Below are 54,735 nucleotides of genomic sequence, written 5' to 3' on the forward strand. Positions count from 1 at the left end.
GCGGCTCGGAGACGTCGTACCCGCGCAGGGTGGCGACGACGCCCACCATCCGCACGGCCTGGAGGTAGAACTCGGCCAGGTTGACCGGTAGCGAGACCGGCATGGTCACGAAGCCGCCGAGGCCGGTCACGAAGCCGCCGATCGACCCCATGAACGTCGTCGAGCGCGCGACCGCCGCGATCGCCTTCTCGCGGTCACCGCCGGCCTTGGCCAGCGCGCGGTCGGCGACCTCGCGGACCGGGTCGACCGGCCCGCGGCCCTCGAGGCCGACGTCGACCAGCATCGTCACGAGCCGGTCGATCGCGCCCGGGTCCGGTCGTTCGTCGTTCGCGGCGTCGAGCGCGGCACGCGTCGTCTTCGTCTTGTCGCGGCCGGGCTTGATCAGGTCGAGGAGTCCCATGCCGCCCAGCCTAGGAACACGGTCCTCACCCCCGCCTCACCCGTAGCGGGCGCTCAGCCGACAGAGGAGCGGAAGCCGCGCAACCGGAGCGAGTTGGTGACCACGAAGACGCTCGAGAAGGCCATTGCGGCGCCGGCGAGCATCGGGTTGAGCAGGCCGGCGGCGGCCAGGGGCAGGGCGGCGACGTTGTAGCCGAACGCCCAGAACAGGTTGCCCTTGATCGTCGCCAGCGTCCGCCGCGAGAGCCGGATCGCGTCGACCGCCACGAGGAGGTCGCCACCCACGAGCGTGAGGTCGCTGGCCTCGATCGCCACGTCGGTGCCGGTGCCCATCGCCAAGCCGAGGTCGGCCTGGGCGAGGGCGGCCGCGTCGTTGACGCCGTCGCCGACCATGGCGACGACCTTGCCCGCCGCCTGGAGCCGCTGCACCTCCGCGACCTTGTCGGCGGGCAGCACGTCGGCGACCACCGTCTCGATGCCGACCCGCGCGGCCACCTGCTCGGCAGCGGCGGCGTTGTCGCCCGTGAGCAGGATCGGCGTCAGCCCCAGGCCGCGCAGTCGCGCGACGGCCTCTGCGGACGACGGCTTGACGGTGTCGCCGACGACGATGACGCCGCGGGCGCGGCCGTCCCACCCGACGGCGACCGGCGTACGTCCCTCGCCCTGCGCGCGCTCGACGACCGTCGAGAGGCCGGCGTCGAGGTGCTGCGACCAGTCCTCCAGCAGCCGGGGACGGCCGACGACGACGGCGTGGCCGTCGACGACGCCCTGCACGCCGAGGCCCTCGACGCTGGCGAAGTCCTCAACCGGGGGGAGGTGATCGGCGGAGGCGGCGACGGCCCGGCCGATCGGGTGCTCGGACGCCTGCTCGAGCGCAGCCGCGAGGCGTCGTACGTCGTCCACGCTCTCGCCGTCGGCGGCCACCACGTCGTGCACGGTCATCTCGCCGGTGGTGACCGTGCCGGTCTTGTCGAGCACGATCGTGTCGACGCGGCGGGTCTGCTCGAGGACCTCCGGGCCCTTGATCAGGATGCCGAGCTGGGCGCCGCGGCCGGTGCCGACCATGAGCGCGGTCGGCGTGGCCAGCCCCAGCGCACACGGGCAGGCGATGATCAGCACCGACACCGCCGCGGTGAAGGCAGCGGTCGCGCCGCCGCCCGCGCCGAGCCAGAATCCGAGCGTCGCGACGGCGAGCCCGATGACGACGGGCACGAAGACGCCGGAGACCCGGTCGGCCAGCCGTTGCACCTCGGCCTTGCCGTTCTGGGCGTCCTCGACGAGCCGCGCCATCTGCGCCAGCTGGGTGTCCGCGCCGACGCGAGTGGCCCGCACGACCAGGCGGCCACCGGCGTTGACGGTCGCCCCGACGACGGTGTCGCCGGGTCGGACCTCCACCGGCACCGACTCGCCGGTGAGCATCGAGGCGTCGACGGCGGACGAGCCCTCGACCACCTCGCCGTCGGTCGCGACCTTCTCCCCGGGACGTACGACGAAGAGGTCGCCGACCGCGAGCCGGTCGATCGCGACGCGGGTCTCGCTCTGCCCACCAGAAGCGTCGTCGCGCAGCACGCCGACGTCACGCGCGCCCAGCTCCATCAGGGCCCGGAGCGCCGCGCCGGACTGGCGCTTGGAGCGGTGCTCCAGCCAGCGTCCGGCGAGCAGGAACGTCGTCACCCCGGCGGCGGCCTCGAGGTAGATGTTGCCGGCGCCGTCGGTCCGGTCGATCGAGATCCGGAAGGGGTGCGTCATGCCCGGCTCGCCCGCGGTGCCCAGGAAGAGGGCCCACAGCGACCAGCCGAACGCCGCGAGCACGCCGACCGAGACGAGGGTGTCCATGGTGGTCGCGCCGTGGCGCAGGTTGGTCCACGCCGCCCGGTGGAAGGGCAGGGCGCCCCACACCACGACGGGCGCGGCGAGCACGAGCGAGGCCCACTGCCAGTACGTGAACTGCCAGGCGGTGACCATCCCGAGCCCGACGACGGGGATGCTCAGCGCGGCACTGACCAGCAGCCGCTGGAGCAGGGGGTCGCGCTCGGCGACCTCCGGCGTCGGGTCGTCCGGCGCGGCGGGCAGCGCGGCGGCGTACCCCGCGGCCTCGACGGTCCGCAGCAGGTCGTCGGTCGAGACCGTGCCGGGGTAGGACACCTTCGCCTTCTCGGTGGCGTAGTTGACCGTCGCGGTCACGCCCTCGAGCTTGTTGAGCTTGCGCTCGATGCGGTGGGCGCACGACGCGCACGTCATGCCGGTGATGGCGAGCTCGACGTCACTGGTCACGTCACTCGTCATGGGAGTCCTCCCCGTGCGTGTGGACCGCGAAGGCCGCGGTGTGCACCTCGCCGTCGTGCTGGAAGTCGAAGAACAGCCGGTAGCCGCCGGCGCTGGGCACCTCCGCGACGAACGGCACCTCCGGGCCGGGACCGGCCTCCTCCGGGTGGACGTGCAGGTAGGCCAGGTCGCCCTCGCGCAGCGCGACCAGGTGGCCGTACGCGCCGAGGTACGGCTCGAGGTCGGTGACGGGCTCGCCGTCGCGGGTCACCTCGACCGTGAGGTCGGACGCCCGGCCGGGCTCGAGCTCGCCCGACACGCTGACCGTGTAGCCGTCGACCTCCGCGACCGCCTCGTCGGGCGCCGGGGCACCCGCACCCACCTCCCCCGCGACCGCGAGGTCGGCGCCGAGGGTGATCCCCTCGCCGCCCGCAGGGACGAAGTCGGCGAAGACCCGCCACGAGCCGGGCGTGAGGGCCACGTCGCTCACCCACGTGCCGTCGGTTCCGCGGGTCGGGTGGACGTGCTGGAAGCCGTCGAAGTCACGGCGCACCACGATGAGGTGGAGCTCCTTCTCGTGCTCGACGTCGTACGACGTCAACGCCTCGCCGTCGGGCCCGGTGATCCGGAAGCGGAGCGGCGCGCGGTCCCCCGCGGGGAGCTCGTCCTGGGCGAGGTCGAGCCGGTAGCCGTCCTCGGCGACCATCAGCCCGCCCGGGAGGTGGTCGGCCGCCGTGGAGGCGTGGCCCCCGTCGTGGCCGGCCGCGCCCTCGTGGGCGACCGGTGGGGTGTCGATCGGGCCGACGACCGCGCCCGCACCCCAGGCCACCGCGAACACGGCGGCCAGGGCGGCGACGAACGCGGCCACGCGCAGCGGCGTGCTCATCCCGCTCATGCCATCGCGTAGCCGGCTTCCTCGACGGCGGCCTTGACGGCCGCGGGATCGAGGGGTGCGGCGCTGGTGACGGTGACGGCTCCGGTCTCGACGACGACGTCGACGTCCTCGACGCCCGCGATCTCGGCGATCTCCTCGGAGACCGAGGCGGCGCAGTGGCCGCAGGTCATGCCGGTGACGGTGTAGGTCTCGGTGGTCATGGGTGGTGTCCCTTCTATGACTTCACGAGGCGCGCGATGGCCTCGGAGGCTTCCTTGAGCTTCTGCTCCTGTTCGGCCCCGCCCTGTCGGGCGGCGTCGACGAGGCAGTGCGCCATGTGGTCGTCGAGCAGCGACAGCGCCAGCGCCTGAAGGGCCTTCGTGGCGGCGGAGACCTGCGTGAGGATGTCGATGCAGTAGTTCTCCTCCTCGACCATCCGCTGGATCCCGCGCACCTGGCCCTCGATCCGGCGCAGTCGCTTGAGGTGGGCCTCGACGGCCGCGTCGTTGCCCTCGAGGTGTCCGTGCTGCTCACTCATGCCGATGAGCATACCCCTAGGGGGTATGTCCGACGGAATCCGGTCACCCTTGAGGGTGGACTTCGCCCCCTGTTTCACGCTCACAGGGCTCTGTGGCGAAGGTTTCCGGGTGGTCCAGACCTATCGTGGCGACGACGGTCCGGGGGGACGTCGAGGCCGCACCACCGTGCGATCTTTTACTGGGACCGTCAGGACAGACATGAACATCCGCATTGGGCTCCTCGGTGGTGACGAGCTCGTCCGACGTGGCCTCGAGAGCATGCTCCGCACCCTGGGCGGCTTCGAGATGGGCAGCATCAAGGAGCGCGCCCGCGCCCCGATCGACATCGCCCTGGTCGAGACCTACGGCACCTCGCTCGAGGACACCACCCTCGCCCGGGCCGTCTCCGACCCCTACATCCGGCGAGTCGCGGTCTTCACGTGGAACCACCACCCGGGTCTGGTCGACGAGGTGCTCGTGAACGGCGTCTCGGGATACCTCGGCAAGAGCCTCACGGCGGCCCAGCTCGGCCGGTCGCTCCGGGCGATCCACGAGGGCCAGCCCGTCGTGGCGCCGCCGCTGATCGGTGCCTCGACGCAGGGCGTGCGGCCGCCGAGCGAGGTCGACATGCTGACCACCCGGGAGCGGGAGACCCTGGCGCTCATCGCCACCGGTCGCAGCAACGACGAGATCGCCCGCGAGATGCGCATCTCGCTGAACTCGGTGAAGTCCTACATCCGCAGCGCCTATCGCAAGACCGGCGTGCAGAGCCGCAGCCAGGCCGTCCTCTGGGCGGTCACCCACGGAGTGCGGGTCGAGGTGCCGCAGGAGCCGGCGCCCCTGGTCGCGACCACTGCCGGCGGCTGACCAGCACGTGCCGCAGCACGTCCGGGCGGTCGGTGATGATGCCGTCCACCCCGGCGTCGAGCAGCATCCGCATCGTCGCGGGGTCGTCGACCGTCCACACGACGACCCGGATGCCCAGGTCGTGGGCGCGCGCGATCACCCGCTCGGAGTGGATCGGCAGCCGCCCCAGCCGAATCGGCACGTGCGCGAAGGCGCCGCCCGCACGCCCGGTGGCCCGGACGCCGACGGGGCGCACGCGTCCCTTGGAGCAGGCGATCAGGGTCGTCAGGGACCGCCAGCCCAGCGCCGTCGTCACGCCGGGTGCCTCGTCCTGCAGCCGGCTCAGCCACCTGCTCCAGGCGCCGGCGACGCACACCCGCTCCGCCCAGCGCGGGTTCGCGCGGAGCAGGCGGGCCATCGGACCGATCGAGGCCTCGTCCTTGAGGTCGATCGCGAAGCGGGTCCCCGTGAACGTCCCCATCGCCTCGGCCAGCGTCGGGATCGGCTCGGCGCCGTGCACCCGCAGCCGCCGCAGCTCTGCCAGGTCGAGGTCGGCGACCCGTCCCGGGTGACCGGTCACCCGGCGCAGGTCGGAGTCGTGGAAGCACACGACGTGGCCGTCGCGGGTGGTGTGCACGTCGGTCTCGACGTGGGTCAGGCCGAGCGCGGTGGCCCGTCTGAACGCGGCCAGGGTGTTCTCGGGGGCGAGCCCCATCCCGCCGCGGTGGGCGATGGCGAGCGGCCCGGTGTGATCTCCGTAGCTGGTCACGACCTCAGCATGCGGGCGTACGACGACCGCTGTCGCGCCGCGACGACGCGTTCGGGCGAGTGTTCACCGAACCGTCGTCGCGGCGTCCGACCGCGGTCACGCGTCAGGCGGTGTAGCCGCCCAGGAGCTCGGCCAGCCGCATGTGCGGCTGCGCCTCGTCGGGCTTGCCCTGGCGCTGGAGCGAGCGCCCCACGAGCAGGTGCGCGTAGGGCTCGTTGGGGTCGTGCTCGAGCAGCTCGGTCGCGACGCGGATCGCCCCGTTGAGCTGGGCGGAGTGGTAGAGCGAGCGCGCCAGCAGCAGGCGTGCGTCGGTGAGCTCATGGCCGACGTCGGTGGAGTCCTCGAGCAGCTCGGCCAGCAGGACGGCCGCCTCGCGGTAGGCCTTCTCGGCGAACAGCGACTGGGCGCGGACCCAGCGGTCGTGCGCGGTGTCCTCGAGCAGTCCGGCGTGTCCCCGCAGGAGGTCCTCGAAGGGGGTGAAGTCGGTCATCGTCGCTCCTCTCGAGCAGCGGCTCTCGTCCGAGCGTGCGCCCGGACCCCCGGTGAACGTCGTACGTCGCCCGGCGATTCCGCGGAATACTGGGCGGGCCAGGCCGGTTGGAGATGATACAAACTTCAACCACTGCGCCACTTCCGGAAAGAGGACATCATGCAGTTCGGCATCTTCAGCGTCGGTGACGTCACCGAGGACCCGACCACGGGCAAGGCTCCGTCGGAGGCCGAGCGCATCGACTCGATGACCCGGCTGGCGCTCAAGGCCGAGGAGGTCGGCCTCGACGTCTTCGCGACCGGCGAGCACCACAACCCGCCGTTCGTCGTCTCCTCGCCGACCACCCACCTCGGCTACATCGCGGCGAAGACCGAGAAGCTCCTGCTCTCGACGAGCACGACCCTCATCACCACCAACGACCCGGTGAAGATCGCCGAGGACTACGCGTTCCTCCAGCACCTCTCCGGCGGTCGCGTGGACCTGATGATGGGCCGCGGCAACACCGGCCCGGTCTACCCGTGGTTCGGCAAGGACATCCGCGACGGCATCAAGCTCGCGGTCGAGAACTACCACCTGCTGCGCAAGCTGTGGCGCGAGCCGGTCGTCAACTGGCAGGGCCAGTTCCGCACCCCGCTCCAGGGCTACACCTCGACGCCGGCCCCGCTCGACGGCACGCCGCCCTTCGTGTGGCACGGCTCGATCCGCAGCACGGAGATCGCCGAGCAGGCCGCCTACTACGGCGACGGCTTCTTCCACAACCACATCTTCTGGAACAAGGAGCACACCGAGGCGATGGTGCGCCTGTACCGCCGCCGGTTCGAGCACTACGGCCACGGCGCCGCCGACCAGGCCTACGTCGGCCTGGGCGGGCAGGTCTTCATGGCCGGCTCCGAGGCGGAGGCCAAGCGGGTCTTCCGGCCCTACTTCGACAACGCCCCGGTCTACGGCCACGGCCCGTCGCTGGAGGACTTCACGGAGATGACGCCGCTGACCGTCGGCACGCCCGAGCAGGTCATCGAGCGGACGCTCGGCTTCGCCGACTACGTCGGTGACTACCAGCGCCAGCTCTTCCTGGTCGACCACGCCGGCCTGCCCACCTCGCTCGTCCTCGAGCAGGTCGAGATGCTCGGCACCGAGGTCGTGCCCGTCCTGCGCAAGGAGTTCGAGCGCCGCCGCCCGGCCCACGTGCCCAGCGACCCGCCCACCCACGCCTCGATGGTCGCCGCCGGCCCCGACGCGCCCTTCCACCTGGTCGAGCCCGCGCTCGAGCGGGTCAAGGAGATGCAGGCCGCGGCCGCGAAGGTCGACGCATGACGCGTCATGTCGTCGTGGTGACGGCGGGGCTCACGGTCCCGTCGTCCACCCGGCTGCTCGCCGACCAGCTCGCCGAGGCGCTCACCGCGCAGGTCTCGGCGCGGGGCGAGGCGGTCGAGCTCCAGCACGTCGAGCTGCGCGAGATCGCCGGCGAGCTGGCCACGTTCATGACGACGGGCGGCATCCCGACCCCCCGGCTGACGACGCTGCGCGAGCAGGTGGCCGCGGCCGACGGGATGATCGCGGTCACGCCGGTCTTCAACGCCAGCTTCAGCGGTCTGTTCAAGATGTTCTTCGACGCCCTCGACCCCGACGGGCTGACCGGTACGCCGGTGCTGATCGCTGCGACCGCCGGCACCGCCCGGCACTCGCTGGTCCTCGACCACGCGATGCGGCCGCTCTTCGCCTACCTCCGCGCGGTCGTCGTGCCGACGGGGGTGTTCGCGGCCACCGAGGACTTCGGCAGCCACGGGCTCGCGGACCGGATCACCCGCGCGGCGTCCGAGCTGGCGGCGGCCGTCCTGAGCCAGGGCGACTACTCCGTCGGCGGCTTCGGCCCCGACCTGGCCGCCCGGCCTCGTCGTACGTCCGGCACCCAGGTCGAGTCCGACGTGACGCCGTTCGGCGACCTGCTCAGGGGCCACACCGGCAACGACTGACCCACGCGCCCTGGTTGCCCCGTCAACTTCCCCCTGACGGGTGGTGGATCGCTCCGCGCGTCCATGGTTGGGTTGGTGGTCGACCGACCTGGGGAGGGACGTCCATGACGCGGGGAGAGCGCACGTGATCCGGCTGGGACGGGCGGACATCCCGCCGTCCACGAAGCCGCTGGTACCACGGCAACGCAGCGAGTCGGTAGGTTCGGGGGACCACAGCGAGGGATCGGAGTCCACGATGGCGATCAACCTCAACCCCTACCTAAACTTCCCGGACGGCCGGGCGCGCGAGGCGATGGAGTTCTACGCCTCCGTCCTCGGCGGCGAGCTCACCGTCATGACGTTCGGCGACATGGGCACCGAGGGCCCGCTCGCGACGCAGGTGATGCACGGGCAGCTCGCGGCGCCGGGCGGCCTGGTGCTGATGGGCGCCGACGCGCCGCCGGAGATGGTGCAGGTGACCTTCGGCGACAACGTCTCGGTCAGCCTGTCGGGCGGTCCGGACGACGCGGAGCGACTGCGCGGGTGGTTCGCCGGGCTGTCGGAGGGCGGCACCGTGCGCCAGCCGCTGGAGGCGGCGCCCTGGGGTGACGAGTTCGGGATGCTCACCGACCGCTTCGGCATCGGCTGGCTGGTCAACATCGCGGGCGCCCCGTCCTGACGTGACCGAGCTCGTGCCGTGGCGCACCGACCCGGTCGCGCCCCAGGTGTACGCCGGCACGGTGCGCGCGGACCGCGTGCGCATCCGCGCCGACTACCCGATCACCGGTGTCGCCATCGTCCTGCTGTTCCTGCAGGCGGCCTTCCTGCTCCCGTTGTTCGCCCAGCTCGGGGTGACGACGATGGCCGTGCCGGCGCTGCTCGCGCTCGACGCACTCGGCTTCGGCGGGCTGTGGCTGCTGCGCGAGCGCGCCCGCCGCGACGTGGGCCGGCTCGAGGCGTCGTACGGCGACCGCGACCGGGACGGGGTGACCCGGGAGCCGTCGCTCGTCGGGCTCCTCGCGGTCTCCCGCGAACGCCACGAGGCGATCCGCGAGGAGTGGACCCGCGCCCTGACCGACCCGCTCTCGCCGCTGACGTCGGAGGACTCCACCGACGTCGCCGACCCGCGGACCGCCGCCTTCCTCGAGTCCTACGCCGCCCTCGAGGACCTCGTCGCCGCGCACCCCGCCGGCCTCCCGCCCGAGCTGGTCGCCGTCTACGGCCAGGACGTCCGTGAGTGCCGGCGGCTCTGGGACGCGGCTCGCGCGCGATGACCTCTGGCGGACTCGTCCTTCCGGGCGCACACTGAGCGCATGCACACCCTGACGCGTCGCCTCGCCCCCCACGGCCGTACGGCGTGGCTCGTGCTCGTCGCCGTCGTGCTGATCGGCGTCGCGGTCGCCGTCACTGCGGTGCTGGTTGCCGGCGGTGGTCGTCCCGGCGTCGTCGCCTCGGTGTTCACCGGGGTCGTGGCGTTCGGCGTGCTGGCAGCCGTCCTCGACGCGATCCTCGTGCCCGGCAACCCGGACATGATCCGTCGCCGTGGGCGCGACGCCGGCTGGACCGGCATGGCTGCCGCGAGCTGGACCGACGCAGGGTCAGGCGGGTCCGGCGGGGACGCCGGGGGTCACTGCGGCTGAAGCGCTCTCGCCGCACCCAGCGGTCGACTGATGCCGAGAGAGCGTCCGGCGCGCCTCAGTGCTCACCGGTGCATGCTCGTACGCAGCGCTCGATCACCGGACGGATCTCGACGTCGGGCTCGACGGTGAGCCGGTGGAAGAGCAGCCCGTTGGCGCACGCGAGCAGCATGCGGGCAGCCTCCAGCGGGTGCTGAGCGCCCACCTGCGCCAGCAGCTCCGCCGCCCACGCCACGAAGAGATCGCGCTGCTCGCGCAGCGGGCGACGAAGATCGGGGCTGTGCGCCGCCTCGAGGGAGAGAGCCAGTCGCACCCGCGTCCGGGCGGCCTCGGGTCCAGAGGCTCGCTCGACCATCACGCAGACGACGTCGACCAGGTCGTCGACGGTCGCCACCTCGGCGTCGGGCGACATGGCCCGCTCCTCGTCGGCGAGATGCGCGACGACTCCGGCGACGAGGGCAGCCCTCGTGCGGAACCAGTTGGAGGTGGAACCCTTCGGCAGGCCGGCCCGCGCGTCGACGCGCGCGTGCGTGAGTGCACGGATCCCGTGGGCGCCGACCTCCTCGACTGCCGCGCGTAGCGCGCGGTCCTTGGTGGTCGCCACAGTCGCACCGTAACACTACGGGTGTAGTGACAGACCACTACGCTCGTAGTAGCTTGGTTCGATGACGTACGTCGTCCTCCTCGCCTTCGTGGTTCAGGCAGCAGTGGGAGCGTCGCTCGCGGTCACCTGGTGGCGCGGCGGCCGTCGCGGCGTGCCGACCGTCTCGACCCACATCGCGTCATCGATCCTCGGGCTCGCGACGTGGATCGCGTTCGTGGTCTCCGGGAGTCTCGTTCCTGCGTGGGCGGCGTTCGCGGCCATCACGGTCGGCAACACCTACGGCGACACGATGCTGTTGGCCCGCGTGCAGCGCCGGACCGGCACGACCTCGAAGCGGCGCAACTACCCGGTCGCCGTCGCGGCGATCCTCCGAGGCCGGATGCCGTGGCGGGTGGCCTTCCATGCGCTCTTCGCAGGCGTCGTCTACTTCAGCTGTCTCGGCGTGTGCATCGCGGCCACCTTCGCGAGCACCTGACACGGGCCAGCGGGAAGGCCTCGGGCACGCGTGCGGTTGAGCACGACATGACCTCCAACACCTACGACTTCACCGGTCGCACCGTGCTCGTCACCGGCGGCGGTACCGGGATCGGCCGCGCCATCGCTGAAGCCTTCCTCGACAACGGGGCGAACGTCGTCGTCAGCGGCCGCCGTCAGGAGAAGCTCGACGAGGTCCTGGCCGGACATCCCGCCGATCGCACGCTCGCCGTCGTGGCCGATGTCGCTGACGACGACTCGGCGGCTGCCATGGTGCGCGCCGCGGTGGGCCGGTTCGGGTCCCTCGACGTCGTCGTCAACAACGCCGCGGCCTACACGAACGGTGCTTTCGACGACCTCGCCCTCGAGGAGTGGCAGGCGATCCGCGGGACCAACATCGACGGTTTCGTCCACGTCGCCCGCCACGCGCTGCCCGAGCTGGAGCGCTCGGGCGGCAACCTCGTCGTGGTGGGCTCGGTCTCGGGGATGCGCGGCGACTGGTCGCAGGCCGCCTACAACGCCACCAAGGCCGCGATCATGAACTTCGTGCAGTCGCTCGCCCTCGACTACGGCCCGCGCGGAGTGAGGCTCAACGCCGTCGCCCCCGCTCTGACGATCACCGACCTGACCCGGGCCGTCGAGGACGACGACGAGGCTCTCGCCGCGGCCACCAACAGGATCGCGCTGGGCCGTCCCGGGCGACCCGAGGACATCGCGCCGGCGGTGTTGTTCCTGGCCAGCCCGGATGCCGCCTACATCACCGGCGCCTGGCTGCCCGTCGACGGCGGCACGTCCGCGAGCACGGGTCAGGCGCACTGACCGGGCCTCACCTCGGACGAAGCGCCCCGATCGTCCACAGGCGTCGGGCTGACGTGAGTCGTCTCGCTGCCTGCCGGGGATGCCGGCGACGTCCGGATCTGCCGGTGTGCGGATGCGGCAGCGGCCTCTCATGCCCTCAGTGTCGTGGCCAGTGAGACCTGGTGCGTGCACTCGCACCCGCCGCAGGTGAACGGCGACGTGCAGCAGGGCGCGGAGGTGCAAGGCGTCGTCGTTCGGCAACCAGCACGGTTGCGTCACCGCCGTCGACGGCTCGGGCGCCGCTGCACGCGCTGAGCGAGGCCACGACGCATGCGAGGACCGTGGTTCTCAGAAGCGCATTGGCCCTCACAGGGGGCAGTCTGTCGCACTCGGCCGACACCTGCCGAGAGGAGCTCAGACATCCAGATCTGCTGCGTTGAGCGCGCGGATCTGCCGATCAGCAGATTGCCCTTCAACACGGCGATGAACCGCAACTGAGGACCAGTGTGACGAGCATCCGAATCGGCCGCGATCCGCTCGTTCCGTGAATGGTGCGCCTGGGCATTCGCCACTCGGCCGACTTGCGGCTTGCAGTGACCGAGATGGCTGCAACCGGCAGCTGACGATCTAGTCGAACATATTGACGAATAATGCGCCCGACGGTATCGTGGGTGTCACGTCCCTAGCCTCCGGGCCATCGTCCAGGCGATGCGCATTCCCGGTTGTGAGGTGGGCGAGTTGCGAGGGTGAGTAATAGCCCGGTGTCCGGGCCTCCAGGAGCGACGACCGTTGTCCGTCACGCGTGCGCGTGGCGACCCGTCGTCGAGAGGAGGCCGACCGTGACCGAGCAGGTGGTGCACCCGATCGTGGCAGCGGCCACCGACGTACGGTCCACGCTGAAGTCTGTGGCGGACGCCAACCCGACGTTCATGACGACCGCCGACAAGGCCGCGGTGCTCACCGAGCTCGTGCGGGCGGAGGCGCAGCTGGCCGAGCTGCGATTGCGCATCCTGGCCGACGCGGGGGAGCTGGTGCACGAGACCGCGGCCAAGGACGCCGCGGGCTGGCTGGCGAAGGAGACGCGCACCCGCTTCGCGGACGCCCGGGCCGACCTCGCCCTCGCCGGCGCGCTCGACCGCGACCGCGCTCTCGTGGCGCAGGCGATGCGAGACGGGTCGGTCACGTTGGCGCAGGCGCACGTGATCCACCGAGCCGTCGATGCCCTCCCCTCCTCCGTCGACGCCGAGACGGTGGAGCGGGCCGAGGCACACCTCGTGGCGCAGGCCGCCGAGTTCGGGCCGAAGGAGCTCGGCCGGATCGGGCGCCGCATCCTCGACGTCGTCGCCCCCGAGATCGCCGAGGCGGTCGAGGCCGCTCGGCTGGCCGACCTCGAGGCCGACGCCGCCGACCGCATCCGCCTCACCCTGCGCCGCCTGGGCGATGGCACGACGCGTATCTCCGGCCGGGTCCCCGACGCGCTGGGCACCCGGTTCGCGACCTACCTCGAGGCCTACAGCAACCCGCGAGTCGAGAGGACCACCGGCGAGGCGCCTGCGAGCGACCCGGTCGCACGCGCGCCGTACGCCAAGCGGCTCGGCCAGGCGTTCGCCCAGCTGCTCGAGGCCATCGACCCCCGTCGCCTCCCGGTCCACGGTGGCGACGCGACGACGGTGATCGTCACGATCCCGCTCGCCTCCCTCAAGGCCGATCTGGCGGCCGCCGACCTCGTCGGCGCAGGCCTCGTGCCCGGTGACGACCTCACCGGCGACCGCCTGACCGCCTCGGAGGTACGACGACTCGCCTGCACCGCTGCGATCCTGCCGGCCGTCCTCGGTGGCGACGGCCTCCCGCTCGACCTCGGCCGCAGCCGCCGACTCTTCGGCCCCGCGCAGCGCAAGGCCCTCGTCATCCGCGACCGGACCTGCCGCGCCGAGGGGTGTGACGTCCCTGGCGCCTGGCGCGAGGCCCACCACGGACGAGATCCGTGGGCCGAGGGCGGGCGCACCGACCTCGCGGACGGCGAGCTGCTCTGCACCCACCACCACCATCGCGCCCACGATGCGCGGTTCCGACTGGACCGTCTCGCCAACGGTGACCTGCGCTTCCACCGACGCAGATAGGCACCCTCCCGTCGGGTGATGTCCCGGCACTACCGGGCGTGGTTGCGTCGAAGGTCCGGTACGACCCGACCCCTGGGAGGCGCACATGAACGACACCATCTGGAGCTACCGCGACGCCGAGTGGAGCGAGGACCGCGACCTCGTCGGCTATGAGGTGGAGGCCGACGGCGGCACCATCGGCAAGGTTGACGCGGCGAGCACCGATGCGTCCGCGCAGTGGCTGGTCGTCGACACCGGCTTCTGGATCTTCGGCAAGAAGCGGGTGATTCCCGCCGGCGTCGTCGTCGGCATGGACCACGAGGCGAAGCGGATCGTGGTGAGCATGAGCAAGGACCAGGTGAAGGCCGCACCGGACTACGACGAGTCCGACTGGGCTGATGAGGACACGCGGACCCGGCAACGTGAGCGCCACGGCGACTACTACACGCCGTACACGAGAGGTTGACCCGAGCGTCGGGAACCCATCCCCAGAGGTGAGCGGTCCGGCCGCTCCTGCCAGTTGCTCGAAAGAACTCGTCAACGGTGCTGACGTCCGTGGACCCGCGCCGTTAGATTCCCCGCACGCCTCCGTGGGCGCACCCCCCAAAGATCAGCGCGATCCCCACCGCGGTCGGCGTCGCTCATCGGCCCTGGTCCGTCCCCCCGTCTCCAGGGCCGATGAGCCACCAGCTGCGGCGACGTGCGGGGTGTCAGCGAGGCGCGAGGCGCAGCCGGTGCTCGTCCTGGTCCTCGCCGACGTAGTCGAAGCCGCAGCGCTCCCAGAACGCCCGAGCCCGGGGGTTGTCCTTCTCGACACCGAGCTCGACCGGCAGCCGGTCCGCGCGCGCCTGCTGGACGATCGTCTCGACCACCGTGCGACCGACGCCCTGCGACTGGCGCTCCGGCAGCAGCTGGAGTCCCGCGATCTCGACCAGGTCGCGACGGCGTACGACGCGCAGCCGCCCGGCGCGGACGCCGTCGACCTCCACCACCGAGGTCGACGAGCCGTCGAGCTCGCCGCGGACCTGCTCGGCGGTCCACGCGCCGAAACCCGCCCGGAAGTCGACCTCGTCGAAGTCGTCGGGGAAGCGCCCCTGGTCGTACGTCGCCTCGACCACGACGTCGGTCAGGAAGGCCACGTCGTCCGCGGTCGCCGCGCGGATGGTGACGTCCACCCGGCTCAGGCCTCCCACGCGGGTCCGGTGCCCCCGAAGCGCTCGACCAGGCGGCGCCCGACGTGTGCGGCGTTGGCCCGGCGGACCTCCTCCGGCACCGGCGGGAGGTTCTCCTCCCAGTCGAGCAGCGGTGAGCCGCGCAGCTGGGACATGCGCGCGGGACGACCGAAGAAGAACGGGTGCAGGTGCGCGCCGCCGTCGCCGTACCGACCGACGTGGCAGCGCCCGACGCTCGGCAGGCTCTCGACGGCCGCCGTGATCGCCACCATGAGCACGCCCATCTCGGAGGCGAGGTCGTCGGGCAGGTCCGCCAGGTCGTGGTGGGCGCGCGGCCTGAGCACGAAGGTGACCGGCAGCTTCATCTCGACCTCGACGAGCTGCCAGCGCTCGTTGGCCCAGGCGATCCGGGCCGCGTGCTCGGGCGTCTCCTCCTGCCGGCACGAGCAGTCGGCCGGGTCCTCGCCCTGACGGGGCGGCTCGGCGTCCTCGAGCGGCTCGAGGGGCTTGATCCGCAGCCCGTCGAGCTCGTAGGGGTAGATGAACCAGCCCGGCATCTCCTCGATCGCCACCGCCAGCCGGCCCTCGTCGTCGGTCGCGGCTGCGACGCGGGCGTGGAACTCCTCGGGCGTCTCGAGATGGGTCATGCGGCGAAGTCTGTCACCAGGGCGCGGGCTGGTAGTCCTTGAGGAAGACGCCGTGGAGGTCGGTGCCCGCCTCGCCGCGCACGATCGGGTCGTAGACACGGGCGGCGCCGTCGACGAGGTCGAGCGGGGCGTGCCAGCCCTCCGCAGCGATGCGGAGCTTGTCGTGGTGCGGGCGCTCGTCGGTGATCCAGCCGGTGTCGACAGCCGTCATCAGGATGCCGTCGGTCTCGAACAGCTCGCCCGCCGAGGTGCGGGTCATCATGTTGAGCGCGGCCTTCGCCATGTTGGTGTGCGGGTGGCCCGCGCCCTTGTAGCGGCGCCCCCCGAACTGACCCTCCATCGCCGAGACGTTGACGATGTACGCCCGGCGCGCGCCGCCCTGCACGGCCGCGCGCAGCGCCGGCCGCAGCCGTGAGTTGATGAGGAACGGCGCGATCGAGTTGCAGAACTGCACCTCGAGCAGCTCCAGCGGGTCGACCTCGTCGAGCACCTGGGTCCAGGAGTTGTTGTCCTGGATGTCGGGGATCAGGCCGCCGGCGTCGATGGCGGTCCCGGCGAGGTGGGCGTCGAGGGACGCCCCGCCCGCCTTCAGTGCCAGGGCGGTCAGGGACGCCGCGTTGTGGGCGGCCAGCGCGTGCTCCGGCGACTCGCCGTCGTGGTGCGCGACCGCCGTCGCCGACAGGGGACCGGCGATCACCGCCGGGTGGGCCTCGGAGATCCGGTCAAAGGTGACCATCTCGGGGAGCTCGGCCACGCCGAGGGACTCGGCCGTCGGCAGGGGAGCGTTCTCGCCGTCGATGAGGTGGGAGTACGCGCCCGGGAGGCGTCGTACGGTCTGGCAGGCGTTGTTGATGATGATGTCGAGCGGGCCGTCGGCCGCCACGTCGTCGGTCAGCGAGACGACCTGGGTCGGGTCGCGCAGGTCGATCCCGACGACCTTGAGCCGGTGCAGCCAGTCGGCCGCGTCCTCCAGGGCGGCGAAGCGGCGTACGGCGTCCTTGGGGAAGCGCGTCGTGATCGTGGTGTGCGCGCCGTCGCGCAGGAGGCGTAGCGCGATGTACATCCCGATCTTCGCGCGACCGCCGGTGAGCAGCGCGCGCTTGCCGGTGAGGTCCGTGCGCTGGTCACGCTTGGCGTGGCTCATCGCGGCGCAGGTCGGGCAGAGCCAGTGGTAGAACGCGTCGACGAGGGTGAAGTCGTGCTTGCAGATGTAGCAGCCGCGCGGGGTGATCAGCTCGCCGGCGAAGGCGCCGGTCGTCGTGGAGACGAGCGGGATGCCGGCGGTCTCGTCGTCGATGCGCATGGGCGACCCGGTCGCCGTACGCTCGATGATGGCGCGGTCGTGCGCGAGGTCGGCGGCCCGCCTGGCCAGCTTCCGCTCGGACTTGATCGCCTTGTACATGTGCGACGCCGCCCGCTTGACCGTGACGTGGTCCGGGTGGTCGCCGGGCAGCTCGTGGAGCGTCGACAGCACCCGCAGGGTCGCCTCGAGGTCGGCGGGGTCGATGCCCGGGTGGTGCTCGTTCTTCACCGGAGGAGGGTACGGCGGAGGAGCGCGGATCCTTCAGTCGCGAGCGGGGGAGCCGCTGATCCGGACCCGGTCGGCGCGCATGCCGTGCTCGACGCCCCAGAGCACGGCCTTCGAGCGGGAGTCGACGCCGATCTTGCGGTAGGCCGAGCGGATGTAGGACTTGATCGAGTTGAGGGAGAGCAGGGTGCGCTCGGCGATCTCCTGGTTGCTGAGCCCCATCGTGATCAGCGAGAGCACCTCGGCCTCACGCGCGGTCAGGCCCTCCTCGCGTCCGGGCCAGTCGCCGCCGACGAGCGAGGACCGCCCGCGCGACGGCGAGACGACGACCTGACCGGCCGAGATCTGGTGCAGCGCGTCGACGAGCCGGGAGGCCGGCAGGCTCTTGGAGAGGTAGCCGCGCACGCCGGTGTTGAGGGTGTCGCGGGTGAGCCACGGCTGGAAGTTCCAGGTGTAGACGGCCACGCTGCGCACCTGCGGGCTCTCGACGAGCCGCTGCACCGCGGTGCCGTTGCCCTGGCCCATCCCGAAGGTGTCGTAGAGGGCGACGTCGACCGGCTGCGCGACCGGCTTGCCGGCCACCAGCTCGACCACCTCGACGCGGTGCGTGTAGTTGCGCATCATGGCATCCAGCCCGCGCACGACGACCTCGTCGTCGTTGACCAGGGCCACCCGAATCACCATGCGCTGACCGTACGGCAGTTATGTATGTTGAAGCCCTTGTTTCGCCGGAGAATGGGGAGAACGTGCGGGGAAGTACGGCTGCGGTCGAGGAGACCCGCACCGGCGGCCTCGGCATCCGGTGCGAGGGGGTCGTCCACCTCTACAAGACGTTCGGCGGTCACGACGTCGTCGCCCTGCGCGGCGTCGACCTGACGATCCGCCCCGGCGAGCGCGTCGCCTTCCTCGGCCCGAGCGGCTCGGGCAAGTCGACCCTCCTCGCGCTCCTCGGCGGCATCCAGCGCCCCAGCGCCGGCAGGATCTTCCTCGGCGACGAGGAGGTCTCGCGGATGGGGGAGCGCTACCTCGCCCGGATCCGCTCGCGCCAGGTCTCGACGATGCTCCAGGGCGCGACGCGCAACCTGCTGCCCTACGCCACCGCGCGCCAGAACATCGCCTTCGCCCGCCTCTCGCTGTCCGGCAGCGACCGCGACGACGCGCTGGTCGACGTCGAGCTGCTCGACCGCGTCGGTCTCGTCGACCAGGCCGACCAGGTCGTCTCGACGATGTCGGGCGGCCAGCGCCAGCGGCTCGCCCTCGCCTGCGCCGTCTCGACCGCACCGCGGCTGCTGCTCGCGGACGAGCCGACCAGCCAGCTCAGCCACGCCGACCGCGACCACGTGCTCCACCTGATCCACTCGCTCGGCGACGACTTCGGCACCACGATCGTGGTGGTCACGCACCAGCCCGAGGTCGCCGCCACGTTCCCGCGCACGGTCACGATGAAGGGCGGCCGCGTCGGGGCCGAGGGGCACGGCGGCTCGGAGTACGCCGTCGTGGGCGAGGACGGCGTCCTCCACCTGCCCGGCCACATCGCCGCCGAGTGGCCCCCCGGGACGCTCGTGCGCTTCGAGGACGACGAGCAGGGTCGGATCATCGTGACCCGCGCGAGCAGCGAGGGGGCCGCGTCGTGACCCTCGGCGGCTTCAGCGGGCGCGACGCGGTCGGCGGCCTCGCGCTCGAGTCGATCACGTACGTCGCCGGGCGCACGCTGCTCGACGACGTGAGCGTGACCTTCCCGGCCGGCAAGGTGACCGCGCTGTCCGGACCGAGCGGGTCCGGCAAGACCACCCTGCTGTCGATCGCCGGCGGTCTGCTCCAGGCGACGTCCGGCACCGCCGAGCTGGCTGGTCAGGACATGTGGACCGGCAGCGGCGACCCGCGGCCCGAGGTGGCCTTCATCCTCCAGGTCTACGGCCTGGTCCCGATCCTGTCCGCGCGCGAGAACGTCTCGATCGCGCTGCGCGCCCGGGGCACCGCTCCCGCCGACGCCGACGAGGCGGCGGAGGCCGCGCTCGCCCGCTTCGGCATCGCCGACCTCGGCGAGCGCCAGGTCGAGGAGCTGTCCGGAGGCCAGATGCAGCGCGTGGCCTGCGCCCGTGGCTTCGTGGTGGGCGCCGACGTCCTGCTCGCCGACGAGCCCACGTCCGAGCTCGACGAGGGCAACCGCGGTGTCGTGCTGGGCGAGCTGCGCGAGGAGGCCGCCCGCGGCGCCATCGTGGTCGTCGCGACCCACGACCCTGCCGTCGTCGAGGCCTGCGACCTCCACGTCGCGCTCGACGAGGGCCGGGTCGTCAGATGAGCCGTGTCCTCCGGGGCGCGTGGAGTCGTCGCGGTGCGCTGACGACGCTCGTGCTGATGGCGCTGGTGGTCGTCGCGGGGGCGGTCACGGTGCTGCAGTTCGCGGAGGCGGCCCGTACGTCGCGCTGGCTGACAGCGCCGCTGCTGCTGCTGGGCGCGGTCGCCGTACCCAGCATCGGGGCCGAGCTCGCGGTGGCCCGCCGCGAGGAGATCGGCCTCGCCCGGCTCCGCGGCATCCACGGGGTCCGCCTGTGGCGCTTCCTCCTCGTCGAGCCCCTGCTCGCGATCGTCGTCGGCACGCTGCTCGGCCTGGCAGTGGGCGCGGTCGGCACGGTCCTGGCGACCGGGACCTGGCTAGGCGAGGCCGCCCCCCCGCTCCAGCAGCCCGCGCTCCTCGCCGCGGCCGCCATCGCCGGCGCGGCGCTCGTCATCGTCGGCCTCTCCGCCGCCGCCGCGCTCCGCGAGCCGCTCGCGGTCCAGGTCTCCACCCGTCGCCGACCCCGCCGAGCCACCACCCTCGCGATCTTCCTCAGCGTCCTGGTGCTCGTCGGCGCCGGCGTCGCCGCCTACCGCAGCAGGTCGTCCGACGGCGACCCCGACGTGGTCGTCCTGCTCGGGCCGGCGCTGGTCGGGCTCGCGCTCGGCCAGGTCGCGATCTGGCTCGTCCGGATCGCGGCCCGCGGTCTGACCCCGGTGACGGAGCGCCGCGGCATGGGGGCGTTCCTCGCCGCGCGCCGCCTCGCCCGGGCCGACGACCTGGTCACCCCCGTACGGCTCGTGGTGGCCGCCGCCGTGGTCGGCGCGCTCGCCCTGAGCGGCGCCGTCAGCGTGAGCCGGTGGACCGACGAGCAGGCCGGCGTCGAGGTGCCGGGAGCCCGCACGATCGAGGCCACGGACGTCGGCGCCATGGGCGCGGTCGACCTCACCGAGCGGGTCGACCCGGAGGGCGACCACCTGATCGCCACCGCGATCGTCCGCAACGAGGCGCGCCTCGCCGAGCGTCGCGCCTACGTCGACGCCGGCCGCTGGGACGACGTCGTCGGCGGCTTCTACGACGGCACGCCGGCGCGGGCCGCGTCCGACGCGATCGACCGCCTCGCCACCGGCGCCGTACCGCTCCAGGTGACGGGCGACCGGCTCAGCGTCGCGGCGACCGCGACGACGCTGCCCCCGCCCCAGGCGTTCACCGATCCCGACGGCACCCCGCTGGGCCCACCCCAGGCGAGCCGGCTCGTGGTGCGGCTGTCCTACGTCAGCACCGGCAACGTGTCGGGCACAGCGACGGCCACGGTCGGGTTCGCCCGCCGGGGCGTCCGGGTCGAGAAGTCGGTCCGGCTGCGGGACTGCGCGGACGGGTGCCTGGTCACCGGGCTCGAGGTGTCGCGCGACCTGAGCGGCGTCTACTCGCTCGACCCGTTCCACGTGCGGGTCGGGTCCATCTCCGTCGGCGACACCAACCTGGCGCGATCCACGTGGTTGCCCGACCCCTCCTCGGTGGCGGCGGCGCTCGGGGACCGGTTCCTCCCGCCGGACACGATCGACCGGATGCTGCTGGTCAACCTGCCCGACGCGCTCGAGCTCTCGCTCCTGCCCAACTCCGCGCTCCGCCTGATCAACGAGTCGCGCAACGCCCCGGTGCCCGTGATCGTCGCGGACGAGGAGGTGGCGCAGGCACTCGACCTCGGTGGTGACGAGCGCGCGACCGACGTCCTGGGCGTCGCACGGACGATGCCCCTCCTCGGCAGCATCGGCGTCCTGTCGGACCTCCCGACCTCGGGGGTCGGGTCCGACCCGACCGTCCCGGCCGCGGAGGTGCAGATCGTCGCCGCCGCCGGCACGCCGGAGGCCATGCTCGACCAGGTCGCGGAGGCGACCGGTACGTCGTGGCGGACGTCCGGCACGGTCCGCGACCGGCTCGGCGACACGCACGGCGGCTCCCAGGCCGTGGCGTACGCCCTCACGGCGCTCGCCTGCGCCCTGGTCGCCCTCCTCGCCCTCGGCGCCGGAGTCGCGCGCCACCTGCGCGACTACCGCCGTGACGTGGCCTCGCTGCGGGTGCTCGGGATCTCGGTCGGCACCGCCCGCCGGGCCGGCCGCGCCGAGCTCGTCGCGCTGACGTTGCTGGTGCTGGGCGCCGTCGTCGCCGGCGGCTGGCTCGCCGTGACGCTGCTGCTCGCCGGCCTCCCGCTGATCGCGCTGCCCGTCGCCGCCATCCCGCTCGACACCTCGCCCGGGCTGGTCCCGCTGGTCGTCCCCGCGGTCCTCGCGGCCGCCGCGGTCGTGCTCGTCGGCGGTCGCGCGCGCGCCGTACGCGCCTCGACCACCCGGCCGAGCCTGCTGCGCGAGGAGGAGACCAGGTGATCCAGCTGCTGGGGGCCATCGTCCGTGGCCTGCGCGCCCGTGCCCTCCTCTCCGCCGGCTCCGTGCTGCTGACAGTGCTCGCGATCGGCTCCGCGGTCCTCGGCCCGGTCTTCTCCGAGGCGGTCACGAACTCCTACGTCGTCACGCGCCTGCAGGAGACGTCGCCCGGCCTCACCGGCCTCAGCCGCCTCTTCACCCCGGACGACGGGTCCTCGATCGACGAGGCGGAGCAGGACGCCGTCGCGGCGGCCGACGACCTCAACCGGGGGCCTTGGGGACCGTCCGTCACGACCGTGCAGTCGGAGCGGTTCAGCGCGCTGCGCGGCGTCGTCACCTTCTGGGCCCGCGACGGTGCGTGCGACGTCCTCGAGGTCCAGGGGCGCTGCCCGCGCAAGGAGGGCGAGGTCCTCATGCTCGCCGCCGACGCGGAGGCCAACGGTGCCGAGCTCGGCAAGCCGCTCCCGCTCGACATCTTCGAGCCCGGTGGCGTGAAGGCCCTGGGCCTGCCGCGGCCGCCGATCGACGACGTCGTCGTGGTGGGGACCTACACGACCCCGGAGACCGCGACGAGCTGGCTCATCCCGGGCCGGCTCACCCGGACCAACGAGCAGACGACCATCAACGGCGGCTACACGCCGTACCAGCCAGGGCCGCTCATCACGACCCCCGGGACCATCGCGGCGCTCGGCTCGTGGAACGTCATCGTCGACACCCAGCTCGACATCCGTCCCGACCTCACCCCGGCCGAGCTCGACGCCGCCGCGACCGCGGCCGCGGCGCTGGCGTCGGACACCGACCTCGAGGTCGAGGGGGGCACCCTGCGCGACAACGGCACCAACTCCCTCGGTGACGTCGTCGCCGAGGTGCGCTTCCAGCAGTCCACGGCGCGCAGCTCGATCGCGCCGGCCGTGCTGTCGCTGGTCCTGGTGGCCCTCGCCCTGCTGATGCGGCTCCTCAACGCCGCCAGCGAGCTGCGCGTCCCGGAGCTCGCACTCGCCTCGCTCCGGGGAGTGACCGCCCGGCGGCTGTGGGGCCTCGGCCTCGCCGAGCCGTTGGTCATCCTGCTGGTCGCGACGCCCCTGGGCGTCGCCGCCGGCCTCGGCCTGTCCGTGGTGCTGGTCCGCAGCTGGCTGGTGCCGGGTCTGCCGGTCCCGCTCCCGTGGGCGAGCTGGGCCGCGTCCGCGCTCGTGCTGCTGGCGGCGTTCGCCGTCGCCTGCGTCGCCGTCGGGCTGGTGGTCCGGGAGTCGCTCGCCTCCCAGCTCAGCGGCGTACGACGTCCGGTGGCGGCGCGACGGTGGTCGGTCATCGCGCAGCTGACGCTCGTCGCCCTCGCCGTCGCGGTGCTCGGCAGCAAGCTGTCGGCGAGCGGCCCGGGCAAGCCCGACGCGACCGACCTGGTCCTCCCGGTGCTCCTTGCCGTCGTGGCCGGCCTCGCCGCGACGAAGCTGACCTCCGTCCTCGCCACGTGGTGGACGTCGCGGTCCCGCGGTCGCTCGCTGAGCGGGTTCGTGTCGTCGCGAGCGATCTCGAGGCGGCAGGAGGGCACCTTGGTCATCCTGCCGATCACCGCCGCCATCGCGGTCGCGGTCTTCGGCGTCGGCGTCTACGACTCGGCTGCGACCTGGCGCACGAGCGTCGCCGCCACCGTCTCTCCCGCGCCGACCACGTGGGACACCACGCTGACCCTCTCGGAGACCATCGCCCTCACCCGGCGCGTCGACCCCGACGGCCAGTGGGTGATGGCGGCCGCCAGCGCCGCCAACCCCGGCGCCAACTTCTCCATCGTCGACTCGAGCCGTCTCGCCCGCGTCTCCACGTGGCCCGAGACCTGGAGCCCCGGCCTCGACGTCGAGCAGGTGGTCCGGGAGATCAGCCCGGGCGGCGAGGTCCCCGAGGTGACGGGCACCAGGCTCTCCCTCACGGTCGACAACCGGGCCATGGAGGACGGGCTGGCGGTCGAGGTGCGGTTCGGCAGCCGCGGCGGCCGACCGCTGAAGGCCTACCTCGGCCCGTTCCCCGAGGGCGAGTCCACCAGGTCCACCCGGGTACCGTTCTGCAGGCAGGGCTGTCCGCTGGAGGGCATGACGCTCGGCGGCGGTGCCGGGACCAATGCCGCGATGTCCGGCACCCTGCGGGTCTCCGACATCGAGGTCGACGGCCAGCCCGTCCCGGGGGCCATCGACGGAGCCGCCTGGACGCCCACCCCCGACCCGGCGGTGCGCTCGTCGATCACCGACATGGGCGAGTCCGAGGGAGCGCTCGACCTGGACGTCGACACCGGCGACTCGGTCGGCATGGCACGCATCACCGCGGGCGGCATCACCCGCGACCGGCCGGCACTGGCCGGCCCGGGCGTCCAGCAGCGAGCGCTCGCCAAGCTCGACGAGGGCTACGGCCTGGTGCCGGTGAAGCCGGTCGGCGAGATCGAGGGCATGCCCTTCACCGGCCCGTCCGGCGTGCTCGTCGACTACTCCTCCTTCATCACCGACCACCCGGTCTACGACAACCTCGTCACCGTCCACGTCCTCGAGCGCGACGGCACGCCGAAGGCGATCACCGACGCGCTCTCCGAGGCCGGGCTCACCGTCGGCACGACGCTCTCCCGGGAGCGGCAGGTCCTCGACCAGAGCGCGTACGCCCTCGCCCTGCGGCTGTACGGCGTCGTCGCGGCGCTCGTCCTGCTGATGGCCCTGGCCGGGCTGTTCGTCAGCGCGGCCGTGCAGCTGCCGGCCCGGCGCCGCGACGCCGCGGCGCTCCGCGTGGTCGGCGTACCCCGCTCCGCGGTGATGATCGCCGTCGTGCGTGAGCTCGCGGTCGTCCTCGGCAGTGCCGCGCTCGCGGGGATCCTCGCCGGCTCGCTCGCCCAGTGGGTGGTGCTGCGCACCATCACCCTGGGCTATGCCGACGACCCGACCACACCGGCGCTCGTGGCCGCCATCTCACCGCTCCGCCTCGTGGTGCTCGCGCTCCTCGCGGCCGCCGTGTTCGGCACCGTCGCGCTCGTCAGTGCGTCGATGACGGTCCGGGGGGCGCGGGGCGCCACCCTGCGCGAGAACGCCCGCTGACCCCCTGAAGTGATCCCCGGCTGACCGGGATCACTGACGTTGTCGGCCGTTGCAACGCCTGACAACCGTAGGGAGAGCCTGACAAGTCAGGGGCAACAGGCGTCGAAGCGGAAGCCGACACCACGGATCGTGCGGATCCACTGGTTCTCGGGTGACGCCTCGCGCAGCTTGCGGCGCAGGTTGGCCAGGTGTACGTCGACCACGTGGGTGCTGTCGGGCACGAAGTCGGTGGCCCACACGGCCCGGAGCAGGTCCTGCCGGCCGACGACGACGCCGGGGTTGTTCATGAGGTGGGCGAGCAGGTCGAACTCGGTGCGCGTCAGCTCGATCTCCGCGCCGTCGACACGGACCTCGCGCGCGCGCTCGTCGACGAGCAGGTCGTCGCACCCGATCAGTCCCTCGGGGCCGTCGAAGGGGCGCGAGTCCTGGACCGCCTCCGGCACCCCGTTCGGGGCCGGCGTCGCGTCGGGCGTCACCAGGTCGCTGATGCGCGGTCGGCGGAACAGCGCGGCCACGCGGGCCTGGAGCTCGCGCATCGAGAACGGCTTGACCAGGTAGTCGTCGGCGCCGACCTCGAGCCCGATCAGCCGGTCGAGCTCCGCCGAGCGGCCACTGACGACGATGACGTAGCAGTCGCTGACCAGACGCACCTGCCGGCAGACCTCGACGCCGTCGATGTCGGGCAGGGTCAGGTCGAGCGTCACCAGGTCGGGGCGCTCGTCGCGGATCATCGCGAGCGCGTCAGCACCGTTGCCCGCGACCGAGACGTCGAAGCCAGCCTTGAGCAGCAGCCCGGAGATGGCGTCGCCGACGTCGCGGTCGTCCTCGACCACGACTGCCGTGCGTCGGTTGTCCATGTGTCATCCCCCCGGATGAAGAGCGTAGGGGGCACGTGGTCGCGCCCCGGAAGCGCGGGTGCACGCAGCGCACACAGCCGAGCCACTCCCGATGCTAGGGGGAGTGGCCCGGCTCGTGTTCGTTTTCCGTCCCTCGGGAGGAACGCCGTCCGGAGTCAGAAGTCGAGCCCGCGGGCCCAGTCCTCCGAGTCGATCCGCGCGACGAGGTAGGGGCCGCCGCCGGCGCGGCGCTCCTGCGGCTGGTCCTCGCGGTCCATCCGGTAGCCGATGCCGCGGATGGTGTGGATCCAGGTGGCGTCGGAGTGCCGACGGAGCTTGCCGCGCAGGTTGGCCACGTGGACGTCCACCAGGTGGTGGTCGTGGGTGAGCGCGCTGCTCCAGATGGACAGCACCATCTCCTCGCGGGTGCAGACCCGCGACAGGTGCGTGGCGAGGTACTCCAGGACGTCGTACTCGATGCGGGTCAGCTCGACGATTGTGCCGTCGATCTGGACCTCGCGCCGCGCCGAGTTGATGACCAGGCCGGCACCACAGTTGATCGTGGTCGGCTCGTCGGCGGGCTGCGACGGGCTCGGCACGTGCGGCGCCGCTGCTTCCTCGCCACCCATCGCCGAGCGCGGCCGGCGGAAGAGCGCGGCCACCCGGGCGCGCAGCTCACGCGGCGAGAACGGCTTGAGGACGAAGTCGTCCGCGCCGACCTCGAGGCCGATCAGCTTGTCCACCTCGTCGGACCGCGCCGACACGATCACGATGTAGCAGTCGCTGGTCTCCCGGATGCGGCGGCACACCTCGATGCCGTCCATGTGCGGCAGGGTCAGGTCGAGCGTGACCAGGTCCGGTGGATCGGCTGCCGCCACGTCCACTGCTGCCCGTCCGTCGCGCGCCGAGGTCACGCGGAAACCCGCGCCCTCCAGTGTCTCCACCAGCGCCGAGGAAATGTCCGGGTCGTCTTCGACGACCAATGCATGAAGATCTTGCACGTGGAACCCCCACAAATGAGCCGAAAACAGGGACCCCACGTCCCTGCCGTGGCGCCGCCCGATCCGGCGTCGGTCGATGGTAAGGCCAAGAACGACCGAAAAAGGGCGTTGTTTCTCAAGGCGAGTCTCAGGTCTAGACCACCTCGATTGAAGGAAACTTTGGCGGTAAGGGGCTCAGACTGCGTTTTCCGTGGTGGGTTCGAGATCCAGGGCACGATTGACCCAGACACTCTCTGCGACCATTCCCACCCGTTCGTACAAGGGGAGTGCTCCCGTCCGCGAGTCGGTGCTCAGCTCGGCGGTGGTGGTGCCGTGCTCGCGGGCCCGGGCGAACGAGTCCACCAGCAGCGCCTGGGCGATCCCGCGGTTGCGCTGGTCCCGGCGTACGGCGAGCCGGTCGACGTAGCCGGTCGAGCCGTTGTCCGAGACGAGGACCAGCGAGACGCCGACGACCGAACCGTCCGGGTCGACCGCGACGCGCAGGTTCCACGGCTCGAAGCCGGGACGGCCGGTCGTGGCGGCCTCGAAGTCCTCGAACGGCTCGCGGTCGCGGACTGACCACTCGAGGAACGCGTCCTCCAGCACGTCGTGCACCGAGCGCAGCTCGCCGGGCTCGGCGGTGCGGATCGTGTAGCCCTCCGGCAGGTCGCGCTCGGGGATCGAGGCGCCCTCGGGCAGCTTGAGCACCCAGCTGGTCCACCGCACCCGGAACCCGAGGGCCTCGAGCAGCCGGTCCGCGGGCGATCCCTGCGGCACGGGCATCCCGATCACCGGCGAGCCCAGGCGACGGCCGAGGTCGGCCAGCCAGTGGGCGAGCCAGGTGCCGATGCCGCGCCCGCGGTGGGAGGGCAGCACGGAGGTGTCCGCGCGGTCGACGCCCATCAGCTCGGCGTACGCCACCAGGGTGTCACCGTCCCAGACGCCGATCGACCGGGCGCCGAGGTCGTGACTGGGCCTGGCCCAGTCGCTGACGATGTCGGCCTCCTCGATCGCGACCTCGCCGATGTCCTGCTGCTCCTGGGCGGCCATCAGGACGAAGACGTCGTGGGCGTCGGACTTCTGGAGCGGCCGGGTGCTGAGGCCGTCGGGGAGCTGCGGGGTCCGGGGTGGCGTCGGGCTGGGCATGCGGAGGAGTGTGCTTGCTCACGCGGTGGCCTGTCCTGCAGTTTTCGGCGCTCGCGGAATGTCGCCCTGCGCCGCCAAGCCCTACCGTTGTCGGGTGAGTGACGAGCACCAGGACCACCCCGATCAGTCCGGGCCCCAGCAGACCTTCGCCGACCTCGGCCTCGCGCCCGAGGTGCTGAAGGGACTCGCGGCCGTGGGCTACGAGACGCCGTCGCAGATCCAGGCCCTGACCATCCCGCCGCTCCTCGCGGGCCGGCACGTGGTCGGGCTCGCCCAGACCGGCACCGGCAAGACCGCCGCCTTCGCGCTGCCGATCCTCTCGCAGCTGGACCTGTCCCAGAAGACCCCGCAGGCGCTCGTCCTCGCCCCCACCCGCGAGCTGGCGATCCAGGTCTCGGAGGCCTTCGAGAAGTACGCCGCCCACATGAAGGGCGTGCACGTCCTGCCGATCTACGGCGGCCAGGGCTACGGCGTCCAGCTGTCCGCGCTGCGTCGCGGCGTGCACGTCGTCGTCGGGACGCCCGGCCGGATCATGGACCACCTCGAGAAGGGCACGCTCGACCTCACCGAGCTGCGGTTCCTCGTCCTGGACGAGGCCGACGAGATGCTCAACATGGGCTTCGCCGAGGACGTCGAGACGATCCTCGCCGACACCCCGGACGACAAGCACGTCGCGCTCTTCTCCGCGACCATGCCGCAGCAGATCCGCCGGATGTCGAAGAAGTACCTCGAGGACCCGGTCGAGATCACGGTCAAGAACAAGACGACGACCTCGGCCAACATCACCCAGCGCTACCTCATCGTGTCCTACCCGCAGAAGGTGGACGCCCTCACCCGGATCCTCGAGGTGGAGAACTTCGAGGGGATGATCGTCTTCGTCCGCACGAAGAACGAGACCGAGACGCTCGCCGAGAAGCTGCGGGCCCGCGGCTACAGCGCGATGGCGATCAACGGCGACGTCGCGCAGGTGCAGCGCGAGCGCACGGTCAACCAGCTCAAGGCCGGCAAGCTCGACATCCTCGTCGCCACCGACGTCGCCGCACGCGGCCTCGACGTCGAGCGGATCAGCCACGTCGTCAACTACGACATCCCGACCGACACCGAGTCGTACGTCCACCGCATCGGCCGCACGGGTCGTGCGGGGCGCAGCGGCGACTCGATCGCGTTCGTCACGCCGCGCGAGCGGCACCTGCTGCGCGCCATCGAGAAGGCGACGCGGCAGCCACTGACGCAGATGCAGCTGCCGAGCGTGGACGACGTCAACGCCACGCGGCTCTCGCGCTTCGACGACCAGATCACCCAGGCGCTCGCGCAGCCCGAGCGCATCGACTTCTTCCGTGACGTCGTCTCCCACTACGTGAGCCACCACGACGTGGCGGAGGTCGACGTCGCCGCCGCCCTGGCCGCGGTGATGCACGGCGAGCAGCCGCTGCTGCTCGAGCCCGAGCCCGAGCCACGGGCGCGGTCGTTCGAGGAGCGCTCGAGCCACGGCGGCAAGGCCGACCGGCCCAGGTCGGGTGGCCCGCGGGAGTCGCGCAGCGGCCAGCCGATGGCGGCGTACCGCCTCGAGGTCGGCAAGCGTCACAAGGTCGAGCCGCGGCAGATCGTCGGCGCGCTGGCCAACGAGGGCGGCCTGTCGCGTGGCGACTTCGGCCACATCTCGATCAAGCCCGACTTCTCGATCGTCGAGCTCCCCGCCCAGCTGCCGCCCGGCACGCTCGAGCGCCTCGCTGGCACCCGGATCTCCGGCAAGCTCATCGAGATCTCGCCGGACAAGGGTCCGTACCGCGGCCGCCCCGGCGGCGGCCACCGCAAGGGCGGCGGCTACCAGGGCAAGAACCCCCGCTAGCAACTACACCTGACCGGGCACCTCCTGCCCGTCCGACGCGGTGAGCGGGCACTTCCTTCCCGTCCCGCACATGTCGATCGCCCCCTCCCGCAAGCGCGGAAGGGGGCGATGTCGCGTGACGGGCAGGAAGTGCCCGGTGGGCGGCCGTGACGGGCAGGAAGTGCCCGGTCAGGTCGCCGGCAGGTCAGGCGCTCTTGATGGCCGAGATGTCGAACTCGAGCTTGATCTTCTCGGAGACGAGGACGCCACCGGTCTCGAGGGCGGCGTTCCAGGTCAGGCCCCAGTCCTTGCGGTTGACGGTGGTCTCGCCCTCGAAGCCCACGCGGACGTTGCCGAACGGGTCCTGGGCCGAGCCGGTCTGCTCGAACGGGATGGTGACGGACTTGGTCACGTCCTTGATGGTGAGGTCGCCGGTGATGGCCCACTCGGCACCGTCGCGCTTCACGTCGGTCGAGGTGAAGGTGATCGTCGGGTAGGTCTCGGCGTCGAAGAAGTCGGCCGACTTGAGGTGACCGTCGCGGTCGGCGGTGCCGGTCTCGATGGAGGCGACGTCGATGGAGATGTCGACCTTGGAGCCGGCGGGGTTGGCCTCGTCGATGTGGGCGGTGCCGCTGAAGGCGTGGAACTGGCCGCGGACCTTGGTCACCATGGCGTGGCGGGCGACGAAGCCGAGGCGGCTGTGGGTGACGTCCAGGGTGTAGTCACCGGAGATGTCGTCGATGGCGGTGGTGGGGGCGTCGAACGAGGTGGACATGGGGGCTCCTGCTGTGGTCGGTTGGTAGAACTTTCAACCAGACCAACGGACCGCAGTCCGGATCCATTCCCCGGCGATGCAAGGAATTTTCTTCCACGCCGGACGTGCAACGAGCCACGCCCCGGTGGGGCGTGGCTCGTGATCCGGGTGGCCGGCGCTCAGGCGGCCTGGCTCGGGGCGGCGGCGACGCTCGTCCAGCGTGCCTCCATGCGGGTGCGACCCGACGCATCCGTGACCGAGACCCAGGTGCAGACCGGAGCTCCGGTCGTCGACTGCTTGCTCATGTGACACCTCCCGTTCACCTGTTGTTCACCCAAGGTACCACGCCCCCACTGCTGCACATCCATTTCGCTCAGAACTCGTGAGACTTCCCCACCCTCGCACCACGCAACGGGGGGCGGCGGGGTCCCTGCCCCACTTGCGGCCGGTGGGGCGGCTACGCCCGGAGCGGAAGCGCTGTCCGAGACTGGCGATCTGCCCGATTTCGGGCAGGAAGTTGCTGATGGGGATGCCGCAGCGCACGATTCATCCGTGCCGGACCCCGCTCTCGTCTCCCACGTCGTCGCCACCACGTCGCTGACGCCGGGCGAGGCGGCCCGGGTGATCGACGACGTGATCGCCTTCCACGCCCAGCCGGTGGAGGACTACGTCCGGTCGCGGCACGCCCACCTCAAGACGTACGGCGCGAAGAACCCCGAGATCTTCGCGCGGATCGCCGAGGAGCTCGCCCAGCGCGTGGTCGCCGCACCCGCGCTGAGCGAGCGCCAGCTGCGCCGGATCGTCTACGGCTGAGACCTCGACAGGAGACAAGAACACATGTGTGGAATCGTCGGATACATCGGGAGGCAGGACGCCGCCCCGGTCGTCCTCGAAGGCCTGACGCGCCTCGAGCACCGCGGCTACGACTCGGCCGGCGTGGCCGTGCTCGGCGCGCGCGGGGTCAAGGTGGCCAAGCAGGCCGGTCGGGTGCGCGACCTCGAGGCCGCGCTGCCGAAGCGCTTCACTGGGACGACGGGCATCGGCCACACCCGCTGGGCCACCCACGGCCCGGCCACCGACGCCAACGCGCACCCGCACCGGGACGAGTCCGGTCGGGTCGCGGTGGTGCACAACGGGATCATCGACAACTCGGCCGCTCTCCGCGCCGAGCTGACCGAGGCCGGCGTGAGCCTCGCCAGCGACACCGACACCGAGGTGATCGCCCACCTCGTCGCGCGCAGCGACGCCGACACCCTCGAGGGCAAGGTGCGCGACGCGCTCGGCGCCGTCGTCGGGACCTACGGGCTCGCCGTGCTGCACGCCGACTTCCCCGACCGCATCGTGGTGGCGCGCAACGGCAGCCCGCTGGTCATCGGCGTCGGTGACAAGGAGATGTACGTCGCCTCCGACCTCGCCGCGATCGTGCGCCACACGACCACCGTGGCGATGCTCGACGACGGCGAGATGGCCACCGTGACGGCGGCCGGCTTCAGCACGATGCGCCACCGCGACCTCGCCTCGACCGGCAAGACCGCCAGCGTGGTCGACGTCGACGCGGCGTCGTACGAGGCCGGCGAGCACGAGTCCTTCATGCGCAAGGAGATCCTCGAGCAGCCGACGACGGCGCAGGCCGTGCTGCGCGGGCGGCTCGACGAGCGGTTCGGCACGGCGCACCTCGGCGGCCTCGACATGGACGCCCGTGACCTGCGCGCGGTGCGGCGGGTGAAGATCCTGGGCTGCGGCTCGGCCTACTACGTCGGCCAGATGGGTGCCGCGCTGATCGAGGAGCTCGCCCGCATCCCGGCCGACGCCGAGGCCGCGAGCGAGTTCCGCTACCGCGACCCCGTGATCGAGCCGGACACGCTCTACGTCGCGGTCAGCCAGTCCGGCGAGACCATCGACACCCTGCTCGCCGTCCAGGAGGTACGCCGCAAGGGCGGGCGCTGCGTGGGACTGGTCAACGTGGTGGGCTCGGCGATCGCACGCGAGTGCGACGGCGGCATCTACCTGCACGCCGGTCCCGAGGTGGCGGTCGCCAGCACCAAGGCGCTGACCAACATGTTCCTCGGGTTCGCGCTGCTCGCGCTCCAGCTCGGCCGCACCCGCGACCTGTCGATCGCCGACGGCAAGCGGCTGGTCGCCGGCCTCGAGCGGCTGCCCGGCCAGATCGAGGAGGTCCTCGCCGGGGAGGCCGACCTCGTCGAGGTCGCGCGCGAGCTGGCCGAGGCGCGGAGCCTGTTCTTCATCGGTCGCGTCCGGGGGTTCCCCGTCGCACGCGAGGGCGCGCAGAAGTTCAAGGAGATCAGCTACCGGCACGCCGAGGCCTACCAGACCTCCGAGCTCAAGCACGGCCCGCTCGCGCTGATCGACCCCGAGGTGCCGACAGTGGCGCTGGTGCCGCGCGACGAGCTCACCGAGCGCAACATCGGTGCGTTGCACGAGATCGACGCTCGCCAAGGACCGCTGGTGGTCATCACCCACGAGGAGGTCGACCTCGGCGAGGTCCGCGCCCGCCGCATCGTCGTACCGCGCAACGAGCCGGAGCTCGATCCCATCCTGCTGACGATCCCGCTCCAGCTGCTGGCCTACCACGCGGCCCAGCACCTCGGTCACGACATCGACAAGCCGCGCAACCTGGCGAAGTCCGTCACCGTCGAGTGAGTCATCCCGACATGGACTGGGCGCCCCTTGCCGCATGGGGTCGGCAAGGGGCGCGCCGTGGAGAACGATCCCACCAGCCCGACGTCCTGTCCGTGGATCGACGGAACTACCGGGCGATTTTGCCTGTTGCCCGCATCACGCGTGGGCAGCAGACCTCCGGTGGCTGAGCACGAGCTCGATCGCGCGCTCGGCGAGGGGAGTGGCGATGGCGCGGTCCTCGGCGACGAGCCCGGCGCGGGTACGACGGTCCAGCAGGTCGTCGACGTCGTGAGCGCCCTCGTGGGTGATCGCGAAGACCAGCTCGGCGAGCGTCACCGGGACGGCCGGTGACGCCGGGGTGAGGAGGTCGCCGTCCGCCAGTCCGGTGACCTCGCGGGAGGTGGCGAGCACCAGGCCTGCGTCGGCGCCGAAGCGCCGGACCAGGTGTTCGGGCGCAGTGGACGTGCCGACCGCGCCGAGCAGCGGCAGGCTCGCGGTCCGGCACGGCGCGTGCGTCAGCCCGAGCGCGTCGACGGTGTCCTGCGCCATCCGTCGGTAGGTCGTGAGCTTGCCGCCGACGACCGTCGTCACGCCGGTCGACGAGGTGAGGATGGCGTGGCGGCGTGACAGGTCGGCGGACTCGTCGGTCCCCTCGACCTCGAGCAGCGGTCGCAGCCCGGCGAAGGCCCCGACGACGTCGTCCCGCGTCGGCGGGACGGTGAACGCAGGTGCGACCACTCCCAGCAGGAAGTCGACCTCCTCCTCGCTCGGCGTCGGCACGTCGGGGACCGGACCTTCGACCGGCTCGTCGGTGAGCCCGACGTAGAGCCTGCCGTCGGGCTGGGGCAGCACCATCGCGAAGCGCGACGTCGACCCCGGGATCGGCACCATCACCGCGACGCGGGTGTGCGGCAGCGTCGAGCCGCGCAGCACCAGGTGGGTGCCGCGGCTCGGGCGCAGCCGGACCCGGTCGTCGAGGTCGCCGGCCCACACGCCGGTCGCGTTGACGACCGCCCGCGCGCGGACGTCGTACTGCTCCCCGGTGAGCTCGTCGCGCAGCGTCACCCCGGCCCCGGTCGCCGAGGTGACGCGGGCGCGCGTGCGCACCCGGGCGCCGTACGACGCCGCCGTGCGGGCCACCGTGACCACGAGCCGGGCGTCGTCCTCGAGCTGCCCGTCCCAGGCGAGCAGCCCGCCCCGCAGGGTGTCGGCGCGCATCGCCGGCGCGAGGCCGAGGGCCTCGGTGGCGTTGAGGCGGCGGGGCCGCGGGAGCGTGCGCGTGCTGGTGCGGGCGGCACGGCGGAGCACGTCGCCGGCCTGCAGGCCACCCCACGTCATCGCGGTGCGGCTGCGCGGCATCGCGTCGTTGAGCGGGGTGAGCATCGGCAGCGCGTGGACGAGGTGGGGCGCGGTGACCTGCATGAGGATGCCGCGCTCCACGGCGCTCTCCCGGGCGATCGCGAGCTGGCCCTGGGCGAGGTAGCGCAGGCCGCCGTGGACGAGCTTGGAGGACCAGCGCGACGTGCCGAAGGCGAGGTCGTGCGCGTCGACGGCGAGGACCGACAGCCCGCGGGTGACCGCGTCGAGGGCGACCCCGGCGCCGGTGATCCCGAGTCCGACGACCACGACGTCGACCTGCTCCGGGATCCCGGCGAGCCCGGGTGTGATGGTCCCCATCAGGGCTCCAGGGTCCGCGTGATGAGGCGGGAGTACTCCGCGTCGAGCTCCACGAAGCCGATCGTCCCGTCGGTCATCGTCTGCGCCGACAGCACGAAGCCGTGGCCCGCCAGGGTCAGCGCCCGCGCCATGAGGACGGAGTCGCCCTCGCGGATCGCGCCGGACTCCTGCCCGGTCTCGATCTCCGACGCCATGATCTCGACGAGCGCCTCCTGCGACCGGCCCCGGCGGGAGATCAGGTAGGGAAGCAGCAGGTCGGGGTCGAGCTCGACGATCCGGACGAACAGCTCGTTGTCGCGCAGCGCCCGGATCGTCGACACCGCCGCAGCGGCGATGCCGGACGGGGTGGTCGTGTCTGCCGCGGCGACCCGGGTCGCGGCGGCGATGCCGACCCACTCGCGCGTCATGAGGTCACCCAGCAGCGAGCCCATGTCGGACCAGGTGCGATAGATCGTCATCCGCGAGACCCCGGCCCGCCTGGCGACCTCGGTGAGGGTCGTGCGCCGCCAGCCGACGTCGAGGATGCACTCGCGCGCCGCGTCGAGGTACGCCGCGTGTCGCGGATCGGTCGCGTCGGACATCGTGTGACGAAGTGACGTCATGTGTCACACTGTAACGCATGACCTCCCAGACGCCCGTCGCCGAGATGCACCCGCAGCGCTGGGGTGCGCCCGAGAGCGCGACGGTCCTGCCCGACTCGGCGCGCGCTCTCGTCGACCTCGCCTTCGGCCTGCAGGACCACCCGGCCGTGGTGGGTGCGACGCCGCCGCCAGCGGCGCTCGACGACGACCTCCTCGGTGCACTCCGCGCGCTCGTCGGCGACGAGAACGTCCTCGTCGACGACGCGACGCGCGCCCTGCGCACGCGCGGAAAGTCGACGCCCGACCTCCTGCGGGCCCGTGCCGGGGACCTCACCGACGCACCGGACGCCGTGGTCCGGCCCGACGGGCACGACGAGGTCGCGGCGGTCCTCGCGTGGGCCGGCGAGCACCGCGTCGCGGTCGTCCCCTTCGGCGGTGGCACCTGCGTGACGGGGGGCCTCGCCGCCCGCCGCGACGGCTTCGCCGGGCTGGTCAGCCTCGACCTGGTCCGGATGAAGCGACTGCTGGCCGTCGACGAGGTCTCGATGACCGCGACCCTCGAGCCCGGCCTGCGCGGCCCGGAGGCCGAGGCGCTGCTGGCCGGGCACGGGGTGACCCTCGGCCACTACCCGCAGTCCTTCGAGCACGCCTCGATCGGCGGGTTCGCGGCGACCCGGTCGAGCGGCCAGTCGAGCGCGGGCTACGGCCGCTTCGACGCGATGGTCGTGGGGCTGGAGGCCGCGACCCCGACCGGCCCGCTCTCGCTCGGCTCGTCCCCGGCCAACGCCGCCGGCCCGGACCTGCGCCAGCTGCTGCTCGGGTCGGAGGGCGCCTTCGGCGTCATCACCTCCGTCACTGTCCGGGTCTGCAAGGCGCCCGCCGAGACGTCGTACGAGGGATGGCGCTGGCCGTCGTTCGCCGCCGGCTCCGACGCCATGCGCACCCTCGCCCAGGCGGGGCTGCTGCCGACGGTGATCCGCCTGTCCGACGAGTCGGAGACCGCGATCAACCTCGCCGACCCGTCGTCGATCGGCGGTGCGGGCGGAGGCTGCCTGATGATCACCGGCTACGAGGGCACGATTGAGCAGGTCGAGGCGCGGCGGGCGGCCGTCACCGCGGTCCTCACCGATCTCGGCGGCACGCCACTCGGCAACGAGCCGGGGCAGGCATGGGCGCACGGCCGGTTCGGAGCGCCCTACCTCCGCGACGCGCTCCTCGACCACGGCGTGCTCGTCGAGACGCTCGAGACCGCGACGTTCTGGTCCGGCCGGCAGCGCCTGTACGACGACGTGAGGGCCGCGCTGACCTCGTCGCTCGGCGAGGGATCACTGGTGCTGTGCCACGTCTCGCACGTCTACGAGACCGGCTGCTCGCTCTACTTCACCGTCGCCGCGCGCCAGGGCGACGACCCGATCGCGCAGTGGCAGGCCGCCAAGGCCGCGGCCAGCGACGCGATCGTCGCGGCCGGCGCGACCATCACCCACCACCACGCCGTCGGCACCGACCACCAGCCGTGGCTCGACCGGGAGATCGGCGAGGTCGGCGTCCGCGTGCTCCGCGCGGTCAAGGCCGAGCTCGACCCGGTGGGCATCCTCAACCCGGGCATCCTCATCCCCTGAACCCGGACCGCTGGTCGAGGTGCGAGGAGCGCCGGCGACGAGCCTCGAAACCAGTGCTCAGCGTGGTTTCGAGGCTCGCTGCGCTCGCACCTCATCCACCGAGGGTGCCGAAGGACCAGACCAGGAGCTCGGTCTCGACGTCCGCCGTGACCACGTGGCCCGGCTCGTCCTCGATGCGTACGGCGTCACCGGACCGCAGCGACAGCCCGTCGAGCGAGACCGCGCCGGTCGCCGCAAAGACGTGCTGGCGCGGCTCGTCGGGGAGGGTGACGGACGCACCGGGCGACAGCCTCGCGACGAGCAGCCGCGCGCCCGTCGTACCGATGGGGAGGCCGGAGCCGCCGGCGACCTCGACCAGCGCGGATCCCCGGGGCGGCGCCTCGCCCAGGACGTACGACGGCGACGCACCGGCAGCGGTCGGCGCGAGCCAGGCCTGGACGAACCGGCAGCGCCCGGACCCCGGGTCCGCGACCTCGCTGTGCCGGATGCCCGTGCCGGCGGACAGCACCTGGGCCCGACCGGCCTCGACCACGTGCCGCGCGCCCGTCGAGTCGGTGTGCACGAGGGCGCCCTCGAGCACCCACGTGACGATCTCCAGCTCGCTGTGCGGATGGTCGGGATAACCGGCGGCAGGGGAGAGCTCGTCGTCGTTGTGGCAGACCAGCGGACCGAAGCCGAGGTTGTCCGGGTCGTAGTGCTGACCGAAGGAGAAGGAGTGCCTCGTCACACGGCCCTCGGCGGTCGTCGACGACCTGTCCGAACCCGCGTACAAGGCCACCGCCATGCCGATATCTTCGCGGACGTGTCCCCCACACACGACTTCCCCCTGCTCCCACCGGGTTTCCGCTTCGGCACCAGCACGGCGAGCTACCAGGTCGAGGGAGCCGTGGCGGAGGACGGGCGCGGCCCGAGCATCTGGGACACCTTCGCCGCCGAGCCGGGACGCATCGCCGACGGCAGCAGCGGCGAGGTCGCGTGCGACCACTACCACCGCGTCGACGAGGACGTCGCGCTGATGAAGGAGCTCGGCACGGGCGGCTACCGCTTCTCGATCGCCTGGCCCCGCATCCAGCCGACCGGCCGGGGTCCGGCCAACGAGAAGGGCCTGGCGTTCTACGACCGGCTCATCGACACGCTGCTCGACAACGGGCAGCAGCCGATGGTGACGCTCTACCACTGGGACCTGCCCCAGGCGCTGGAGGACGACGGCGGCTGGCTCAACCGCGACACCGTCGACCGGTTCGCCGACTACGCCGCGATCGTCGGGGAGAGGTTCGCCGACCGCGTCGAGCACTGGATCCCGGTCAACGAGCCCAACGTGGCCTCGGTCCTCGGCTACGGGATGGGCACCCACGCGCCCGGCAAGGCGCTGCTCTTCGACTGCCTGCCAGCGGCCCACCACCTCCTCCTCGCCCACGGCCGCGCGGCCATCGAGCTGCGCAACGCGGGTGCGCAGTCGATCGGCTGCGCCAACAACCACGCCCCGATCTGGCCCGCCAGCGACGACGACGCCGACGTCGGGATGAGCAAGATCTTCGACGCGCTGTGGAACGGGATGTTCCTCGAGCCGATGCTGCTCGGCCGCTACCCCGCGGACCTGGTGCCGCTCTTCGACGAGATCACCCACGACGGCGACCTCGCGACGATCCGCCAGCCGCTCGACTTCTACGGCGTCAACTACTACAACCCGATGAAGGTCGCGGCCGCCGGCGAGGACTCGGAGGTCCCCTTCGAGTTCCTCGACGTCGTCGGCTACCCGACCACCGACTTCGGCTGGCCGATCGTGCCCGACGCGCTGCGCGAGTGGCTCGTCATGTTCCGCGCCCGCTTCCGCGCGGCGCTCCCACCGATCTACATCACCGAGTCGGGGTGCAGCTACAACACCGGGCCCGACGAGTTCGGGGTCGTCGACGACCAGGCCCGCATCGACTACCTGCGCAGCCACGTCAACGCGGTCTCCGAGGCGATCACCCGCGGCGTCGACGTACGCGGCTACTACTGCTGGTCGCTGATGGACAACTTCGAGTGGGCCGAGGGCTACACCCAGCGCTTCGGCCTGGTGCACGTCGACTACGACACGCTGGAGCGCACCCGGAAGAACTCCTTCCACTGGTACGCCGACCTCATCGCCGCCCAGCCGCAGCACCTCTGATCGCCCACCGCCGGGGTGTGGCAGATTGAGGCCGTGCCCAGGATCTCGGTGGTGGTGTGATGGCGACGCGCAGGCGCTCGGACGGCATGACGTGGACGGCACTCGTCGTGCTCCTCGCGGTCCTCGCCTTCCTCGGCTGGAACATCTGGACCTGGAACGACGCCCGCACCCCGCCCGACGGCGCGTCGGTCCGCTCGGCCACGGTCGACGACGTCACCGACCCGAGCCGTCCGCGGCCGGGGACCCGCAACCGCAACTTCCTCGTCGTGCAGTTCACCCTCGACGACGGCGAGCAGGGCGAGGCGCTCTACGAGCAGCGGTTCGCCGGGGGTGCCGGGAAGGGCGACACCATCGACGTCTACCGCGACGGCGACGAGTGGCGTACGACGTCCGAGCAGTCGCCGTGGGGCGCGATCGGCTCGGGCGCAGTGGCCGTCCTCGTGCTGCTGATGGTCGTCGGCTGGTTCCGCGTCCGACGTCGTACGGCGGACCGGCCGCCGCCCCCGCCGAGGGAGACCCTCCGGCGCGACGGGCCGGACGGCATCTGACGACGGTCCGCCCGGACGGGCCCTCCGATGCGTGTTTCGATCGTGCCCGACCGGGCATGTAGGGGCGCATGAACGGATTCGAGGTCGACCCCGACGCCCTCAAGGCCTCCGCGACGGTGGCGACCCGGCAGGACGACCACCTCGGCAACATCGACGCCTACATCGCGTCCGCGTGCTCCAGCTTCGGCGCCTTCAGCGGGGTGCTCAACCTGTTCCAAGGCAGCTACGAGTCGGCCGTCGCGACCGCGCGTGACGGGATGTCGGACTCGCGCAAGGTCGCCGCGAAGGTGCGCGACGCCTTCTCCGACTCGGCGCAGGACTACCTCGACACCGACCGCGAGGTCTACGAGTGGTTCAAGTCGAAGTTCGGCGACCTGGTGAGCTTCCCGCCCTACGACCCGCCCGGCAGCGGCCAGGACGTCCCCGGCGGTCCCCACCAGAACGCGCCGGGTGCCCAGCAGCCCGGCAAGGACGGTGACCCGTTCAAGCTGCCCGGCGCACCGTGGTGGGTCGACAAGCCGATCGACCAGCTCCCGCGCGACGACGACGCCAAGCTGCCGCCGTGGATGCGGCCCGAGGACGCGGTCAAGGACTACGGCAAGGACTGGTGGCGCCGGCTCTACGGCGACGAGTTCGACTACTACCGCTCGCTCGGCTACGACGACGACCAGGCCCTCGCGCTGGCCCGCGCCGACCGGCCCGACGCCCAGACGCAGGCCGACACGCGCAACTACGACGACATGCAGCAGCGGGCCTCCGACGCCTACGACCGGGCCTACACCGACGCGATCAACAACGGTGCGACGGACGCCGAGGCGCGCGAGGCCGGACGCGACGCGGGCAACCAGCAGTTCGCCGACGACTCCGCCGACCGCACCCGCCGCAACGAGGTCTCCGACACGGCGGGCACCTACTACGACGTCTACAACGAGGGCCGTGACGTGGTCAGCAACGTCCAGGACCTCGTCGACAACGCCCAGGAGATCGGCGACAACGCCGAGGACCTCGACCGCTACGACGACTACGAGTCCGGCGCCGAGGACGAGAGCGCACAGGAGTGGGCACGATGACGATCCAGGAACGTGTGAACGCCAGCTCTCAGGTGATGGGCGGCCCACCCGCCGGCACCGAGGGCCAGTACATCGAGGACAAGAAGGGCGAGTGCGGCCTGATCATCCCGGCGATCGACAGCGTCGTCAGCTCGATCACCGGGTGGTCGCTCCTCGAGGCGCTCTTCAAGCCGGTCGCCGGTGACTTCAACGCCGTCTCGTCGATGCAGCTGGCCTGGGGCAACGTCGGCGGCGCCTGCGGTGCGGTCGGCTCGAACTACGCCGGTCTCGCCGGCCAGCTGCCGTCGGTGTGGAAGGGCCCGGCCGGCACGGCGGCGCAGGGCCGGATGACCGACGTCGCGGAGATGCACGCCGACCAGCAGGAGGCTTCGGGCTACATCGCCGAGCAGCTCGGGCACGTCATCGAGGTCGGCAAGGCGACCCTCGACGTCCTGGTCATCGCCATCGACTTCATCGACGGGATCATCCAGGAGCTCATCATCTCGGCCCTCGCCGGGCCCATCGGCTGGTTGAAGGCCGGCGTCACCGCGCCCGGCAAGGCGCGCCGCGTCATCGAGCTCATCCACGACGGGCTGCGGGCCATCGAGAAGCTCACCCGCGCGGCGGAGGCGCTGCTCAAGGTGCTGCGCTACGTCAACGCCGGCCTCGGCGGCGCCAACGCCGTCCTCTCCTCGATCAGCACGGCCCAGCACGCCGACGCCGGCAACCGCACCGACGACTCCGCCGAGCAGGGGTTCTGACATGGCCCTCTCCGACGACCCGGCCCTGCAGGCGGCGCTCGCCGAGTCGCGGCAGCAGGCCCGCGAGGCCACCGCCTCCCTGCGCCAGCTGGCCGCCCACCTCAGCGCCGAGCGCGACAAGTTCAAGGCGCAGTCCGCCCGCCGCATCCAGGAGCTCCAGGCCGACGCCCGGCGCGGCGAGCTCGGTCCCGAGCAGGAGCGGCTGCAGCGGCGGGTCGACGCCGGTGAGACGACCTGGCGCGACATCGCGTCGGGCGCCGACGGCGACCCGAGCGCCGTGGTCGCCCGCGGCCACATGTCCGCGAGCTTCACCGCCCTGCGCGAGGAGCTCGAGCACGACCCCGCCTTCCAGGAGGCCGACGAGGCCGCCCGGGCTCAGCAGGAGCGGTCGACCCCGGAGCACTGAGCGCCACCGATAGGCTCACGACGTGACTAGTCGACGCGTGGTGTTCGTCGTCGGCTCGGGCCGCAGCGGCACGAGCACGATGGCCGGGACGCTGCGCACCCTCGGGCTGCACGTGCCGCAGCCGGAGGTCGTCGCCGACGCCACCAACCCGAAGGGGTTCGGCGAGCCGCGCTGGGTCGTGGACCTCCACACCGAGCTGCTCGCGCGCAGCAACGTGCAGGTCTCCGACGGCCGCCCGCGCGCCTGGCTCGACACCGGCACGACGAGCGGCGACCACGCCACCCGCGAGCGCGTCACCACCTGGCTCGAGGAGCAGCTCGAGGTCGGCGCCGAGCTCGTGATCAAGGACCCGCGCGCGTCGTGGTTCCTCGGCCTCTGGCGTGCGGCGGCCGACCGCTGCGACGCGACGTCGTCCTACGTCACGATGCTGCGGCCGGTCACCGAGGTCGTCGGCTCGAAGCAGACCTACTACGGACAGATGGGTGCCGGCTCCGACCAGGGTGCGATCACCCGCACCGCCGCCTGGATCAACATGATGCTGCACACCGAGCGCGCGACCCGGGGCCAGCAGCGGGCGTTCGTCCGCTACGGCGACCTCCTCGACGACTGGACCCAGCCGGTCTTCGCGCTCGGTGAGAAGTTCGACCTGAACGGCGTGAAGACCGCGATGGCCGTCGACATCGCCGAGGTGCACCGCTTCATCGACCCCTCGCTGCGCCGCGTGACGATGACGTGGGCCGACATCGGCGTGCCCGACCGGCTCCGCGAGCTCGCCGACGAGACCTGGCAGGCCCTCGACCAGCTGGCCACCGACGACACGGCGAAGACGCAGGAGTGGTGCGACCAGCTGCGCGTCGCCTACTCCGCGCAGTACGCCGAGGCCGAGGCGTTCGCCCACTCGACGGTCGTCGCCCAGCGTCGTACGGCCGCCGCCGCCGCGCGCCGCGAGGCTGCGGAGCGGCGGGGCGGATCGGGCGCCGAGCGGATCCCGCACGCCGTACGGGCGATGGTGCCGCCGGCCGCGCGGCAGCGGCTGCGCAAGGCGATCGGCCGTGAGCGACGTCCGGACCAGGGACCTGCTTGATGCCCGACATCGCCGCGCTGGAAGGGGATTCCGGCTACGACGTCACCTGGCCGTGGACCTCCGGTGAGCGCCTCGAGCCGGGGCTGACGTGCGTCTTCCGGGTCCGCAACGAGGCCCGAAACCTGCCGTGGGTGCTGCCGCCGATCTTCTCGGCGGTCGACCACGTGCTGCTGGTCGACAACGGCTCCGACGACGACACGTCCGGGGTCGCGAAGCGGGTCGCCGAGAAGTGCGGTGCAGCCGACCGGCTCACCGTCCTCGACTACCCGCACGCCGTCGCTCGCGCCGGGGGCGAGCACCTCGCGACCCCGGCGACGAGCGTCCACTCGCTCACCCACTTCTACAACTGGTGCTTCTCCCACGTCCGGACGACGTACTCGATGAAGTGGGACGGCGACATGGTGCTCACGCCTGAGGGCGCCGGCATCCTGCGCGACCTGTCGTGGCAGCTCCAGTCGACCCGCGCGATCGTCGCGATGCCGCGCCACCCGCTCACCGTCGTCAACGAGTCGACCGGCTGGCTCGACCTGTCGCTGCGGTTCCTCGAGCCGTGGGTCTACCCGATGGGACCGGACTTCACCTTCGTGAAGGCCTTCGACTGGGAGCTGCGCGAGTTCCCGCCCGGTGTCGAGCGGATCGTGCTGCAGCAGGGGTTGTGCGTCGAGGTGAAGTGGCTCGACGCCGACGAGTACGCCCACTGGCGGCGCGACGGCGTCGACTTCACCAACACCCGGCTCTACCGCAAGCTGCGCGAGTTCGAGGTGGACGAGGCGATCCGCAACGGCGATCCCGAGGCGCTCGGCGGCCTGGTCAAGGTCACGGCTCCTCCCGGCGTCCACGTCATCGACCACGTCAGCCGCGACTGGCTCTGGCGCCAGCCGCGCCCGCTCGTGAAGCACTCGCTGCCCACCTCCCTGAAGGAGCGGGTGCGGACATGACCCAGCACCCCCTCCACGACCTTCGGATGCCCGGCCCGACGCTGGTCCTGGTCGACGACTCCGACGGTCTCGCGCTCGACGCGCTGCGCGGGATCGAGGACGTGCCCGGCCTCGAGCCCACCGTCGTACCGCTGTCGGCGCTCGACGGCCCACGCAAGGGCTGGGGCTCGGTGCTCGTCGTGGCCGCCGACCGCGCGCGACTGCGCCGGATGGCGAGCGCCGTACCCCTCCTCGGGCAGTGCAAGGCCATCGCCTGCTGGCTGACCGACACCCCCACGCCGTGGGTGCTCGTGCCGCGACCGGAGTGGCCGCCGCTCGCGCACCTCGCCGCCCGCCCGGCCGGCGAGCGCGGCGTGCTCACGGTGGTCCGTTTCGGCTCGGGAGCCCGCGCCCAGCTCGTCGTGATGGAGATGGCACGTCAGGCCGCCGGCCCGGGCGACACCACCCACGGCGGTGTCGTGGTGGCGTACGCCGGTCGCCCCGCCGCTCCCGGCCTCGATGCCCGCAGCGTGCTGCTGCCCGACGTCGCCGGTGCGGGCGAGGCGTCGCGCGACGTGCCGCCGGACGTCGTCGTCGCCCGCCGCGCGGGTGCCGTCGACGCGCACCACGTGATCGACCGTGCCCCGACCGTCGTCACCGACCCCGGTCCCGAGCCGGTGGACGAGCGGGTCTTCAACCCGGTCGGGTTCCGCAAGGACTGGGACGCAGGGGTGGTCGCCCTCGCGGAGCTGTCGAGGGGTGGCCGCGGCCGGGTGACCGAGGCCGTCGTGGCTGCCGCCCGTGCCCACCAGGGCGTCCAGGTGACGGCCGACACCGCGACCCCGGACGTGCTCGCGCTGGCGGCCGCGGGCGTGCCGCTGGTCGGCGTCGACGCCGACCGGCTGGCCGAGCAGGGCCTCGCGCCCGCCCTCGCCGCCGCCCTCACCGCGACGGTCGACCTCGACGACGCGCTGCGTCGCGAGGAGCACAGCCTCGCGGTGCGGCGCGCCGCCTTCGACCACCACTCCACGCTGGCCTGGCGTTCGGCGCTCGCCGACCGTGCCGGCGTGCGCCACGTGGCGCTCCCCGCGGTCAGCGCGCTGCTCGCCACCAGGCGGCCCGAGATGCTCGACTTCGCGCTGCGGCAGGTCGCGAGGCAGCGGGGCGCGGAGGTCGAGCTGGTGCTGGCCGCGCACGGCTTCGAGCCCGACCGCGACGCCGTACGACATGCGCTCGGCGACCGGCCGCACCAGGTGCTCACCTTCGACGGCGGCGACTTCTTCGGCGACGTCCTCACCGCCGCGGCGCGCGCCGCGTCGAGCGAGGTGCTGCTCAAGATCGACGACGACGACTGGTACGCGCCCGACGCCGTCCACGACCTGCTGATGGCGCGTCGCTTCTCCGGCGCCGACGTCGTCGGGATGCCGTCGGAGTTCGTCTACCTCCACGCCAACGAGCACCGCGAGGACCTGACGGTGCGGCGCAACCACCCCTCGGAGGTCTTCGCCCGCTTCGTCGCCGGCGGCACGCTGCTCCTCGACCGCGGACTCCTCCGCTCGCTCGGAGACTTCCGCCGGGTGCGCAAGTTCGTCGACGCGCAGCTGCTGGCGGGCGTCGAGGCCGCGGGCGGCCGGATCTACCGCACGCACGGCCTCGGCTACATCCTGCGCCGCACCGGCGCGGGACACACCTGGCAGCGCGACGACGAGGAGTTCCGCCGGCCTGACATCGTGGCCTGCGAGTGGCCGGGCTTCCAGCCCAGCCTGGCGCTGGAGGTCGACCCGGTCGACCGGCCCGACGGGCCGGATCAACCTGGAGGGGGCGGGTAGTGCCTCGACAGCCCGTGGTGCGGCAGAACGACTGGGGTTCGCTGACCCCGCCGACGCTCGGCGCGTGGGAGCCGACGCTGTCGGTGACCGTCGTGGTGCCGACGTTCAACTACCAGCACACGCTGCCCTACGTCCTGGCCGGGCTCGCCGCCCAGTCCTACCCCTCGCACCTGCTCGAGGTGCTCGTCGTCGACGACCAGAGCTCGCCGGCGCAGGAGCTGCCGGAGGTCCGGCCGGACAACACGCGGCTGATCCGCGTCGAGGACGGCTGGGGTCGCGCCAACGCCTGCCACCTCGGCGCGCTGGCCGCGGAGGGCGACGTCCTGCACTGGTACGACGCCGACATGCTGGCCTACCGCGAGGAGGTCGAGGCGCACGCCCGCTGGCACCACCTCGTCGACTACGCCGTACCCGGTGGCGACAAGCGATTCGTCGACCCGACCCCGCTGCTCGACACGGACCCCGCCGTCGTGCGCGACCGGATCGCCACGGGCGAGGCCGCCGACCTCTTCCCCGGCCAGGCGCACGAGCCGCACCAGTGGGTCGAGGACTACTGGGCGAAGACCGACGACCTGCGCACCGCCGGCCCGCGCGCGCAGCGCTTCCACATCGGGATGACCGGCTCGGTGACGAAGGCGCTGTACTTCGACTCCGACGGCTTCGACCGCACGCTGCGGCTCGGCGAGGACATGCACCTCGGCCACTCCCTCGCCCAGGCCGGCGGCGTATTCGTCGTCGACCGCGAGGCGCGCAGCTGGCACCTCGGTCGCTCGCAGGTGCTGCGTCGTGCCGAGCAGGTCAACCGCTACAACGACCCTTACCTCGCCGACCTCGTGCCGACGATGCGGCCCAAGCGCAACAAGCGCGGCCGGACCTACCAGGTCCCCTACCTCGAGGTCGTCGTGCCGGCCGGTCCGGCCGACGACACGATCCGCGTCGTCGACTCGCTGCTCGACGGCGACGTCCCCGACCTGCGCGTGACGGTCGTCGGGCCGTGGGAGTCGGTGCACGAGGACCGCGTGCAACCCGTCGAGGACCCTGTGCTCGAGACCCGGCTCGTGCACCGGTCCTACCTCCACGACCCGCGCGTGCGCCTCGCCACGTCGGCGCCGCCCGTCTCGGACGCCGAGCACCTGCTGACCCTGCCCGACGTCTCGATGGCCCCGCTCCGCCACGCGCTGCCCCCGCTCCTCGACGACCTCGAGCGCACCCACCACGGCGCCCGCCTGCTGTCGTACGACTCGGGGGCGGTGGCGCGCCTCGAGCGGACCTCCGCCCTGGCCCGGGTCGCCCGGGTCGCCGCCGGCGGCGACGACCACGAGGCCCTCCTCGAGGAGTCGTTCGGCACCAAGACGTACCCCGCCGCAGCCGTCGGCTGGGTGCCGACGCACGAGCGCGAGGTCGAGCGCTTCACCCTGCCCGCCCGTCCCCCGATGGACCCGGAGAAGTCCGAGCACCGGATGGTCAAGGCGTTCCGCAAGGCCGCCGTCCTCCCCACCCCGGACGAGCAGCCACCCGACGACCAGCCCGACGAGGGCAAGCGCGGCCTGTTCGGCCGCCGCCGCTGACGCCACCCTCGGTGGTTGAGGTGCGAGCGCACTCCCTCGGTGGTTGAGGTGCGAGCGCGTCTCCCTCGGTGGTTGAGGTGCGAGCGCGTCTCCCTCGGTGGTTGAGGTGCGAGCGCGTCTCTCTTGGTGGTTGAGGTGCGAGCGCAGCGAGCCTCGAAACCACTGTCCACAGGTGCGGTCAACCATCTCGCAAGGTCGCGACCGCGCGACGACGATCGAGGCATGCCCTTCGTCTACATGCTCCGCTGCTCGGACGGCTCCTACTACGTCGGCAGCACCCGCAACCTGGAGAGGCGGCTCTTCCAGCACAACCACGCGGTCGAGGACGCGTGTGTCTACACGCGGTCGCGCCGCCCGGTGGAGCTCGTCTGGCACGGCGAGGTCGAGAACGTCGCGCTCGCCTTCGGCTCGAGAAGCAGATCCAGGGCTGGGGACGGAGGAAGCGGGACGCCCTGATCCGTGGGGACTTCTAGCTGCTGCCGGATCTCGCGTCGCGTCGTGGTGGCCGACCGCGGGAGGGCTGACGGCGCGATCCATCGCAGGTTTCGAGGCTCGTCGCTGGCGCTCCTCGCACCTCAACCAGCGATGGGGTCGCTGGCGCTCCTCGCACCTCAACCAGCGATGAGGTCGCTGGCGCTCCTCGCACCTCAACCAGCGATGGGGTCGCTGGCGCTCCTCGCACCTCAACCAGCGATGGGGTCGCTGGCGCTGTTCGCACCTCAACCAGCGATGCAGCCGCTCAGTCGTTGCCGAAGAGGTCGCGGGTGTAGACCTTGTCGGCCACGTCGCGGAGCTCCTCGACCATGCGGTTGGCGACGATGAGGTCGGCGCGCTGCTTGAAGGACGCCAGGTCGCTGGTGACCTCCGAGCCGAACCAGGTGTCGGCGCCGAGCTCGGGCTCGTAGACGACGACCTCGACGCCCTTGGCCTTGATCCGCTTCATGATCCCCTGCACCGAGGACTCGCGGAAGTTGTCCGAGCCGGCCTTCATGATCAGCCGGTGGATGCCGACGACGCGCGGTGCGCGGTCGAGGATGTCGAAGGCGATGAAGTCCTTGCGGGTCGTGTTGGCCTCGACGATCGCGGAGATCAGCGTCTGCGGTACGTCGGAGTAGTTGGCGAGCAGCTGCTTGGTGTCCTTGGGCAGGCAGTAGCCGCCGTAGCCGAAGGACGGGTTGTTGTAGTGGGTGCCGATCCGCGGATCGAGCCCGACGCCGTCGATGATGTGGCGGCTGTCGAGCCCGCGCGCCATCGCGAAGGAGTCCAGCTCGTTGAAGTAGGCCACGCGCATCGCGAGGTAGGTGTTGGCGAACAGCTTGATCGCCTCGGCCTCGGTGGGCTGGGTGAAGAGGACCGGTACGTCGTCGGCGTCCGCGCCCTTGAGCAGCAGGTCGGCGAAGGCCCGCGCCTGCTCGGTGTCCTCGCCCACGACGATGCGGGCGGGGTGGAGGTTGTCGTGCAGCGCCCGGCCCTCGCGGAGGAACTCGGGGGAGAAGAGGACGTTGTTGGTGCCGAGCCTCCGGCGTACGTCCTCGATGTACCCGACGGGGACGGTCGACTTCACGACCATCGTCGCCTCCGGCGCGATCCGGATGACGTCGCGCATCACCTGCTCGATCGAGCTGGTGTCGAAGTAGTTCGTCACCGGGTCGTAGTTGGTCGGCGTCGCGATGATGACGAAGTCGGCGCCGGTGTGGGCCTCCTCGGCGTCGAGCGTGAACGCGAGGTCGAGGTCCTCCTCGGCCAGGAAGCGTGAGATGTCGTCGTCGTGGATCGGGCTCTCGCCGCGACGCAGGCGCTCGATGCGAGGCGCGTCGAGGTCGAGGCCGACGACCGTGTTGTGGCGGGCCAGCAGCACCGCCATGGACAGCCCGACGTAGCCGAGCCCGGCGACGGAGATCTTCGCAGTCACGCTGCCAGTCTGCCGCACCTCGGCGTCACGGGACGGCCGGGGACGTCATGCGGGGCGGATGGGAGGACCCTCCCCGCATGACGCCGTCTGCCCCCCGGTCCGGTCAGCTCCGGTCGCTGGAGTCGCCGGTCACGACGACGTAGAAGCGCTTCCGCGTGCCGTCGGTGGTGAAGCTGCCGTCGCTGTTGCGCGGGCTCACGACCAGGTGGTTGGTGTTGCCGGTGCCGGGAGGCGCACAGTTCACGACGCCGGGCTGGCACATCGCGGCCGTGACCTCGCCGGAGAACTCCGGGTTCACGTCGGCGCCGCCGTTCGCGGTGGAACGGCCGGTGGTGATGCCGTCGCCGTTCTGGTCGACCGTGTTCTGCAGGGCGATCGTGGCGATGATGCCGTTGTTGGTGAGGTTCTCGCCGGCGTTGATGTAGACGTTGCCGTTGGCGCGGAGCGAGTTGTCGGCCGGCAGCACCGCGGTGTTGGGCAGCGTCGGGTAGGCGGCGGTCACCGTGAAGCCACCGGACTGCGCGATGATCGCGCCCGTCGCGTCGACGAGTGCCCAGCGACCGACACCGGCGGGGCCCGCGGGCCCGGCCTTGAGGACGCCGGGCCTGAAGTCGCGCTCCTTGAGCGAGCCGTTGCGGATCTTGTTGGACCCGATCGAGTCGCCCTTGATGTCGCGACCCTTGAGCGAGCCGTCCTTGACGTCCTTGCTCTGGATCGAGTTGTTCTTGATGTCGTCCGACCCGATCAGCCCGGCGGCGTACGACGTACCGGTCGAGGCCACGAGCAGGGCCATGACCGAGACGGCCATGGACGGGGACGGGCGGCGGATGCTGGGGAGGCGCATGGGATCGAACCCTTCGTCGGCAACGTCGCCGGGACCGGCGACTTGCCCTTGGATTCGGCGTGACCCGGGTCACGGATGTCCGACTTAAGGATGAAACGCGGTTGGAGCGCGCTGGCAGGGTGGGGAGATGGGGATCATGAAGAAGGCCGGAGCGTTCGCCGTCGCCAAGAAGGTCTACGACGAGGCGCGCAAGCCGCAGAACCAGGCGCGGATCAAGAGCGCGGTGCGCAAGGTCCAGGAGCGTCGCCAGCGTCCGCGCTGATCACCCGCGCTGATCACCGGCGACGGCGCCGGGGCAGCTGCGTCCAGGCGAAGCCGGCCAGTCCGACGAGCACCGGCCAGAGCGCGAGCCGCTCGAGCGCCCCGGCCGCGCCATCGTCGCCGGAGACGATGAACCCGACGGCCGCGGCTGCCGTGACTGCACCCGTCGCGAGGAGCGCCTTCGACGACCGCGGTCGTTGCTGGCGGACCCGCCACCCGAGCAGCAGCAGCGCAAGCGGCTGGCCGACGAACAGCGGCGTCGCGGCGATCGCGTGCAGCGTGGCGTCCTGGTCGAGCGGCGCCAGCCCAGTGGCGTACGAGCTCACGCCCGACACCACGAGCAGTCCCGTCACCCACGGGCCGAGCGGCTTCGCCATCAGCAGCGCGCCGCCGGCGAGGAGCATCCCGTAGGCCATGAAGGACCCGTTCATCACCTCGTGCCAAGGCGAGCAGTACGCCGCCGTGCACCCCACCTCGCCCAGCTTGCTGACCGAGTCGGACATGAAGCTGTAGCCGCCCGTCGTCGCGGCGGCGGTGACGACCTCGGTCGCGATGTACGTCGGTCGCAGCAGGAAGGCGATCGCGCCGAGCCGCGCGGCACGGGTGGGGAGGTCGGTCACGGGCCCACCGTGGCACATTGGGCGGCATGGACCTCGAACGCTTCGTCGACGCGCAGGCCGGGACCTACGACCAGGCGCTCGGCGAGCTCCGACGAGGCCGCAAGTCGAGCCACTGGATGTGGTGGGTCTTCCCGCAGGTGGCGGGGCTGGGCATGAGCAGCACCTCGCAGCAGTACGCCGTCCGCGACCTCGCCGAGGCCACGGCGTACCTCCGGCACGACGTCCTGGGTCCGCGGCTGCTCGAGTGCTGTCGGGCGCTCCTCGACCTCGAGGACGTCACCGCGGAGCAGGTCCTGGGGTCGATCGACGCGGTCAAGCTGCGCTCGTCGATGACGCTCTTCGCCCACGCCGACCCGTCGGAACCGGTCTTCCGCGAGGTGCTCGAGAGGTTCTACGGCGGTGAGGAGGACGGGCGGACCGTCGCGCTCCTGGAGTGAGGGTCGGGTGGTGCGGTCCCACCGCAAGGGGTGGTCGGACCGTTGTGGTGCGGGCGCGTGCGGCGTACGACTGGGACATGACCACGACACCGATGGAGCCCGAGTCCGACCCCGAGATCGTGCCGTCCGGCGACCCGGCGGTGAACCCCGTCAAGCCCGGTGAGGCACCGGACCCACCGGAGCCGCAGGCGGACCCGCAGACCCGGCCCGACAGCGGTCTGTAGGTCGCTGGTCGTCGTGCCTATGCTCGCTCCATGACGATCCAGCAGACCGCCGAGCTCACCCACGCAGCGATGCTCGGCCTCGGCGTCCACCGGCCCGAGCGGGTCGTCACCAACGACGAGATCTGTGAGGTGCTGGACTCCTCCGACGAGTGGATCCAGACGCGCTCGGGCATCCGGACGCGCCGGTTCGCCGCCGAGGGCGAGACGCTGATCGGCATGTCGGTCAGCGCGTCGCAGAAGGCGCTGGTGGCGGCCGGCGTCGACGCGAACCAGATCGGATGCGTGATCGTCGCGACGTCCACCCACCCCGAGCACACGCCCGCCTCGGCACCGCAGGTCGCGACCGCGCTCGGCATCACCGCGGCCGCCTTCGACATCTCGGCAGGCTGCGCCGGCTTCTGCCACGCACTCAACCTCGCGGCGTCGATGGTGCGCTCGGGCGCCGAGTCGCACGTGCTCGTCGTCGGCGTCGAGCAGCTGAGCCGCTTCATGGACCCGACCGACCGTGGCACCGCGTTCATCTTCGCCGACGGAGCTGGCGCGGTCGTCGTCGGACCGTCCGACGCCGCCGGCATCGGTCCGACCGCATGGGGCTCCGACGGCTCGCAGGCGCACGTGATCACCCAGACCCCGAGCTGCCTGGGCGGTCACGCTGGGCGCGAGGGCCTCGACCACCCGGTCGTGCAGATGGAGGGCACCGCGGTCTTCCGCTGGGCGCCGTTCGCCATGGCGAAGGTCGCGCACGAGGCGCTCGGGCTGGCCGGCATCGGCGTCGAGGACCTCGACGCGTTCATCCCGCACCAGGCCAACCTGCGGATCACCCAGACGCTCGCGAAGAACATCGGCCTTCCCGACTCGGTCGCGATCGCGACCGACGTCGTCGACTCCGGCAACACCTCGGCGGCCTCCGTGCCACTGGCGATCGAGGCGATGATCCGGCACGACGAGGCCGCCCCGGGCGACACCGCCCTGCTGATCGCGTTCGGTGCCGGCCTCAGCTACGCCGGCCAGGTCGTGACGCTGCCCCGGCTCGGGTGAGTCGTCAGCGCGCGCTCCGCGCCTCCAGCACGGACCGCACCAAGGCCATGCCCAGTGCCTCCGCCTCGTCGAGGGTGAACGTCACGGACTCGCCGAGCTCACCGCGGTAGACCTCGACGGTCGGCGTGTGCGAGCCCGGGTTGCGCCGGAGGTAGAGGTGGACGGTCTCGCGGGCCCACTGGTCCTCGGCGACCTCCACGAGCGGGCGGCGGGTCAGCTCGACGTCGACGGTGGTGCCGCGACAGACCTGGTCCTCGGGGAACGGGGCGTCGGTGTGGCCGGTGCCGTCGATGCACCAGCTCGCGCAGGTGACGGGCGGCAGCCCGGTGGAGGGCGGCGTGTCACCGGTCGGTGCGATGAGGGTCATGGATGGCCTTTCGAGCGTCCCCGGAGAATGACGGGTTCTCGGCATTCAACGCCGGAAGTACCCGGCAGGACACGGCTGCATACCCCTCGGGGTGAGGCCCCCGTCACGTGCCGGGGCGGGCGAGACGGTCGGCGACGACGGACCACACGTCCGGGTCGACGCCCATCCCGATGTGGGTCGACGACACCTCGACGTGCTCGGCACCGGACGTGCGGTGGTCGATGCACGCCTGCCACGCCACGATGCCGTCGCGCCGCGAGAACATGACCGTCAGGGGCACGGAGATCGGGGACCTCGCGTCGAGCCGCCGCGCCACTGTCTCCGAGGCGGCGTCGACGCCCCCGCTGCGTCCGTACGCACGGCCGATCGAGGTGTACGCCGCCCCGCCGGCGACCGGCGTGCCGTAGGTGACGACCCGGCGCACGGCCTCCGGATGACGGCGCGCGACCTCCCGTGCGATCACCCCGCCGAGGCTCCAGCCGACCAGCGACGCGGGGCGTCCGGCCTCGTCCACGAGGTCGAGCAGGCGGGCCGACAGCCGCTCGACGTCGCGCCTCGGGTCGCCGGTGTTGGTGCCGAAGCCCCAGCCGCTGGCGTCGTACCCGAGGAGGCGGAGGTAGCGCCGCAGGGGAGCGCCGGAGAGCTCGGGTGCGCGCCACCCGGGGATGTCGACGACGAGGTGGCCGTCGCCGCGAGGTGCCGCGGCGAGGCGGGGAAGTGCGCCGACCAGACGGGCGGCGGCCAGCGGCGAGGCCAGCTCGCCGAGCGTCGCCCAGGTCGGCGGGGGTCCGGCCGGGGCGGCCAGCGCGTCCACGTCGTCGGCGGCGCGGGCGCGCGACCGGAGGCCGGTGAGTGCGAGCAGCGGGGTGCGCATGGGTCGACCGTACGGGCGGGGCTGACTGGATCAGTCGCCGCGGAGGCGCGAGTACGCGTGCTGCAGGGTGTCGGAGCCGGCGACCACCGTCATGACGGCTGCCAGCGCCCGCGTCGGCCCCGGCGCCGCGACGAGCCCGGCGACGTACGCCGTCCCGACCCACACCCCGAGGCAGAACGGGCAGGTCAGCAGCTCGCCGACGGTGTGGCGCAGTCCGTGGTCCCCGCGCGCGCTCTCGACGTGCTCGCCGGAGCCGGCGGGCGCGTCGAAGGTCGTGAAGGGCGCGCGGAGCGGGCTGGTGACCGACGCCCTGCTCAGCAGCCGCGTCAGCTTGTGGGTCGCCACCCCGCCCACCACGAGGTCCCGGGTCGAGTAGGTCCGAGGCAGCTGGCGGCCGGTGACGCGGGCGGCGATCAGGAGGAAGCCGACACCCGCGGCGTACGTCACCAGGCTGCCGGCGTACCCACCGAGGTTGACGTCGTCGCCCGTGTCGTAGGCGGACGGGTCGTGGAGGAGGGAGGGCATGCGGCTCCGTACCCCGGACGCGGCCCGGCGAACGGCCGGCCCCGCCGTGACCACCGCCACTCGCTCTCGTTGGACGGGTAGACCCGCTCACCCCGGAGAGGCCCCCGCGATGCACCGACTCCTCGCCGCCGTCCTCGGCGTCGTCACCGCTGCTGCCAGCCCGCTGCTCGTCGCCCCCGTCGCCTCGCCGGCCACGGCGGCGGCGGTCACCACCACCGACGGCTGCGTCCAGAGCGTCCCTGACCCGGGTACGACGACTCCGGTCGACATCTGCTTCACGCTGTTCCGGCCGGCGGGTGCGTCGGCCTCGAGCCCCGTGCCGATGGTGCTGCACAGCCACGGCTGGGGCGGCAGCCGGACGAAGGACCCGGCGTCGTTCTCCTACCTGACCGATGCCGGCTTCGGCGTGCTGAGCTTCGACCAGCGCGGCTTTGGCGAGAGCGGTGGCCAGGCCTACAT

The 54,735-nt window shown here is 72.2% G+C and carries 59 protein-coding genes (2 of these 59 only partly in view); 33 read left to right on the forward strand and 26 right to left on the reverse strand.

The annotated features are described in order from the left end of the window. The 5 genes in view from L2K70_RS13185 to L2K70_RS13205 are tightly spaced (at most 53 nt apart) and all read right to left on the reverse strand, a layout consistent with a single transcriptional unit that may run on beyond the window. On the reverse strand, positions 1-400 hold the 5' portion of the coding sequence (locus L2K70_RS13185) for an EcsC family protein (RefSeq protein ID WP_236402610.1). 314 nt of this gene lie to the left of the window's left edge; the window shows 400 of its 714 coding nt (coding positions 1-400); its start codon is at positions 398-400; its stop codon lies off the left edge, out of view. Positions 401-453: 53 nt separating this feature from the next. Beyond that, positions 454-2,685 carry a heavy metal translocating P-type ATPase gene (locus L2K70_RS13190; protein WP_236402611.1) on the reverse strand — a complete coding sequence of 744 codons (2,232 nt, stop codon included), beginning with the start codon at positions 2,683-2,685 and terminating at the stop codon, positions 454-456. Further along, positions 2,675-3,559, reverse strand: a complete 885-nt coding sequence (locus tag L2K70_RS13195; RefSeq protein WP_236402612.1) for a DUF8832 domain-containing protein — start codon at positions 3,557-3,559, stop codon at positions 2,675-2,677. Before L2K70_RS13195 ends, L2K70_RS13190 begins: the two co-directional genes overlap by 11 nt. After that, the gene (locus L2K70_RS13200; protein WP_236402613.1) at positions 3,556-3,759 is read right to left on the reverse strand and encodes a heavy-metal-associated domain-containing protein; all 204 of its coding nucleotides are present in this window, start codon (positions 3,757-3,759) and stop codon (positions 3,556-3,558) included. The genes L2K70_RS13195 and L2K70_RS13200 overlap by 4 nt, the downstream gene beginning before the upstream one ends. A gap of 14 nt (positions 3,760-3,773) precedes the next feature. Then, positions 3,774-4,076: a metal-sensitive transcriptional regulator gene (locus tag L2K70_RS13205; protein ID WP_236402614.1), complete on the reverse strand. Its 303-nt coding sequence runs from the start codon at positions 4,074-4,076 to the stop codon at positions 3,774-3,776. 199 nt (positions 4,077-4,275) lie between these two features. Here L2K70_RS13205 and L2K70_RS13210 point away from each other — a divergent pair, with 199 nt between their 5' ends. Beyond that, a complete protein-coding gene (locus tag L2K70_RS13210) occupies positions 4,276-4,923 on the forward strand; it encodes a response regulator transcription factor (protein WP_236402615.1) in 648 nt (215 codons plus the stop codon). On the opposite strand, the gene L2K70_RS13215 is transcribed toward L2K70_RS13210, so the two are convergent. Then, positions 4,853-5,671 (reverse strand): glycerophosphodiester phosphodiesterase family protein, encoded by an 819-nt coding sequence (locus L2K70_RS13215; RefSeq protein WP_236402616.1) that lies wholly within the window; start codon positions 5,669-5,671, stop codon positions 4,853-4,855. The two genes, L2K70_RS13210 and L2K70_RS13215, sit on opposite strands and share 71 nt — an antisense overlap. A gap of 103 nt (positions 5,672-5,774) precedes the next feature. Next, positions 5,775-6,161, reverse strand: a complete 387-nt coding sequence (locus L2K70_RS13220) for a tetratricopeptide repeat protein (RefSeq protein ID WP_236402617.1) — start codon at positions 6,159-6,161, stop codon at positions 5,775-5,777. Between the two features lie 159 nt (positions 6,162-6,320). Here L2K70_RS13220 and L2K70_RS13225 point away from each other — a divergent pair, with 159 nt between their 5' ends. The 5 genes from L2K70_RS13225 to L2K70_RS13245 all read left to right on the forward strand — a co-directional run bounded on the left by L2K70_RS13225 (position 6,321) and on the right by L2K70_RS13245 (position 9,753). Then, positions 6,321-7,475, forward strand: a complete 1,155-nt coding sequence (locus L2K70_RS13225; protein ID WP_236402618.1) for an LLM class flavin-dependent oxidoreductase — start codon at positions 6,321-6,323, stop codon at positions 7,473-7,475. Beyond that, complete coding sequence (locus L2K70_RS13230) at positions 7,472-8,134, forward strand: FMN reductase (RefSeq protein WP_236402619.1); 663 nt, start codon at positions 7,472-7,474, stop codon at positions 8,132-8,134. Before L2K70_RS13225 ends, L2K70_RS13230 begins: the two co-directional genes overlap by 4 nt. Before the next feature lie 235 nt (positions 8,135-8,369). After that, positions 8,370-8,792, forward strand: a complete 423-nt coding sequence (locus L2K70_RS13235; protein ID WP_236402620.1) for a VOC family protein — start codon at positions 8,370-8,372, stop codon at positions 8,790-8,792. Position 8,793: 1 nt separating this feature from the next. Beyond that, positions 8,794-9,387 (forward strand): hypothetical protein, encoded by a 594-nt coding sequence (locus tag L2K70_RS13240; protein WP_236402621.1) that lies wholly within the window; start codon positions 8,794-8,796, stop codon positions 9,385-9,387. A 39-nt stretch (positions 9,388-9,426) separates the two neighbouring features. Further along, the gene (locus L2K70_RS13245; RefSeq protein ID WP_236402622.1) at positions 9,427-9,753 is read left to right on the forward strand and encodes a hypothetical protein; all 327 of its coding nucleotides are present in this window, start codon (positions 9,427-9,429) and stop codon (positions 9,751-9,753) included. Between the two features lie 55 nt (positions 9,754-9,808). On the opposite strand, the gene L2K70_RS21710 is transcribed toward L2K70_RS13245, so the two are convergent. Then, positions 9,809-10,354, reverse strand: coding sequence for a TetR/AcrR family transcriptional regulator (locus tag L2K70_RS21710; protein ID WP_236402623.1), 546 nt, complete (start codon positions 10,352-10,354; stop codon positions 9,809-9,811). A gap of 61 nt (positions 10,355-10,415) precedes the next feature. Here L2K70_RS21710 and L2K70_RS13255 point away from each other — a divergent pair, with 61 nt between their 5' ends. From L2K70_RS13255 to L2K70_RS13270, 4 genes are all read left to right on the forward strand, one after another. After that, entirely contained in the window at positions 10,416-10,829 is a 414-nt protein-coding gene (locus L2K70_RS13255; protein ID WP_236402624.1) for a hypothetical protein, read from the forward strand. 47 nt (positions 10,830-10,876) lie between these two features. Beyond that, positions 10,877-11,647, forward strand: a complete 771-nt coding sequence (gene budC / locus L2K70_RS13260) for a meso-2,3-butanediol dehydrogenase (protein ID WP_236402625.1) — start codon at positions 10,877-10,879, stop codon at positions 11,645-11,647. 818 nt (positions 11,648-12,465) lie between these two features. Beyond that, positions 12,466-13,746, forward strand: coding sequence for an HNH endonuclease signature motif containing protein (locus tag L2K70_RS13265; protein ID WP_236402626.1), 1,281 nt, complete (start codon positions 12,466-12,468; stop codon positions 13,744-13,746). Between the two features lie 85 nt (positions 13,747-13,831). Next, positions 13,832-14,191: a PRC-barrel domain containing protein gene (locus tag L2K70_RS13270; protein WP_236402627.1), complete on the forward strand. Its 360-nt coding sequence runs from the start codon at positions 13,832-13,834 to the stop codon at positions 14,189-14,191. Positions 14,192-14,435: 244 nt separating this feature from the next. Here L2K70_RS13270 and L2K70_RS13275 read toward each other — a convergent pair whose 3' ends face one another. From L2K70_RS13275 to L2K70_RS13290, 4 genes are read right to left on the reverse strand one after another with little or no spacing between them, the layout of a single operon-like run. Continuing rightward, entirely contained in the window at positions 14,436-14,918 is a 483-nt protein-coding gene (locus L2K70_RS13275; RefSeq protein ID WP_236402628.1) for a GNAT family N-acetyltransferase, read from the reverse strand. Beyond that, entirely contained in the window at positions 14,906-15,544 is a 639-nt protein-coding gene (locus tag L2K70_RS13280; RefSeq protein ID WP_236402629.1) for a hypothetical protein, read from the reverse strand. The genes L2K70_RS13275 and L2K70_RS13280 overlap by 13 nt, the downstream gene beginning before the upstream one ends. Before the next feature lie 13 nt (positions 15,545-15,557). Then, entirely contained in the window at positions 15,558-17,075 is a 1,518-nt protein-coding gene (locus L2K70_RS13285; protein WP_236402630.1) for an SDR family NAD(P)-dependent oxidoreductase, read from the reverse strand. A gap of 33 nt (positions 17,076-17,108) precedes the next feature. Then, positions 17,109-17,756, reverse strand: coding sequence for a response regulator transcription factor (locus L2K70_RS13290; protein ID WP_236402631.1), 648 nt, complete (start codon positions 17,754-17,756; stop codon positions 17,109-17,111). Between the two features lie 62 nt (positions 17,757-17,818). Between L2K70_RS13290 and L2K70_RS13295 the strand changes: the two genes are divergently transcribed. The 4 genes from L2K70_RS13295 to L2K70_RS13310 are packed head-to-tail and all read left to right on the forward strand — an operon-like array spanning position 17,819 to position 24,799. Further along, positions 17,819-18,706 (forward strand): ABC transporter ATP-binding protein, encoded by an 888-nt coding sequence (locus tag L2K70_RS13295; RefSeq protein ID WP_236402632.1) that lies wholly within the window; start codon positions 17,819-17,821, stop codon positions 18,704-18,706. After that, entirely contained in the window at positions 18,703-19,374 is a 672-nt protein-coding gene (locus L2K70_RS13300; RefSeq protein WP_236402633.1) for an ABC transporter ATP-binding protein, read from the forward strand. Before L2K70_RS13295 ends, L2K70_RS13300 begins: the two co-directional genes overlap by 4 nt. Next, positions 19,371-21,734 (forward strand): FtsX-like permease family protein, encoded by a 2,364-nt coding sequence (locus L2K70_RS13305; protein ID WP_236402634.1) that lies wholly within the window; start codon positions 19,371-19,373, stop codon positions 21,732-21,734. The genes L2K70_RS13300 and L2K70_RS13305 overlap by 4 nt, the downstream gene beginning before the upstream one ends. Continuing rightward, positions 21,731-24,799, forward strand: a complete 3,069-nt coding sequence (locus L2K70_RS13310) for an FtsX-like permease family protein (protein WP_236402635.1) — start codon at positions 21,731-21,733, stop codon at positions 24,797-24,799. Before L2K70_RS13305 ends, L2K70_RS13310 begins: the two co-directional genes overlap by 4 nt. Before the next feature lie 86 nt (positions 24,800-24,885). Here the strand turns inward: L2K70_RS13310 and L2K70_RS13315 are convergent, their stop codons facing one another. From L2K70_RS13315 to L2K70_RS13325, 3 genes are all read right to left on the reverse strand, one after another. Next, complete coding sequence (locus L2K70_RS13315; RefSeq protein ID WP_236402636.1) at positions 24,886-25,656, reverse strand: response regulator transcription factor; 771 nt, start codon at positions 25,654-25,656, stop codon at positions 24,886-24,888. A gap of 155 nt (positions 25,657-25,811) precedes the next feature. Further along, positions 25,812-26,675 (reverse strand): response regulator transcription factor, encoded by an 864-nt coding sequence (locus tag L2K70_RS13320; protein WP_308195810.1) that lies wholly within the window; start codon positions 26,673-26,675, stop codon positions 25,812-25,814. Positions 26,676-26,810: 135 nt separating this feature from the next. Beyond that, positions 26,811-27,761 carry a GNAT family N-acetyltransferase gene (locus L2K70_RS13325; RefSeq protein WP_236402638.1) on the reverse strand — a complete coding sequence of 317 codons (951 nt, stop codon included), beginning with the start codon at positions 27,759-27,761 and terminating at the stop codon, positions 26,811-26,813. A gap of 94 nt (positions 27,762-27,855) precedes the next feature. Here L2K70_RS13325 and L2K70_RS13330 point away from each other — a divergent pair, with 94 nt between their 5' ends. Next, positions 27,856-29,610, forward strand: coding sequence for a DEAD/DEAH box helicase (locus L2K70_RS13330; RefSeq protein WP_236402639.1), 1,755 nt, complete (start codon positions 27,856-27,858; stop codon positions 29,608-29,610). Positions 29,611-29,794: 184 nt separating this feature from the next. Here L2K70_RS13330 and L2K70_RS13335 read toward each other — a convergent pair whose 3' ends face one another. After that, positions 29,795-30,364: a YceI family protein gene (locus tag L2K70_RS13335; protein ID WP_236402640.1), complete on the reverse strand. Its 570-nt coding sequence runs from the start codon at positions 30,362-30,364 to the stop codon at positions 29,795-29,797. Positions 30,365-30,522: 158 nt separating this feature from the next. Next, a complete protein-coding gene (locus L2K70_RS21225) occupies positions 30,523-30,648 on the reverse strand; it encodes a hypothetical protein (protein ID WP_268930501.1) in 126 nt (41 codons plus the stop codon). A 247-nt stretch (positions 30,649-30,895) separates the two neighbouring features. Between L2K70_RS21225 and L2K70_RS13340 the strand changes: the two genes are divergently transcribed. Together L2K70_RS13340 and glmS are read left to right on the forward strand one after the other, a co-directional pair. Continuing rightward, positions 30,896-31,156, forward strand: coding sequence for a hypothetical protein (locus tag L2K70_RS13340; protein ID WP_236402641.1), 261 nt, complete (start codon positions 30,896-30,898; stop codon positions 31,154-31,156). 24 nt (positions 31,157-31,180) lie between these two features. Further along, positions 31,181-33,004 (forward strand): glutamine--fructose-6-phosphate transaminase (isomerizing), encoded by a 1,824-nt coding sequence (glmS, locus tag L2K70_RS13345; RefSeq protein ID WP_236402642.1) that lies wholly within the window; start codon positions 31,181-31,183, stop codon positions 33,002-33,004. A gap of 135 nt (positions 33,005-33,139) precedes the next feature. On the opposite strand, the gene L2K70_RS13350 is transcribed toward glmS, so the two are convergent. Both L2K70_RS13350 and L2K70_RS13355 read right to left on the reverse strand, forming a co-directional pair. Then, positions 33,140-34,660, reverse strand: coding sequence for a glycerol-3-phosphate dehydrogenase/oxidase (locus L2K70_RS13350; RefSeq protein ID WP_236402643.1), 1,521 nt, complete (start codon positions 34,658-34,660; stop codon positions 33,140-33,142). After that, positions 34,660-35,262 (reverse strand): TetR/AcrR family transcriptional regulator, encoded by a 603-nt coding sequence (locus L2K70_RS13355; RefSeq protein ID WP_236402644.1) that lies wholly within the window; start codon positions 35,260-35,262, stop codon positions 34,660-34,662. The genes L2K70_RS13350 and L2K70_RS13355 overlap by 1 nt, the downstream gene beginning before the upstream one ends. Positions 35,263-35,279: 17 nt before the next feature. On the opposite strand from L2K70_RS13355, the gene L2K70_RS13360 reads away from it, so the two are divergent. Continuing rightward, positions 35,280-36,860, forward strand: coding sequence for an FAD-binding oxidoreductase (locus L2K70_RS13360; RefSeq protein WP_236402645.1), 1,581 nt, complete (start codon positions 35,280-35,282; stop codon positions 36,858-36,860). Between the two features lie 91 nt (positions 36,861-36,951). On the opposite strand, the gene L2K70_RS13365 is transcribed toward L2K70_RS13360, so the two are convergent. Further along, positions 36,952-37,644 (reverse strand): pirin family protein, encoded by a 693-nt coding sequence (locus L2K70_RS13365; protein WP_236402646.1) that lies wholly within the window; start codon positions 37,642-37,644, stop codon positions 36,952-36,954. Between the two features lie 18 nt (positions 37,645-37,662). Between L2K70_RS13365 and L2K70_RS13370 the strand changes: the two genes are divergently transcribed. The 10 genes from L2K70_RS13370 (at position 37,663) to L2K70_RS13415 (ending at position 47,630) form a co-directional block, all read left to right on the forward strand. Then, positions 37,663-39,012, forward strand: coding sequence for a GH1 family beta-glucosidase (locus L2K70_RS13370; protein WP_236402647.1), 1,350 nt, complete (start codon positions 37,663-37,665; stop codon positions 39,010-39,012). A gap of 59 nt (positions 39,013-39,071) precedes the next feature. Beyond that, on the forward strand, positions 39,072-39,560 hold the full coding sequence (locus tag L2K70_RS13375; RefSeq protein WP_236402648.1) for a hypothetical protein: 489 nt from the start codon (positions 39,072-39,074) through the stop codon (positions 39,558-39,560). Positions 39,561-39,628: 68 nt separating this feature from the next. Continuing rightward, entirely contained in the window at positions 39,629-40,630 is a 1,002-nt protein-coding gene (locus L2K70_RS13380) for a hypothetical protein (protein ID WP_236402649.1), read from the forward strand. Beyond that, positions 40,627-41,370: a hypothetical protein gene (locus tag L2K70_RS13385; protein ID WP_236402650.1), complete on the forward strand. Its 744-nt coding sequence runs from the start codon at positions 40,627-40,629 to the stop codon at positions 41,368-41,370. Before L2K70_RS13380 ends, L2K70_RS13385 begins: the two co-directional genes overlap by 4 nt. A 1-nt stretch (position 41,371) precedes the next feature. Further along, positions 41,372-41,776, forward strand: coding sequence for a hypothetical protein (locus L2K70_RS13390; RefSeq protein WP_236402651.1), 405 nt, complete (start codon positions 41,372-41,374; stop codon positions 41,774-41,776). 22 nt (positions 41,777-41,798) lie between these two features. Further along, entirely contained in the window at positions 41,799-42,860 is a 1,062-nt protein-coding gene (locus tag L2K70_RS13395; protein ID WP_236402652.1) for a sulfotransferase family protein, read from the forward strand. After that, positions 42,860-43,798, forward strand: coding sequence for a glycosyltransferase family protein (locus L2K70_RS13400; protein ID WP_236402653.1), 939 nt, complete (start codon positions 42,860-42,862; stop codon positions 43,796-43,798). The genes L2K70_RS13395 and L2K70_RS13400 overlap by 1 nt, the downstream gene beginning before the upstream one ends. Next, the gene (locus tag L2K70_RS13405) at positions 43,795-45,606 is read left to right on the forward strand and encodes a glycosyltransferase family protein (protein ID WP_236402654.1); all 1,812 of its coding nucleotides are present in this window, start codon (positions 43,795-43,797) and stop codon (positions 45,604-45,606) included. The genes L2K70_RS13400 and L2K70_RS13405 overlap by 4 nt, the downstream gene beginning before the upstream one ends. Further along, on the forward strand, positions 45,606-47,174 hold the full coding sequence (locus L2K70_RS13410) for a glycosyltransferase family 2 protein (RefSeq protein WP_236402655.1): 1,569 nt from the start codon (positions 45,606-45,608) through the stop codon (positions 47,172-47,174). The genes L2K70_RS13405 and L2K70_RS13410 overlap by 1 nt, the downstream gene beginning before the upstream one ends. 222 nt (positions 47,175-47,396) lie before the next feature. Further along, positions 47,397-47,630 carry a GIY-YIG nuclease family protein gene (locus L2K70_RS13415; protein WP_236402656.1) on the forward strand — a complete coding sequence of 78 codons (234 nt, stop codon included), beginning with the start codon at positions 47,397-47,399 and terminating at the stop codon, positions 47,628-47,630. 283 nt (positions 47,631-47,913) lie between these two features. Here L2K70_RS13415 and L2K70_RS13420 read toward each other — a convergent pair whose 3' ends face one another. Together L2K70_RS13420 and L2K70_RS13425 are read right to left on the reverse strand one after the other, a co-directional pair. Then, positions 47,914-49,086, reverse strand: a complete 1,173-nt coding sequence (locus L2K70_RS13420; protein ID WP_308195814.1) for a nucleotide sugar dehydrogenase — start codon at positions 49,084-49,086, stop codon at positions 47,914-47,916. A gap of 103 nt (positions 49,087-49,189) precedes the next feature. Further along, on the reverse strand, positions 49,190-49,930 hold the full coding sequence (locus L2K70_RS13425) for a hypothetical protein (protein ID WP_236402657.1): 741 nt from the start codon (positions 49,928-49,930) through the stop codon (positions 49,190-49,192). 127 nt (positions 49,931-50,057) lie between these two features. Here L2K70_RS13425 and L2K70_RS21230 point away from each other — a divergent pair, with 127 nt between their 5' ends. After that, complete coding sequence (locus L2K70_RS21230) at positions 50,058-50,192, forward strand: hypothetical protein (RefSeq protein WP_268930502.1); 135 nt, start codon at positions 50,058-50,060, stop codon at positions 50,190-50,192. Positions 50,193-50,205: 13 nt separating this feature from the next. Here the strand turns inward: L2K70_RS21230 and L2K70_RS13430 are convergent, their stop codons facing one another. Next, positions 50,206-50,811, reverse strand: coding sequence for a DUF998 domain-containing protein (locus L2K70_RS13430; protein ID WP_236402658.1), 606 nt, complete (start codon positions 50,809-50,811; stop codon positions 50,206-50,208). Between the two features lie 26 nt (positions 50,812-50,837). Here L2K70_RS13430 and L2K70_RS13435 point away from each other — a divergent pair, with 26 nt between their 5' ends. The 3 genes from L2K70_RS13435 (at position 50,838) to L2K70_RS13445 (ending at position 52,510) form a co-directional block, all read left to right on the forward strand. Then, positions 50,838-51,248 carry a DUF1810 domain-containing protein gene (locus L2K70_RS13435; protein ID WP_236402659.1) on the forward strand — a complete coding sequence of 137 codons (411 nt, stop codon included), beginning with the start codon at positions 50,838-50,840 and terminating at the stop codon, positions 51,246-51,248. Positions 51,249-51,325: 77 nt separating this feature from the next. Beyond that, positions 51,326-51,472, forward strand: a complete 147-nt coding sequence (locus L2K70_RS13440) for a hypothetical protein (protein ID WP_236402660.1) — start codon at positions 51,326-51,328, stop codon at positions 51,470-51,472. Positions 51,473-51,502: 30 nt separating this feature from the next. Then, the gene (locus L2K70_RS13445; RefSeq protein ID WP_236402661.1) at positions 51,503-52,510 is read left to right on the forward strand and encodes a beta-ketoacyl-ACP synthase III; all 1,008 of its coding nucleotides are present in this window, start codon (positions 51,503-51,505) and stop codon (positions 52,508-52,510) included. A 4-nt stretch (positions 52,511-52,514) separates the two neighbouring features. Here L2K70_RS13445 and L2K70_RS13450 read toward each other — a convergent pair whose 3' ends face one another. From L2K70_RS13450 to L2K70_RS13460, 3 genes are all read right to left on the reverse strand, one after another. Beyond that, positions 52,515-52,877 (reverse strand): DUF6907 domain-containing protein, encoded by a 363-nt coding sequence (locus L2K70_RS13450; RefSeq protein WP_236402662.1) that lies wholly within the window; start codon positions 52,875-52,877, stop codon positions 52,515-52,517. A 103-nt stretch (positions 52,878-52,980) separates the two neighbouring features. Beyond that, positions 52,981-53,751 (reverse strand): alpha/beta fold hydrolase, encoded by a 771-nt coding sequence (locus L2K70_RS13455; protein ID WP_236402663.1) that lies wholly within the window; start codon positions 53,749-53,751, stop codon positions 52,981-52,983. A 30-nt stretch (positions 53,752-53,781) separates the two neighbouring features. Then, positions 53,782-54,276 (reverse strand): DUF1360 domain-containing protein, encoded by a 495-nt coding sequence (locus L2K70_RS13460; protein WP_236402664.1) that lies wholly within the window; start codon positions 54,274-54,276, stop codon positions 53,782-53,784. A 109-nt stretch (positions 54,277-54,385) separates the two neighbouring features. Here L2K70_RS13460 and L2K70_RS13465 point away from each other — a divergent pair, with 109 nt between their 5' ends. Continuing rightward, positions 54,386-54,735, forward strand: partial view of an alpha/beta fold hydrolase gene (locus L2K70_RS13465; protein WP_236402665.1) — the start only. 1,192 nt of this gene lie beyond the right edge of the window; the window shows 350 of its 1,542 coding nt (coding positions 1-350); the start codon lies at positions 54,386-54,388; its stop codon lies beyond the right edge, outside the window.

The sequence above is a fragment of the Nocardioides potassii genome (assembly GCF_021648885.1).
Classification (GTDB): Bacteria; Actinomycetota; Actinomycetes; order Propionibacteriales; family Nocardioidaceae; genus Nocardioides; species Nocardioides potassii.

What these genes read in the sequence shown, in the direction of transcription:
- L2K70_RS13190 (WP_236402611.1), bottom strand. Translation starts at nt 2,685, where the DNA reads ATGACGAGTGACGTGACCAGTGACGTCGAGCTCGCCATCACCGGCATG.
- L2K70_RS13195 (WP_236402612.1), bottom strand. Translation starts at nt 3,559, where the DNA reads ATGAGCGGGATGAGCACGCCGCTGCGCGTGGCCGCGTTCGTCGCCGCC.
- L2K70_RS13200 (WP_236402613.1), bottom strand. Translation starts at nt 3,759, where the DNA reads ATGACCACCGAGACCTACACCGTCACCGGCATGACCTGCGGCCACTGC.
- L2K70_RS13205 (WP_236402614.1), bottom strand. Translation starts at nt 4,076, where the DNA reads ATGAGTGAGCAGCACGGACACCTCGAGGGCAACGACGCGGCCGTCGAG.
- L2K70_RS13210 (WP_236402615.1), top strand. Translation starts at nt 4,276, where the DNA reads ATGAACATCCGCATTGGGCTCCTCGGTGGTGACGAGCTCGTCCGACGT.
- L2K70_RS13220 (WP_236402617.1), bottom strand. Translation starts at nt 6,161, where the DNA reads ATGACCGACTTCACCCCCTTCGAGGACCTCCTGCGGGGACACGCCGGA.
- L2K70_RS13225 (WP_236402618.1), top strand. Translation starts at nt 6,321, where the DNA reads ATGCAGTTCGGCATCTTCAGCGTCGGTGACGTCACCGAGGACCCGACC.
- L2K70_RS13230 (WP_236402619.1), top strand. Translation starts at nt 7,472, where the DNA reads ATGACGCGTCATGTCGTCGTGGTGACGGCGGGGCTCACGGTCCCGTCG.
- L2K70_RS13235 (WP_236402620.1), top strand. Translation starts at nt 8,370, where the DNA reads ATGGCGATCAACCTCAACCCCTACCTAAACTTCCCGGACGGCCGGGCG.
- L2K70_RS13245 (WP_236402622.1), top strand. Translation starts at nt 9,427, where the DNA reads ATGCACACCCTGACGCGTCGCCTCGCCCCCCACGGCCGTACGGCGTGG.
- L2K70_RS13255 (WP_236402624.1), top strand. Translation starts at nt 10,416, where the DNA reads ATGACGTACGTCGTCCTCCTCGCCTTCGTGGTTCAGGCAGCAGTGGGA.
- budC (WP_236402625.1), top strand. Translation starts at nt 10,877, where the DNA reads ATGACCTCCAACACCTACGACTTCACCGGTCGCACCGTGCTCGTCACC.
- L2K70_RS13270 (WP_236402627.1), top strand. Translation starts at nt 13,832, where the DNA reads ATGAACGACACCATCTGGAGCTACCGCGACGCCGAGTGGAGCGAGGAC.
- L2K70_RS13280 (WP_236402629.1), bottom strand. Translation starts at nt 15,544, where the DNA reads ATGACCCATCTCGAGACGCCCGAGGAGTTCCACGCCCGCGTCGCAGCC.
- L2K70_RS13290 (WP_236402631.1), bottom strand. Translation starts at nt 17,756, where the DNA reads ATGGTGATTCGGGTGGCCCTGGTCAACGACGACGAGGTCGTCGTGCGC.
- L2K70_RS13305 (WP_236402634.1), top strand. Translation starts at nt 19,371, where the DNA reads ATGAGCCGTGTCCTCCGGGGCGCGTGGAGTCGTCGCGGTGCGCTGACG.
- L2K70_RS13315 (WP_236402636.1), bottom strand. Translation starts at nt 25,656, where the DNA reads ATGGACAACCGACGCACGGCAGTCGTGGTCGAGGACGACCGCGACGTC.
- L2K70_RS13325 (WP_236402638.1), bottom strand. Translation starts at nt 27,761, where the DNA reads ATGCCCAGCCCGACGCCACCCCGGACCCCGCAGCTCCCCGACGGCCTC.
- L2K70_RS13335 (WP_236402640.1), bottom strand. Translation starts at nt 30,364, where the DNA reads ATGTCCACCTCGTTCGACGCCCCCACCACCGCCATCGACGACATCTCC.
- L2K70_RS21225 (WP_268930501.1), bottom strand. Translation starts at nt 30,648, where the DNA reads ATGAGCAAGCAGTCGACGACCGGAGCTCCGGTCTGCACCTGGGTCTCG.
- glmS (WP_236402642.1), top strand. Translation starts at nt 31,181, where the DNA reads ATGTGTGGAATCGTCGGATACATCGGGAGGCAGGACGCCGCCCCGGTC.
- L2K70_RS13350 (WP_236402643.1), bottom strand. Translation starts at nt 34,660, where the DNA reads ATGGGGACCATCACACCCGGGCTCGCCGGGATCCCGGAGCAGGTCGAC.
- L2K70_RS13355 (WP_236402644.1), bottom strand. Translation starts at nt 35,262, where the DNA reads ATGACGTCACTTCGTCACACGATGTCCGACGCGACCGATCCGCGACAC.
- L2K70_RS13360 (WP_236402645.1), top strand. Translation starts at nt 35,280, where the DNA reads ATGACCTCCCAGACGCCCGTCGCCGAGATGCACCCGCAGCGCTGGGGT.
- L2K70_RS13365 (WP_236402646.1), bottom strand. Translation starts at nt 37,644, where the DNA reads ATGGCGGTGGCCTTGTACGCGGGTTCGGACAGGTCGTCGACGACCGCC.
- L2K70_RS13375 (WP_236402648.1), top strand. Translation starts at nt 39,072, where the DNA reads ATGGCGACGCGCAGGCGCTCGGACGGCATGACGTGGACGGCACTCGTC.
- L2K70_RS13380 (WP_236402649.1), top strand. Translation starts at nt 39,629, where the DNA reads ATGAACGGATTCGAGGTCGACCCCGACGCCCTCAAGGCCTCCGCGACG.
- L2K70_RS13385 (WP_236402650.1), top strand. Translation starts at nt 40,627, where the DNA reads ATGACGATCCAGGAACGTGTGAACGCCAGCTCTCAGGTGATGGGCGGC.
- L2K70_RS13390 (WP_236402651.1), top strand. Translation starts at nt 41,372, where the DNA reads ATGGCCCTCTCCGACGACCCGGCCCTGCAGGCGGCGCTCGCCGAGTCG.
- L2K70_RS13400 (WP_236402653.1), top strand. Translation starts at nt 42,860, where the DNA reads ATGCCCGACATCGCCGCGCTGGAAGGGGATTCCGGCTACGACGTCACC.
- L2K70_RS13405 (WP_236402654.1), top strand. Translation starts at nt 43,795, where the DNA reads ATGACCCAGCACCCCCTCCACGACCTTCGGATGCCCGGCCCGACGCTG.
- L2K70_RS13415 (WP_236402656.1), top strand. Translation starts at nt 47,397, where the DNA reads ATGCCCTTCGTCTACATGCTCCGCTGCTCGGACGGCTCCTACTACGTC.
- L2K70_RS13425 (WP_236402657.1), bottom strand. Translation starts at nt 49,930, where the DNA reads ATGCGCCTCCCCAGCATCCGCCGCCCGTCCCCGTCCATGGCCGTCTCG.
- L2K70_RS21230 (WP_268930502.1), top strand. Translation starts at nt 50,058, where the DNA reads ATGGGGATCATGAAGAAGGCCGGAGCGTTCGCCGTCGCCAAGAAGGTC.
- L2K70_RS13435 (WP_236402659.1), top strand. Translation starts at nt 50,838, where the DNA reads ATGGACCTCGAACGCTTCGTCGACGCGCAGGCCGGGACCTACGACCAG.
- L2K70_RS13440 (WP_236402660.1), top strand. Translation starts at nt 51,326, where the DNA reads ATGACCACGACACCGATGGAGCCCGAGTCCGACCCCGAGATCGTGCCG.
- L2K70_RS13445 (WP_236402661.1), top strand. Translation starts at nt 51,503, where the DNA reads ATGACGATCCAGCAGACCGCCGAGCTCACCCACGCAGCGATGCTCGGC.
- L2K70_RS13450 (WP_236402662.1), bottom strand. Translation starts at nt 52,877, where the DNA reads ATGACCCTCATCGCACCGACCGGTGACACGCCGCCCTCCACCGGGCTG.
- L2K70_RS13455 (WP_236402663.1), bottom strand. Translation starts at nt 53,751, where the DNA reads ATGCGCACCCCGCTGCTCGCACTCACCGGCCTCCGGTCGCGCGCCCGC.
- L2K70_RS13460 (WP_236402664.1), bottom strand. Translation starts at nt 54,276, where the DNA reads ATGCCCTCCCTCCTCCACGACCCGTCCGCCTACGACACGGGCGACGAC.